Below are 54,559 nucleotides of genomic sequence, written 5' to 3' on the forward strand. Positions count from 1 at the left end.
CGCTACCATGCCCGGTAATCATGGCGGTCACCGCCTAAAGGGTAATTAGGGGTTTTTACCCCCCCCCCCCCCATATTTTTACATTTATTGTGTTGTACATATGATTTCCCTCCTTAGTAGATTTCTGCGTCAATATCAATCCATGGTGATGTGGAACCATCGTTTCTTTGAAGCATTCCTAGAACCGTTGCGCTTATATTCGGAATCGCCGTCGATATAGTAGCTATTGTTTTCATCACATCGTTAACGGCAATATCTGTCGGAGTTTCAGCGGATACAACGCTCCCATTCACTGGATTTCTAAATATGATCCGGTATTGATCCGCTGATGATAGTTTAACGGTTGGAATTACTCTTTTAGTGGAATAGTTAATAGTGAATACACCTTGCGCAGATCCTTCTTGAATATATTCATAGTCGGTTAATTGTGAGCTGTTCCAATTACCTAATCGCTCAAAATACCGTTTACACCTTGCTTCCTCCACCGCCATATCCGGCGGCGCGTCATACATCAGCGTGGAGATAGGGCCGGGTTCCAGTTTGGCGCGGTGGAGATGAGCAACGGTGTCTTCAGTCGAGCAGTTGCAGATAAAGCACCTGATATAATGCACCCCATATGTGCCCGTTGGCATGGTGAAAGATAGCGTGTTAAGACCCTGTTGCAAATCGTGCCCGATCGTGTTGTTGCCGCCTGCGCCAGTGCCATCGCTGCCCCGCACAGCCTGCGCATCGATATACCATCCGGGCGGCGGCGCTTCGGGGAAAATAGCGCTGAAAGTGAAAGTGTCCCCAGCGCGAAGAAACAGTGCATCGGTGATCTGCCACACGCCGGAATACGCGATTCCCAACGAATGCACCTTAATACCGTCGCTTACCACGTCGATCTGCGCGTCAAGGTTGGATTTCCATCGGTCTACGGTGTAGGTGTTATGCGGCACGCGGTAAGACGCTTGTGCCCTTTGGTTGACCCAAAACCCGCCGTTTACAAACATATCCGTCCCCGGCGCCCAAATCCCTGACCCAATCGTATTGACCATCAGCCATCCCCTCCAATCGTAACGCTAATCGGGATATCCACCGTATTCAGCGCTCCATAAGCCCGCAAAGTGATTTGTCCCGCCGCCTGCCCGCCATCTTGCAGCCCAAGTACTTGATACTGCTGTGCCGCCTGTACCGATGCATCCGACGCAAGCCGCACATCCACCGTGCATGTCGCCGTGACACCCGGAATGGATATCGTCTGCGAATATGGATAGCCGCCTGTCCATGTAGGCGTGATCGTGGCCGTGGCCGCCAGCGGCTTACCTACTGCGTTTGTCAGCTTCGCCCGGTCTGCATCGGACAGATGCTTTGCCGCATCCTCTATGTGCTCCGGCATAGCGGCGGCGGCTTGATCGTATTGCTGTTCGGTGCCGCTGTAACCGCCCTCGACGGCAGATTGATATTGACTTTTGCCGGTATCACCCTTCGGGCCTGTCGCGCCGGTATCGCCTTTTATGCCTTGTGGGCCTGCCGGACCGACAGGGCCCGTAGCCCCTTGAGGCCCAGTCGCACCCTTTGCGCCGGTCGCACCGTTATCTCCTTTGTCACCCTTCGGGCCCTGCGCGCCTTGGGGTCCGGTGTCACCCTTATCACCCTTTGGGCCTTGCACGCCCTGCTTACCTTGGGGACCTTGCGCACCTACCGGGCCGGTATCGCCTTGTGGCCCCTGCGGGCCGATCAACGGCCCACCGAGAGGGATATCTTCATATGTTACATCAGGCATTTACAATCTCCTTTCGCCAGTAAAGTATTCCGTCTTTTAAAACCAGCGGGGGCGGCGATGTACCAGTTGGCACACGAGCCATCAGCATACCATCCGCGCGCATCCACAGCGTAAAGAATCCATTAATCGGAGCTGTAACGCCACTGTCTCCGCGCTGTCCCGCGGTGCCTTTATCGCCCTTATCTCCTTTGGGGCCCTGAATGCCTTGCGCCCCCTGCGGGCCAACCGCGCCCTGTATTCCCTGCTCGCCTTTAGCACCTGCCGGGCCGATGGGGCCAGCAGGACCTTGCTCGCCCTGTATGCCGCGCTCGCCTTGGAGGCCCCTCTCGCCCGGCGGGCCGGTCGCGCCGGTTGGCCCCTGCCCGCCGGTTGCACCCTTTGGTCCGGTTTCGCCTTGCGGGCCGCGCGGGCCAGTTTGTCCGGTTTCACCGGTTTCGCCGCGCGCTCCTTTCGGGCCGACGTCACCTTTATCGCCCTTGTCTCCCTTTGCTACAATCCGCGTCCAAAAGCGACTATCCGGCGGAGCAATCCCAGTACAGGTGGAAGTGCATATATAACTCGACCCATCGCGGTATACCTTGTTGCCGACAACGTATTCTCCTGCTGGATCGTAGGTTTCCCACAGCATCATTGCGGCGTTATTGGCTTGCCGCTGCGATTCCTGCCGCTGCCGGATGGCTTCATCATTCTTGCGCTGAATTTCAGCCGCCTTTCGCTCATTCTCGGCGGGCTGCATGCTTGCCGCCGCCTGTTGGGCAGCTTGCGCGGCTTGCCGAGCGGTTTCCTCCGCTTGCCCTGCTTGCGTGGCCGCTTCTCGCGCTGCATCTCTGGCCGCTTGGGAGGCGTTTACAGCGCCTTGGATTTCAACTGAACCGGGCTGGCCGCCGATTGCTCCGCCGTTCAGGATATCAATAGCAGCGTCTATCTCCTCGCCGCCGTATCTGTGCATATAAGTCTTCGACATTAAACTATCAACCTCCTGCCGTATTTATCGAAGCATTCGCGTCCCTCGCGGTCGATTGCCGCGCCTGAACTGCGCGGATTGTACACGCGATAATACACGATCACGCAGCCGTCGCCACCAGCGCCGCCGCCTGAGCCGAGGCCACCAGTACCGCCACCGCCATTCCAAACGGCATTTGCGCGGCCTTTACCGCCGCCACCGCCGCCACCACCACCGTGGCCGCCGGTTCCACCGTTGCCGCGCGTCATTGGTTTGCTAGGCGTTGCAGTCGCATCCGCTCCTGCGCCACCGTTTCGGCCTGTCACCAAATATCCGGGGCCTGTACCCAGAACGTCGTCAACATACGAACATCTGCCGCTGCCGCCATCGGAACCGTTATTGCCCATGGCGGCGCCACCGCCAGCGCCGCCACCAGCAAATGCTACGATTTGACCATTCGAGCCGATTGCCCCCCGGTTATCGCCCCCCTTGCCGCCGAGAAATGACAAAACGCTTTGACCGTCGCCTCCGGTACCAGACGCTTCTTCTGTTTTCCCGTCGCCACCGTCTCCGCCAGCAGTTCCGGGGTCTCCTGCCCTTGCATAGACAGCTCCGCTAAAGATATCTACAAACCCGTTCGCGTAGGAGGAGCCATTATCAGAACTGTAGCTTCCAAACGTTGTTGCGCTTCCCGGCGCTCCTGCATTTGAGCCGTCCTCTGAGGCAAGTGCACCGCCGCCGCCCAAACCAATAGATATTGAGAATTTCGCGCCGGGAGTGACATCAAGTACCACCTGAAACACCTTTCCGCCCGCGCCTCCGTCGCCGCCGGAACCGCCTTTACCGCCCTTGTTACCTGCTCCGTCGTCCTGACCATTCTCGCCCTTATATCCGCTCATGCCGCCCTGCGCCCCGCCTATAATAACCACATGAACACTAAAGGTGTTTTCCGGTACAATAAATTCGCCGTTTTGAACGATCACCAACGCATTGTTATAGTATTCGTCCTCGCCTATGTCCGGCGGCGCATACCCCACCAAATACCGCGTAGCCGCCCGGAGGATACCGGACAAGGCAACGTCCGCACTTTCAATGCAAGCCTGCACCGTGCCGCCGTAGGGATGCGCTACCGTTACGACATCGCCGGGGCTTTCACCGTCCATCACGGTGTCCGCTTCGATCACTTCCCGCGCGGCATAGTACCGCGCAAGGCGTTCGGCCACGGCGTTTGCATTTGCCAGTGATACAAGGGTTGCATCCTCCACACGCTTCACGTTTTCGGTATCACCGGGGTTGACAGCCTTGCTCACCTCGCGGGTGTTATGTACGTAGGCGGTGCCGGACAGCGTGCCGTTGCCAGAAGATACCTTTGCGTAATTGACGCCGCTCTCCAGAATACGGAACCCGTTCGCCACCAGATCATGCATCGGCGCGTCGAACGTGATGATGTCGCTCTCCGATGTGGTGCCCTCGTACAGCGTTTTAGATTCCGCGCCCTTGATGTACTGGTGTTCCGTGACGATGACCCGCGTTACCGGCGTGTCTGATTCCACCGAACCGCCCTCGAATACGCGATCCTCTCCGATTGTGGCGCTCACACCGTCCCACAAGCCTTCGATTCGCAGATAGCCGTTCATATCCACCTTGACCGTCGCCCCGATCGCAAACAGCACCTGCGACAGGTTTTCCCGGCGTGTGGCGATAGGCAGATACCCGTAAAGCTTGATATCTTTCAGGTTGGTCTTGACGTAATGCGGCGTGCTGCCGCAGATATCCGCCACGACCTCGGCCACTGTCTGGCCGGTATAGATGCCGCCGTAGTGGTCCGTCTCATCCAGCAAGCCCATGGCTGACGTGCAGGTAAAGCTATACCGCGTCTTGGCTGTGCGCTTGATTTTCTGCACGAAGAAGATGCCTATCTGCTGGCCGTCGTTGTAGTACGTCAGCGGTGCGTTTCGCGTGAAGGTAAGCAGGCTGGTATCGTTACTCTCCACCTCAAAATCCAGCGTGTTCATCTCGAGGGAAGCGCTCATCAGATCGTTTGCGAGGTGACATTCGCCGGATTTGACATCATCTTGCGTGAATGTTCGATTTCCATATGTAATCTTCTGGCTCATATTATGGCCTCCTATTGGGCTCCATGGCAGTGAACTTGATCGTCAGTTCACCCCACAGATTTACCTTATCGGTCATGCGGCGCAGCACATCCGATGCATTGGACACATATGCCCGGAAGGTTTTCGTTTCCTGCCCATATGGCACCGTGATTGTGTGGTAGTCTACCGGCGCGGTCAGCGTTTCATACAGCGCGTCATAATCGGCCGGCGACATTATTGATGATCCAAATTTCAAGTTATAGTGATAGTAAGTGCCTATCAAATCGCGCACGTATCGGCCAGACAGCAAAGGGCCGGAGTTGCTTCCGTCTTTCAATTCGGCATTCCGCACTAACTCAACAACGCCAACTGAAAAACTTTTCCCGTCCAAAACAATAATACTCATTAGGTATCTCCTTTGATTAAAGTGATCCCACGCCTACGGCTATTTTCGTCGAGCTCTATTCCGAGTGATCTCACAAACCCTGTAGTTGGTCGCAGAACTAATTCTATTCTTTGCACACCGCTCCCGCCGCCGCTTTCCTCCCGGACAATTTGTCGAAGCATCCCTTCGGGGGCTTCAAAGTTACGTCCGCTTTTCTGGTCACCAAGCACGGCAAGAAACTCGTTATTGGGTGGGATCACGGCTCCGGTTGCAAATTTGGGGATCGATGCCGACCGCGAATAATATGGGGTGACGCCTTTCCCTAGATTGGGGCTACTGGAAGAAGCATTCATTTGCGCGTTTGATTTTGATTCTGCTGATTGTATCGCCACCGTCATTGCTGTGATTCCAGCAACAATGGCCAGCGCCGCAATGCCCATCGTAATTGCCGACTGGAACGCTCCGACTGCCAACGCTGCCGCGAATGCGACGGCAACAATTCCGCCAAGCGCTGCAGCTACCTTTTCCACTCCTGACATGCTGTCCCATGCTGCTCCAAGGCGCGTCAGCATTTGAACCAAAAGACCAAACACCAATACTAGCGCTGCGACTTTTCCGGCTGGTGTCGAAAGCACTTCGCCAAACTTTTGAAACGCTCCCCCTATCCCGCTTATCATTCCTATAATGTTTTTCGCTGTATAGTATGTGGCAATTCCTGCAAGAAGCGACAAAATGATATTTGCCATGGTCTCAACAGCCGCTGGGTTTGCAGCGGCCCAGTCGGAAAACTCTACAAGCTTTGCAACAATAGCAGAAATACCATCCAACACCGGTTGAAGTAGTGGAATTAACGCGGTACCGATATTTCCCATTAGAACATTAATTTGTTCCGACAAAACGCGCGTTTGGTTAGCCCAACTGTCAGATGTCTTTGCAAAGTCGCCCTGTGCAAGCGATAACTGTTCGGTGACATATTTATATCGCAGTTCAACCTGTTCAGCTTGCGTCATTTTGTCAATGTTTTTTTGGATGCCCTGCTGATAAGCAAATTGCTGTAAATTGGTTTGTGTCATGACTACGCCGAACTGCTTTAGCGTCTCGGTTTCGCCGGTCCACACAGATTTCAAAGCCGTACTGGCTACATCCTGCGAGACATTGTAAAATGAAGCCATATCCGCGCTAAGAGCGGTCATATTAAGAGACATGTCTGCCGCCGCTTGACCTGTTACTCCCATGCCGGTTGACATTGCCATATAAGTGGAAGCTGTTTGCTTCGCTGCAAGCTCCGACATGCCGAACTGCTCAATAGAAGTTTTTGCAAACTCCTCCACTCGTCCGGCCATACCTCCAAACGCCGTATCAACAACGTTTTGTACCTCTTGTAAATCGCTTGCAGCTTCCAGCGCTCGCCCGCCAAAATCTTTAATCGCGCTAACGGTAAACACAGCTCCAATGGTTTTGCCTAACTTGCCTAGTGCTCCATCAATATTTGTAACCTTCGCTTGAACATCATCAACACCTTTTGAAAAACCGTCAGTACTGATTTCTGTATCAATTTTTATACTGCCGTCATATCCTGCTGGCATCTAACTACCTCCTTTAGGCATAATAAAACCACCCTACTTTTGCAAGGTGGTTGTTTCGCATGTCGAATTATGGTAAACTATATTAAAATAATCGCTCTGAGAGTGCGGATTCATTAAAATGGGGGTTATCTTTATGGCGGCAGAATATATTGATAAATCGGGAGATAGCATTGATCTTACGGTCATTCTAGGGGTATATCGCACCCGTTCGGAGATTGTGCGTTTTTTTAAGCTTTGTACTAATTATAACGATGCAGAATGTCAGAACGCCGCCGACTACATATTAGAAAATATTACACCTGAACCATGCACAAAAATGGAATCAAAGAGAATACGAAAGCGCATCGAGGCGGAGTTTTGTAGTGAACCATGGCATGCTAGCAAAACAAAGCGTATGGTGGTGGCCGGTATTTGCGCTATACTTTTTTTCGGCATTCTTTTCTTTTCTCCACCCGCATTCATCACAAAGCTTATTACAGGAGCCGCTACTGTTGTTTCCGAAACACAGTTCAACAATGTGGATAATGGAATGACCTATGAAGAAGTAAAAAATTTATTCGGGGGCGATGGCTCACTTCTTTCGTCATATGGAAACGTCGAAATATATAAATGGCCCGGAAACGGTATGCTCGGTTCTAACTGTAATGTTTCATTTCAGGATAAGCGCGCATATAGTAAAGCTCAGTTTGGCTTGCGTTGACCTAGCTTCCGCATAAACTCGCTCTCGATTTCCTGCCATTCTGTATCCTTTTGCATAGGCAATTCTAAGATATCGTGTAATTGGCTGTAGGCTTGCCGTTCCTCGTTGCTCAGTTTTCCATCACGCTTTCGTCTGCGCAGATAGATCATCCGTTGAAAAAAGCTTTCTTCACTCAAATCCGTGAACATATAGCAGAATTTCCACCAGTGTAAATGATTGATCGATTCAAGGTCAACCCCGTATGATTGATAATAAGCAGACCAGATATAGTCCGCGTCATGCGCAAAGCTGTACAGTCGAGCGTGTGGTTCTGTATCTCTTTGACGGGTATCTCCACAATTTAAAAACAATACCGCCATTTCGCACGCTTCTGTGAGATTTGGCGGTATTGTTTTGTATAGGCGCGTCAGCATAACGGCTTGTTTTTCTTCATCCGTAAGTTCGTTGTCCTCAAACGCAAGGATGATTGTCAAACAGTCGCGGAAATCTGAATTTATTTCGTATTCCCTACCATCAATCTCTATTGCATCCGGGAAACGATCAGATAGTGCATTCACTTTCTTAGCACCTTAGTGACATTCGTGTACTTTGCAAGCTTTTTCTCCTGTTCGGCGGAAACGCATGTTTGAACCTCATATAAAAACTGGAATACCACATCAAGCGAAAAAGTATTACAGAATACCATTTCACTTGTTCCGTTTCCGAACAGATCATCAATGTCAGTGTAAATGTCCTTGCAAATTTTCTCTTCCAGATCGATGAATGCCGCCCCATCGCTTTGGGGGATTTTTTGCGCGTCTGCTATATATTTTTCCTGCCGCTGCTTAAATTTCCCTTGAAGCGCATAAAACGAACGCCTAAAATCAGTATTGCTAGGGTCAAACACCAGCTCTCCGACCGGTTTCCCGTTGCGCTCCACCGGAAGAATCAGATTTGTTTGAATATTCATGCACTTACGCCCCCTTCTTCAGTAAATGTCTTGGTTTCGGGGTTAAATGTGCCGTGCACAGGGTCGCCTCGAAGGTTTAGGCTAAAGTTTAATTTCGTCGATTCACCGCCCGCGCCGCCAAAATCGTCCACCTGCACGCCACACTTGTTGCGCTCTGCCGGGTATGCGCCCTCGGTCGCTTCCTTGTATAGATAGACGAACAGCACATCGGTTACGCAATCGTCCAGCACCTTTCGCTTAATGCGGATATCGTCCACAAACTCAAATACTGGATCGCCTTTGATTGCGGTCATAGGGTTGTTTACGGTCGGCTTGTAGTTCTCCACGTCCGTCACGCCGGTGTCCTGATTGATGTAGGTTTCGTCGCTGGTCTGTGGGTTGTACGAGATCGTCTGCTCGGTCACGCCGTCGCCGATCAGCGACCACACCGGCGTTTCCTCGGTGCCCGTATTCAAAAACGATGCAAGCAGCTTACGCTTGATTTTGGATTTCTTCACTACGGCCATTTTACTTCCTCCATTTCGTGATTCTTAATTGTATTTGCACTTGATAAATGCCGCTCCCGTCCGTGTTCACGTCGTACAGCAGCAAATTGGATACGTCGATTGCATCCACTGTATAGCCGCCGGGAATTTTGGGGAAATCGTCGTTGTCTGCACGGTTCTCAAGCCATTCGGTGAATCCCTCAAGAAAATCGTGGTTTTCAGCCCGATCAGCTTCATCCGTAACCGATTCGCAAGCATAAAACACATAGTTTTTTGTGTATTCCCGGTTCCCGGCAACATCGGTTTGCGTCTTGCCGTCCCCCGCCGGTGCCAGTGCATAGCTTGACGGCACATCCTTGGTCAGATCGGTCAGCACTTTGCTTAACGGTTGCAAACTCATGCCCGGATATTCGCCAAGCCAGTCTTGCATGACCTTAATGATACTCATTTGCCACCTCCCGCCAGTCGTCGTGCGCCCGCAAGGATATCTTGCTTGTGCGCAGATTTCATTCGCTCAAACCAAAAAGCTCCACGCATTGGCGCGCCGTGAAATTTAATTTCTTTGCCTGTTGGTTTCTTCGGGGCTGTAGGCGAGAAAAACCCGCCATCCGAGCGTGGGATATTCGGCCCATATACTTTGCCGTAGTACAGATACCGCGCATATGGCGCAATCCATTCAACCTCGCCACTTCCAATTATCGTGCCAAGAATGCCGGATTTCTTAAGCATGCCGGTTTGAAATGGAATAAGCGGATCGGATCGGCGCAAAACTTCGTTGTCGACAAACATCTGCGCACGATCATACCTGCCTTGCCAAGTATCCTGAAAACCCGGATTCCATACAAGTCTTGCTGTTTTCCCGTCTTTTGTATGAAATACCGTTCCTCGCGGCGTTTCAATTTTCACTTCCCCGTCACCTCCCAGTGCGGCAACCCGCCGAAACCCAGCCGGTCGGCCGCGGATACCATCACGGCACCCGCGGCCAGCAGCTCCTTCGCGCTCTTGGGCTGCAGCGGGACGTCGCCCTGCATCATGTAGTCCTGCGCGCAAACAGAGAAACCCTCTGGCGCGCTCTCCATGGGAATAATGACGAATATCCCATTGTCCGGCGAAACGCCCGTCTTGCGAAGCTGAACGCCCCGGTTGTCCTCCCAGTACGCGCCCTCGATCAGGACGCGGGTATAGGTTTCATCGTCCGAGCGGTTCCAAACTGTGATTGTTGGCTGAAACATCAATACACCCCTCCGTACAATAATCCGGTTGGCGCCAGTACAAATGCGGCCACTCGATACAGCCGCTGCTCAAAGCTTTGCCCACTTGACAGATAGGTTTTTGACCATTTCCCCACAGTCTCGCTCGCCACCTCGCCGCCGCTGTCCTGCCGCTGGTATTCCTCGGCCAGCGCGCAGCACGCGGTCTTGATCTGCTCCGCGTGCTCCGTATCCTTGGCCGCGTTACCAAACGTCAGGCTGTCAATGTATGCCGAAGCAAGGCAGGACAGCCGCGCAAAGGCGCTCTCAGCAATCATCGTGCCGCCGTAGGTGGTCTTGTAGTAGCTGTAATCTGCATAGGCCATTGCGCGGCCCTCCTTTCGTCAACCCTCGGGCTTTTCATCCTCGGGTTTCGTGCTTTCTGGTTTCTCACTCTCGGGCGGTTTATTGCCGCCCCGCTTCTTCTCTTTTTCGGGGAACGTCAAACCGATTACTTTACCCATGGCGTTCTCCTCCCTTACGCCTTGTGGTGCAGGTAGATGCCCGCGACCTTGTTCGCGTAGGTGTCCGCGATGCCGACGTTGCGGTAGCCGAACTTGTAAGCGTCGCTGTCCTGATTCACGTCGGGCGTGATGATCTTCGGCGCGATATGCTTGGGGAACTGAATCACAGCGGGCTTGTGCACGATCATGAAATTGATCTCGGCGCCGTCCGTGGCCTTGGCGTAGCCGCCCGCCTCCTCGCCAGCCTTGCCCGTCTTCTGCTCGATCGCCGTGTAAAAGCGGGTCTGCGGCACATCCTTGATCGCGGCGAAGCGCTGGAACACCTCGCGGCTCTTGGTCGTGTCCATGTCCTGCACAAGGCCGTGCAGCGTGGGCGTGATGTACAGATAGCGCTGGTCGATCGGCACCTCGGCTTCGTCCATGGCCGTGGTCGCCGCGCGCAGCGCCGCGATGACCGCCGCGCCGTCCGCCAGCGCGCCGCTTACCTTGGTGATGCCCGACTTGCCCGCGTAGCTTGCAAAGCGGAACGCGTCCAGCTCCGGCACCACCTTGGTGCGGATGAACTCGCCCGCCAGACGGCCAAAGGCAATGCCCGCCGTTTCCAGATCGTCCATCGAATCAACGGTGAACATGCGGCCGCGGTCAAAGTTGCACTTTACCGTTTCATTTTTCAGCGTCACATCGCCCTTGACATAGCCGTCGTTGCGCGAATAATCGCCAAGGCCCTGCATGTCCAGCATCGGGATGATTAACTCGTTCGCGTTCGCGCCCTGCGTCGCCAGCTCGGGCGCGCCGTCCAGCTCGGACGTAAGGGACGCCAGCTTGTAAACCTCGTCCAGCAGCGGCACATAGGCCTTTGCCAGTTCAATCGCGTTTGCCATAATTTATAACTCCTTTTCACTCGTGGGCAGCCCAAACGCCGCGCGCAGCACAGCGCCCGCGCCGCCCGTATTGCCGCCGCTTGTTTTACTGACAACGTGCGGGGCGGGTTCGCCGTCGTCCTCCGCGAATGCGTGCGGATCGCTTTCCTTGTAGGTCTTAACGAAATCCTCAAGGCCGAGCAGCTTGCCTTCCTGCACCGGCAGTTTCTTCGCCGTCAGATCGGCGACAAAGGCTTTCCGCGCGCTTTCGCTGGTGAATTTCAGGCCGGTTACAGCACCATTGACCGAGTATTCGTACTCCTTAGCTGCAAGCTGGTCTTTTAGCGCCTGCGTGTCGGTATTGTACTTGGTTTCCCATTCCGCCGCCTTGGTCTTGATGCCGTCGACATCGAGCTTTTCAAAGCCCTTGATCGCTTCGTTGGCTTCTCCGAGCTGGGTATTCAGCGTATCACGCTCCGTGGTCAGCGCCGTGATCTGGTTATCGAGCGCGGTCTTGGTCTTGCCGTGCTCAGCCATGATCGCTTCGATTGATTCCTTCGACAGCTTCGCACCGTCTCCAAGGTCAAGACCTTCTAAAAATTCGCGTTTCATACTTCTTCCTTTCTCCCGCTGCGCTGCTTTGGTTCGGGGTTGCGATCCCCGCGCGGGTGTGCCTCGTTGCGCCCGGCACGCGGCGAAAATAGTATAACAAAAGGACGATACGCTTCGTACCGTCCTGTGCTATTAAATTTGCGCATAAGAAAACCGCCTTGCTTTCGCTTGGCGGCTTCTACATGATGCTTTGAACGATCTCACGAAACGGCTTCCCGTCCACGATCCAATTGTCCAGCAGATCATTGATGTCCGTGAAGTCAAAGGTGTTTCCGTCTGAATCCCACGTTGCATAAAGATTATTCCTCGGACAGCAAACAGAATATTGCTTATCCCCAACTTCAAACGCAGGCTCGTTTATCATCAAAAACAAGGCGATATCGTCTTCATTCATCTGTTGCACCTCCTAAAATATCTGCATGTTGTATACGGTCTTGATCGCTTAATTCGTGTGGCTCTCTATCAATTGGTTTTCCATGCTCATCCCATTGATAATCGTGCGCATGCTCCCCGTGCACCCCAAACTGATGATGCTTCGGGCGATTATGCTGTCCGGAATGGATCTGCTTCACCATCGTACCGCGTTTATCATAAATCGTGCGGTCGATTTGTATCGTGCCGCTCCGGTATTCCGTTTGTGTTTCCACTACCGCGTGCGGCCGGTAAGACTTCGGGATCGTCGTTTTACCCTTGCGCTTCCAATCGTCCGTGACGACAATCGTCCCGTCTTTATTATACCGGTACCGTTCGTATTTCGCAAGCTCATGCCGCGCCGCACCTGCTTCTTTGCGACCATAATTTGCGATCTGCTCGCGGTCAGTTTGGCGCTTCAGGCCGGTCTGCCGCAGGAAATCGGCTTGCCTGTCCTGCCACTCCTTGACCTTTGCGGCGCTGTCATAAGCATCCTGCCCCGCGGCATTCATTGCCACGTTCTCTCGCTTCCAGCGCCTGATTTTCCGCTCGATATACCGCTGCTGCTGCGTCGCTTCATACTCGGTCATGGCGTGGCCGTCATACTCATATGACTTTTCATCAAACTTTTTGAGGTCATCTTCGCTATAAGCCCGCGGCGAACCCTCGAAGTATGGGAAAAAGCTGTGCCGGCAGTTCGCGCCGCCGAGACCGGTCACTGATCCGAACCCCGTAGCCTGCACGAAATCCGGGTATCCCTTAGTCTTTCCAGATCGGCTGAATACCTTGCCTTGCCAAACAACGTGTGTCGGGCGCGCGCCGCCGTGCGCCGTCGTCTCGACTAGATCGCACCCCATCTCATCGGCGAGCGTCCACTGTATTTGCAGCGCAGTTTGATTCACGCCCGTTACAACTGCGCGCCGCACCGCTACTTCGAGCGTATCCCTATGCCCTCCGGGGTAGCTGATTGCCGTCAAGCCCTGATTCGCAAGGTCTTTAATCGCTGATCGCACCGCGGCGCCGTAATCCATGCCGCCCGTTGTGATCTGCATGTAAGCCCGATCCAGAGCGGCCCCGAACTGCCCTGTTGCCCCCTTTGCCGTGGTCTTGGTTAAGTTGCGAAAGGTACCCGCGGTCTTTTTCAGGCCGGATTCCAATACCATTTGAAGCGGTTTCGATGTGTTCAGCGTCGGAGGTTTTAGTCCTTGTGCCTTATAGATCGTGCTGTCGGCGTCAAGCGCCTTGTGTCCTGCTTCTTTGAATAACTGCGCCAGCTCAGTATTGCTCTTGCCGGTCAGCTTGGACAATCGGCTCATGACATAATCATGCGTCGCGCCCATCTCAATCAGCTTTTGTCGCTGATATTCCGCGGCCGGTATCCAGTAATCATAGGTCGATATGCGGCGCGCCATGTCGGTCAAAATATCATCTACGGCCTGTGCGTACAGCTCGACAAGCTGCGCTGGCCGTCCCTCTAGGTAATCGGGCCGCAGCATCAGCCACCACCGCCGAACATGGATTCAATGCCCGTTTCACGCTCCGGCAGCATCTTCGCGGCCTCCTCCTCGCTGCAATTAAAGTACCACGCGAGCACGATCTCGGGCCGCAGCATGTCGGCCTGCGCGAGCTGCATCCGCTGCGCAAACTCCTTGTCCGTGTCGGTGATGATGCTGTCGTCCCACGTGTAGGCCGTTTCGTATTTGCCCGCGGGCGCGAGCTTCGCCACCGTCGCCCATACGTCCATGGCGTAGGTCAGATCGTCGAGCGCGGTCTCCAGCGCCCGCTGCATCGAGGACACGGTCGCGTAACTGCGCTGCTTGCCGCTCCTGATCTCCTCGGCGGTCTTTTCCACCGTCTGCGGGTCGCTTAACGTCCCATAGGCTAGGCAGCACTGGAACTCGATGCGCCGCAGGATATCCTGAAAGCCACGGTACAGCGGCTCTTCCCGGATCGCGGGCGAGAACACTTCGTACAAGGGCTTTTCCGTTTCGCCCAGATCATGCGCGCGAAACAGTCGTTTCCACGCCTGCGGGATCTCGGGCTTGCCTGTTTTCGGGTCGGCCCGGAACGCGCGCGCCGAGATATCGACCGCCAGCTCCGTGCCCTTGAACTCCCACATGAGCCGCGCCCATTGCTCGTCCGCCTGACGAAACAGCTCGACCGCCCGCGCGTACACCGACACGCCGAGCGGGCTGCCCCGGTCCACTGTATTCGCGAGCGGCACGCGGAAATAGCCAAACAGCGGGCGTTTGATATTCGCCAGCGTCACTTCCTCATCCAGCGCCGCCCAAGGCTGCACCGCCCCCAGCGCCACAGGCTGGCCCAGCGCGTCGGGGTTATCCGATCCATACGCCTGATTTCGTATCACGTATAACCCATCGTCGCCAAGGCTGTGCGTTTCCAGCCTTGTGTAATAGCGTTTGCCCTGTGTGAAGCGATCGACGAACACGCCGCCCATCACGCGCCCCGAGCCGTCAAAGCCGGTCGGGAAAAAGCGGTCCGCTGGGGTGCAGTCCACCGCAAGACCGCCAGCGGATGGATACGGCTTGAACGCCATCCCGCCCAGCGCTCCGCCCTGTTCTACCTTGGCCTGCAGCCCTGCCATAAACGGCGCACGCTGTACCGCGAGCCAATCCGCCCGCGCGCTGCCGGTGATCGTGGCGTCCATCTCCAGTGTGACCAGCCGCGCCAGCTCCCCGGCCACCGCCGCGGGCAGTCCGAGCGGGATCGTCGTTTCCGTCGCCCAAGGCGGCTTGTTGGCGTATAGCCGCTCCCATCGGTCGATCGCCTCGGCCATGTCGTGACTGACTGCCACATCAACCCCGGCCGCCTGCTTGATATCCTGCCTGCCGATCATTTTCGCTACCACCTGCCTTACCCAAGCTAAAAACTTCATCTCTACCACCTGTAAACGCCGCGCAAGATGGTCATGCAGAAGTACCGCATATCGTCCATTGCGTGATCGTTCTCCTTGATTACCTGATCCTGCCCGGCTTTATCGTCCCACGCATAGGCCCCAAACTCACGAATGCTGTCGGCGCAGCTCGCGGCCACCTGCACCCTGCCGGCCGCGAGCAGGCGCGCCGTGTGCCGTATGCCGTCCAGCACATGATTATTCGCCTTTTGCACCCGATACCGCCCGTGCCGTCTGATCGTTTCGATAAAGCTGGCCGCGGACGGGTCGACGACAATATCCTGTATCGCGCGATCACCCGCGAGCTTTTCCAGCGCGGCATAGTATTCCTCGTCGGTTTGCTGCCGTTTTTCCTTGCGGCCGTCGTAGTAATACTCGGCCACGCGCACGGCCCGCTCCGGCGTCACGCACCAAAGCCCCGCCGAAAACGGGTTCATGGTGCCGTAGTCACAGCTTATGTACCACAAGCCGTCAGTCGGCAACGTGCGCGCGATATGCTCGTCCGCGTTAAACGTCGGGTAAACCAGCCCCTCCGCGCGCACCCAGCGCCCCAAGACAAAGCGGTCATAGTAGACCGTGCCGCCGTAGTCGCGCCTAATCTCAGCCGCGACACGTGGGTCGAGGAAAGGATTGTCGTCCAGCGTGTAGCTCTGCCGGTAGATGTCACTGTCACCCTTTAGGAAATCCAGAAACCAGTGCGTGGGCGCGTCCGGGTTGCAGGTTCCATCAAAAGTGCTGTTTGGATACGACAGTCGAGATTTCAGCATCGAGAACACATCCTCGTGCCACGTCGTCACCTCGTCGCCATAGCAATATTCAATGCCCGCGCCCTGTATCTTGCTGACCTGATTGACCTTATCCGCGCCCAGCACATAGACCGTCTTTCCGAAAAGCTGCACAGTGTTGTCGCTGATCGTAGAGCCTACAAGCCGGTCTGTCCATATCTCGCGCATAGGGTCAAGCAGGTTGCGCCGCAGCGTGCCCTGCGTGTTGCCCAACATGACGATTAGTCCGCCGTTATGACAAGCCCGGATGCGCTTGGGAATCATGAAATAATCAAGATAAGTCTTGCCCGAGCGCGTCGCGCCCTCCTTGATGTTCCAGCGGTGCGTCGCGTGCGTCCAGTATTCCTTTTGTTTAAGACTGAGCCGCATCGTCGATCCCCTCCAATATCCTGTCGAGCTTTTCGAGAGCATCGGTATCCGCGCCCTTATCAAACAGCCCGACGTGCTTGCCGAGCAGTTCGAGGGCCTTTACCTTATCCGCGATCTTGACCTCACGTTCGACGCCGGTATCCATCTTTTTGACCTTGACTCCGGCCAGCGCCGCCCGGTCGTCCTCGCTTGCATCCGGCAACACCTTTCCGCTTTTGAAATCCACAAGCTGCGTCGGGTCGACGAAGGCCAGCCTCGCCAGCTCCCGCACGACACGGTCGGCATTGACGCCCGTCCGACGGCTTCGTTCAGCGATCGCTTTGTCTATACGCGCGCGAATATTCGGGTTCTTCAATAACGCGCACCCTTGCTGCCCCGCACCGTCTGTCGAATACCCCGCCCTGATAGCCGCCTGCGTCGCATTTAGGTCGATGAGGTATTCCTCAGTAAACCGTATTTGCTTCTTGGTGATAACACCTCACCGCCTTTCTTTCGGATATGAAAAAGCAGCCCCGTTTCCGAAGCTGCTCTTGGCCGGCTAAAATTTGTATTGGGATTGAAGAAGTTTTCAACTCCTTCGTTTTGATTTGCCGGCGATTGTGGGGAAGACGGGTCTCGAACCCATATGCGTCCCGGCTACTGCTGGCCAACTTCACCGGGTGAACCACGATCATCTTACGCTGCGCTGCCTTACCCATTAGGCTACTTCCCCATATGCCCCTTATCGGGGCATGCTCCGCTGTTAAACAGACAGAGATAATACTTGGCCGCCCGCGGGTCGTGCCCCGCTTCGCGGCGTGTCGCCGCCCCGAAGGGCGGCTATGAACAGGAGGCTCAACATGGATATTTTCACTGATCCACGGTACCAGTATAAACCCTTGATAGGGTCGCGTTAGGCAAACTTTATGGCAAGTCTAGAAATTTTTCAACACACCGGATAAATTCAGAGTTCCATGTATGGGCCGTCCTCTCACTCACCGGCACGCACAGCGCCGCCCCGTACAGCGTGTGCGACCGGTCCCAATACACCCGCCGTATCAGCTCCAACCGGTGCCGCCCCTGCCGCATCCGCCCGGTCTCCTCAATTGCCGCGGTCACTGCGTCATACCGCCGCTGCTCCTTGTCCGTCAGCCTATCTACCACGGCCCGCTCCACCGGTCGCCCGACACCGCTGCCGTGCCCGCCGGACGGCCCATAGGCCGCCGTGACGCTCTGCCCGCCGACACTCTCCGCCTTGCGCTTTAGCGCCGGATACGACCGTATGATGCGCTTTGTGTATTCCCACCAATCCTCGCGGGGTCTGCTCAAGATATCAACCTCCTTTCACATCACCGGGGCGGTTTTTATCGCAATGATCCGTGTCTGCCAAGGCGCAGTCCGCGCAACCCCTGTATAGCCAGCATTCCCGGCAAGTCCTGATCACCGGTATGCAGCACTCATCGTACTCGTCTTGCGCCATCGGACAAGTGCCGTCGACGCAGGCTACGCCGACATATCTATTGCATCTCTTATCCATTTTAATTCCTCCCCCGGCTCTGGCCGGACGTTAAAGTGTAGTTGTATCTTTGGCGGCGGAAGGTGCAGATTTACAGACTGATCTGCCCCTCCAGCGGCCCGTTGTCTTGCTCTGCTCCACCGCGGCTGATGGTCTCGACGAGCGGCCTGCGCTTGGGCTTGAGCTCCGCAAACGGCTGGTTGTAGAGCCCGCAGGCCAGATACTTGGCCCTCCAGTCGGAGGCCTCGCTGTGGGTCAGGCCGTAGGCGGCGCATTTGGAATAACAGCGGTCATGATACCGCCCGTGGACAAAATTGCAGCAGTCACCGCACCGTCCGCAGGTGGATAGGCCATACTCGCTGTGCATAGCATCAATCTTTCGCCGGGTCATTCCTGCCCCTCCTCACGCTGCGGCGACTTTCTGCGGCGCTTAAACTGTTTGCAAATCCCGTCCGGTAGAAACACCGCGAGGCCTTTGCCCATATTGGTGGAATAATTTTTGTCCCCACCCTTGAAGCAGTAGCCATAGATCACTGCACCGTCAGACCGCTCACGAGGATCCTTTAATGCTGAAAAGTGGTGGCAGACCGCGCACCCAGATTCTTTGGCCTCAGTGGGGAAAAGGCTGGTTTGTTCATTGCCCATTCCCGCCACCTCCAAGCGCCGTTTCCAGCTCATCCAGCGTCAGCGGCGGTTTTTCTTCGGTTTGGGCGCGTAGGGTTGCTATAGCCGCTTTCATAACTGTGCAACCGCGGATAGAACATTGATCCTCAAAACCGCAGCCCATACAGGCTTCCGGGCGACGTTCTACGGAAAGAACCTCAAGTTGTCTTATCATTGCATTTGTCATGTAGTTTGCACCTCCAGCAGTTTGGCCTCCGGCAGATTTAGAATGATACCCTGTGCCTGCGCCGAGGCGAGTAGCGCCTTGACCATATTGTCGTATTGACCTTGCAGTTGTGCCACCTTGCAACCGTACATAGCTTCTTGCTGATTATACAAATACTGGTTCGATTTCAATCCGAACATAAAATCGTCGTATGCCGTGCACAGCGCGCGGCTCTCCACAATTAGCTGACGCTCGTCTTCAAGGCGCATTCCTTTCAACTTTTTATACACCGCGCTGCATAAGTCCCCGTACGGGTTCACATAAACCGTGCATCTATTTTGCATAAGCGCATTTTTCAGCGCAGTCGAATTACTGTTAAAATCAAACCGGTTTAGTTCTTGCAGTTCCGCCTCGAAGGCTTTTGCCACCGCGTCATACAGCGATTTCATTCCGCCGCAAGCAGTGTCCACGAAAATCTTTTTGAAGCCGATTCGTTTCGCGAGTTCTTCGTTGCAAAGGGCTTCATATATCCATTCGTTTGCATCGTCGTCGGTCATTTGCCATGCTGCGACGTCCATCAGCCACATCTTATCACCATAGTCCGTGGCGTCGTTCCATCTCTCTTCCAGCTTCCCGCCGTTGTCCGTGTAATAGTAGTCCTGATTTTCCCACGATACATCACCAAACATTTCCGACAAAATTCCAATTTCCTCGCCTGACGCTACGGCCTGCAGCGCCTCATAAATATCCGCAGCGGTTTGATATTTCGGGATTCCGCTGTCGTACGGATCGTAATTATCCATATGTCATTCATCCTCCATTGCGGTGTCTACCTGCTCTATCGCCCATCATAGCAGCGGTGATTTTATCGTCCATCAGACACCCCCCTCAATCTCCATCTGTCCCGGCAAAACGCCGTCCGCCAGCCACCAGTGCATGATATCGCGTCCTGTGTGCCCGATACGCCATGTAGCATCCAACTTTCCCCTTTGCTGTCGTTCTGCCAGCATCGCGTCGAACGCCCTAATGTATGCCCGTTCATAGGTCGGGTATCGTGCAAATTCAAACTGCATCCCTTTGCGTCCTGCTATCGGACAACCAATACAGCCGACGCGCTTAAACCCGCACTTGTACAACGGATTCATTTGGATTTTCTCGGCATGGATATAATCCCAAACGTCCGCGTCCGCCCAATCCACAACGGGGTTACATACTCGCTTAGCTTGTAATTTGCAGTTTTCAAACAACTGCCGTGTATCGTCGTTATCATTATTTAAGATAATCTTTTTGTTGATATCACGTGGCATGGATTCGTATATCCCGCGTTTTTTCTTCCGTTTTACCGATTCCGCCCAGCGAACGCCGGTTGTTATCAACCGCCCCGCGCCGCCGCCCTCCTTTAGCACCTCACAGCAATACCGCGCCAACCTTGTCGGCGGAATCAGCTTTTGCGGGATCAGCGACCACATCGTAACCGGCTGTCCCTTGTATGCCGGCCAGTTGATCGTACACTTGATACCCTCGGCTTCCAGCCGCCGAAATTGTTCCCGCACATGTCGCACGGTTTCCGGCGCGTCCGCCGTCGTATGGTTGTGCTGCACCTCAAAGCGGATACCCGCCGCTCTGGCCAGTGCGATACACACGTCCGAATCCTTGCCGCCCGAGGTAGTGACGATCAACGGCGCGTTGTAGTATTCCTCAGACATTTGTGCCGCCAGTTGCAGCCGAGCGATGGACTTGTGCTCTAGGTCAGCCATCGCCCTTCACCAGCACCGACCTCTTCGCCGCCTCAATCTCCCGGCGGATCTTCTCGTCGGGCTTGCTTTCCGCCAGTTTCACGGCGCTGTTGATATTGTAGTCCTTGATCGCGCGAACCGTATCGCGGTGTTTTGTATTTTTAGTCATAGCCGTCTTCCTCCTGTTTCCTCGCCCTCACGACCTCCTCGCGCCGCCGGCGCTCCATGGCTTCCAACTCCGCGGCAGTTGGCCCACCCGGATACAGCGGCTTGTCGGGGCCGCGGGACATGACGTGCTCCGGCGCCGGTTTCTTTTGCGTTGCATTCAGATCGGCCACTGTCCAAACACCGTCGCGCTCGTAGCCTTGCAGTATCGTCCGCAGGTACGCCGCCGGGTTCTTTGGCCGGTTGTCCGCTGTGCGCTCTGCGGCATTATAAAACACCTCGTTCTGCATGCCGGCTTCCATCATCCGTGCAATGTCCAATCTAAAATTGCGGTCAATTTCTGTTTTGATAAGCTCTTCAAGGTCAGCAGTCAGCGCGTCCGCGCGTTCTCTGCTGTTCTCTGCTTTACTGTACTTTTCTGTACTTTTCTGTTCTCTGCTTTGTGTACCGCTCGGCTGATTTTCTCCGTTTTCCGTCCGATCTTCTGCATTTATCGGGCGAGAAATAAAAGACCCGAGAATAACAGACTTCGAGCTGAGCTTCTTCATGTCGGATTCAGACAAAAGCCAGATGTCAAAGTTGATATCGACGTACTTCCGATCGACCGTGGCCGTGTAGTACGCTTTCTGTGATCGCTTCGAGGTGATAATGTCCCGGCTGTACAGGTCGCCGCTGAATAGTTCACACGCCGCCAGCTCGTCTATCACCATCGAGATCGTTTCCATTGTGACCGCATAGCGGCCGTTAAGCATGTCGTTTACCTGCCAGATCACATCGTCCCGTTTTTCGCCGCCGTATGGGATGTAATACCCTTTGTCCCTGTACAGGATACAAAGCAGCGCTATGTAGATCATCTGCGCCAAATACCCATACTTCTGTCGCGGCCGCCGCAGCTTTGGGTCGCTGAGAAGTCCCACATCAAACGGAAAATAGTCTAACCCCTGTTTGGGTTGCCTGCCCACCGTATCACCTCCCGCCGGGCAACGGAGGGGCGGATTTTTCCGCCCCAGCGCCCACCGGATCAGGCAAGGATGATAACATCTTGCCGCTGTTCATCGGTCAGCTCCATCGTAAACCAGTCACGGATCCGCAGTATTGTTTCCCGCTTCCACCCGTCACCGTCCGCCGCGAACAGGGCCGCATAGATAGCGGTGCCCTCCTTTTTTACGCGGAACACAAACGGACTTGCCGGCTGCTCGATCTCCGGGAAAGTGCGGAACGGCGCGAGCATTACCGGGTTCGGCACATCGACCTTTTTGACCAACGAAATGCCTGTCCGCGCTGTGACCTTCTGTGTCACGCCGTCATCTGCAAGGGTTGTCCCGTCCTCTGCGGTAACTGTGCCCGCCAGCGCGACCAGCGCGTCGCAGTTTTCCGTCGGCACAAAATGCGTCTGCATATTGATGATGAACCGCTCCATATCCATCCAGTTTCCAAACGGGAACGTCGGCACCGCAATTTCCGCTTCCAGCAAGCACTCGCGCGCCTTGTCGCTGTTCAGTTCGCGGTATAAGTACACCCGGTCGAAGTCCGCCACATGCACCACAAACCGGCGCTGGATCGCCTCTTCGCTCTCTGCGGCCTCGTCCGCGCCCTCCGTAATGTAGTCCACAAGCGCGGACAACGTATGCACTTGCAGCGGCGCCGCGACCAGCTCCTTCTTAATGCGTTGCAGCGTGCGGTCTGCATATCGCTCGCCGTCGATCTCTGTGATTGTCGGGGCGGCCAAACTCAAAATGCGGTCGATTGCTTCCTTTAACATTGTTATATCCTCCTATTACGCGCGTTTCGCGCCCATTTTTACTACTTTCGCGTCTGCCTGTTCCCCGCCGCCCATGTTGAGCTGGCCGGGAATCGCCTTGGGCTGTTCTACGGCCACCAGCTCACCGTTCTGGCTGCCCAAAATCACCTTGGTCATGACATCCTTGATCGGGATGAGCTTGCAGTCCACCATCGTCTTGACCTGCACGTCCTCGCGCTGATCGTCCGCCGCAAAGGTAAATTTCACAGTCAACGTGCGAGCCTTGCATGGGTCAGTGTTCAGGTCGCGGATATTCTCAAGCACCTGTTTCAGCACCAGACCGGCCCGTTCCTTCACCGCACCGTCCATCAGATCAAACAGGGTGATTTCCTCCGCTTCACCGCTTGCGGGATTGATTTTTAACATGTTTGCTCCTCCTACTTTTCGCAAATTTCAAACCGTATCCCCGGAAACTCCGCGGAAAACCGCTCTAAAAACTCATTTTCATTGGAATGACTGTCCGATAAATGCAGCAGCCAAACCGTCAACACGCCGCTGAGATCCTGTTTGCGCAGCCACCGCATCACGCGTTCTATATCCATGTGCGTGTGCCGGATGCGCTCCCGCACCTTGGGGTTGATGCGCTGGGACAGCCCCAGCTTTTGATCGTCGTAGTTACATTCGACCGCTATGTAGGTCAGCCGCCCGGCCACAACGCAGTCAAGGTTCCGCGTGTCCGCCGCGAACAGCAGCCGCTCCCGCGTCCGCACATCCTCGATCAAATAACCAACCGGTTGCTTTGCGTCGTGCCAAACCCGGAACGCCATAACCCGCAAGCCGCCTACCGCCACCGGTACGCCCGGATCGATGATCTCGGCCTCTGGCAGCTCCAGCGCTCGCGCTGTCCCCTCGGACATATAAACCGGTATCCCCTGCTTGATCAGCAGCCCCGCTGCGTGCGCATGATCTTGATGCTCGTGCGTCACAAAACACGCACCCACCGCGGATAGCGTAAACCCGGTCAGCTTTTTAAGCCGAGGCAGCGTTAGCCCGCATTCCAAAAGCAGCGTGGTTTCCCCATCTGTCACCAGATACGCATTCCCCGCCGACGAGCTTGCAAGGCTCCGAAACGTCAAATCGGGCACCCCTCTTCGTTGCCGTCCGCCGTGCCTTCTTCCTCCGGCATGTCCAGTTTTTTGCTCGGCGGGTCTTGTTGGTATTGCTCGCTCTTTTCGATGATTTCTTGCACCCAATCGGGCAACGCAAAAAACGCTTCACTCTCAAATCCGTCCTCATCAATATCGAAGGTAAGAATCGGGCTGCTGTTCTTCGGTATCGATACGCCACGCTTTAATGGCTTAATGTTTTCAATTTTATTTTTTCCGTTATCGCCAATGCCAGTCATAATCCGCGCACCCATACCGGCAAAATCGAACAAGTCCAAATCGAGCATTTCCGATTTTGTCATGTTGCTTTTACCGAGCCATGAAGTCAATGCAGGTTTGAGTGCCCCTTTGTCGTCTACGGTATAGTTAAACCATCGTGGAATCGTCCTTGGCGCTTGTTTTCCGTCTCGTTCTACGATTTGAGACGGGATCTCAAACAAAAACAATACCCGATTTTCTATCTTTTGGTTAAAAGGGTTGACCTGTTGCCCCACATCCGCCACCATCACACAAACCGCATCGTAAATATCATCTTCCAGCGGCGGGTCGGAAGGCCGAATCTTATCTTTCAGTTTCATACCGCGATCCTCAACTCCTCATCTGATACGCACAGCCGGATCACCTGCGACGTGACCGACGGGAAATCGGTAACGCTCTCGGCCCCGTCCACGAACAGCGGCACCCGCACGCCGTAATAGTCGGACAGCGTCTGCATCACATCCAGCCCAATTTTAATCTTTTCCCCATCGGACAGGTCCGCATAGGGTATCCCGTCCCACATCACGTCGCAGCAGTCGCGCACGCCACCGTTGATCTGTGTGTCAAACAGTCGGAACCGCGCCATGTGGAACATCGCGTTCACCGCGTCCGTGATCGAATCCACCTTGCAGCGGCCAAACTCGTCGCACTGGTCGATCATCCGGTCGATCCGCTCGATCTCGGCCGCCAGCTCTCTCTGCTGCTCTTTCAATTCGTCTACGCGCGCCCGCAGCCCTTCGAGCCCAGCCTCCTTCGCCAGCCCCTCGCGGATGCTGTTCAGCACGCCGTTCAGCCGATCAACCTCGGCTTGCAGCGCCGCGCGACGGCTGTCCTTTGCCGTCACGATCTCGTTCAGGCGCGTCTTTCCTTCCGCGACCGCCGCGTCCAACTCCCCGACCCGTTCCGCATAGCCCGGCAGGTCGTCGATCACCGGCGGCTCCGGGGCGCGCATCGTCGCAAGCTGGTTTGTCAACTTGTCGGCCGCCGCTGAAAGTTTTTCTACTTCCGCGCGCTTTGCTGATTCTACTTTTCCCTGTTCGGCAATCGTCTTTTTCAGCAGCTCGCTGTCCACGAGCAGCGCGTCCTGTCGCGCCTTCTTGTCGCCTTCAAACTTTGTCTTTGCCGCGGCCACCTTGTCCGCAGGCATCGTCTGTCCGCAGGTCGGGCAAACGCCTGCCGCCGGTACCTTCTCCCGGTCGATTTCTCGCCAGCGCTTCCGGTAATCGTCCAGCCGCATACTGCCCATTTCGATCTGCGTGTGCGCGTCGCTCGCCGCGGCGGTGGCCTCCCGCAGCTTGGTCTTGATCTGTTCCAGTTCGGCCTGTACCGCCGCCCGCGGATCCTCTACCGGTACCTCCTGACTGCGCCGGTGCGCCTGATTCTCCTGTTCCAGCCGGTTTCGCTCGTTTTCCAGCGCGTCGAGCTGGTTTTTCGCTTCGGCCTGCGCCGTGTCGTTGTCCAGCTTGACAATATCGCCCGCCCGCGCTTCGCGCTCGGTCTGTATTTCGTCCAGTTGCAGCCGCAGCGCGTCAAAATCGATCGCGGACAACTCGCCCGCCGACCGCTCGCATTCGTCAATCCGCGCCGGCAGCTCGTCCAACGCGCCGTTTACCGTGCGCCGCTGCGCCGTCAGCGCCTTCTTGTAATCGTCTACCGTCAATTTGCCGATCGCCCCGGCCAGTTCCGCGCATTGCGGCAACGCCGCCAGCAATTCAGCGTCAGCGCTCGCGTGGCACATGTCAAACAGCATTTTGCGCCGATCCTGCCACTTGATGTCCCGGCAAAAACGGTACACGCTCGTCAGCAGCCGAAAAGCGTCCTCGCCCACCAGCCCGCCGACGATTTGCTTATATTCGGTCTCGGTGCGCGGCACGCCGTCCGTGAAAAAATCGGTCGTATGACCCGTCAAAACCGCATCTGTGCTGCCGCGCTTTTTCGTCCAAACCTCGCTGTATACGCGGCGCAGCGTTGTTTGCTCGCCGTCCACCGACAAGACCGCCACGACCTCCGGAGATACGCCGTGTTTCTCCTCCCCGTTTTCCAGCGGCATCAGGTCGAACGTCGCGCTCCCCTTGCTGTCCTTGCCGAACAGCAGCCAGCACAGCGCGTCATAGATCGTCGACTTGCCCGCGCCGTTGCGCCCGTAGATCGCGCCATCCCGGCCGCCAAATTCGATATCGGCAAACGCGCAGCCCTTAAAATTTTCAATCTCAAGCTGTAAAAGTTTGATTTCTTTCATTGACTTCCCGCCTCCCAGCGGCTATTATAAAGGTGTGATATTTGTACTTGCCGCCTTCGGAATTGCCGTTCCGGGGCGGCTTTCTTTTGTTTGAAACAGCTCATCCATATTGATTCCCGTGATATCCGACAACCGCCGCGCCGTCGCAAGCGGCATATCCGTCCGCCCGTGCAGCCAGTTGCGTACCGTCGTATGGCTTGCCGGTATCATAGCGGCCAGACGTTTTTCGTTCATCCGGTTGTCGACCATCCAGTGCTCCAACTTTGGGTAAATGATCGCCATCATGCGCCCCTCCTTCTCCGGGTCTGCTCCCGATGCCGCTTGTCCACCGTGCCCCGCTGGTACCCCAGCCACGCCCACAGCGCCAACACACCGCATACCATCAGCCCGACCGCCGTCTGCCATACCGGCGCTCCCGCATCCGACCGCGCGGCCAGCATCACCACCGCGATCCATGCGGCAAGACCGGCGACTTTGTAGCGCTTCATACCTCGCCCCAGCATCACATTAAGTACCTCGACAAATCCGTTTTCAGCACCTGCTGCATTCTGCGCAGCTCGCTGATCTCGAAAGTCCCCGGCGCTTTTATCCTTCGGTGCAGCGTCCTTAAGTTCATGCAGCTTCTTTTCGCCAGCTCGGCCAGCGTCTGCACGTCGGCCAAGACCATGGCTTTTCTGAACTCCGCGCGAAACATCAGGTCGTTATCCGCATATTGCGATTTTGCTTTTGCCGCCATTTTGATTCTCCTTTCTCTCGTCTCTCTTGCTTGTCCTCCTGTCTGCTCAGTGGTATACTGGAAGTCTAAGGAGGGAAACTTAAATGCAAAATTTTCTTGCTTACGTCATTCCAATATTGTCTGTTTTCCTTTCATACCTTTGCGGGCGTTTGCAGTCGTCTGCATCTCAAAAGAAGGATGCGATTAGAAAACGATACGAAAGCTTTTATGTCCCCTTTATTTCTCTGCTCTATCGCGGCCGTGCAGACTTGATCCCATACAGTCAACATGGGATGGAGGGACGCGGTCAATTTATGGATCTGATTTTTGAGAACATACAATACATTGATGAACAAACTCAGTCAATTCTGCTCGACTTCTATACCGCGAATCTGGATTTTTTAGAGTATGACGATGGAACGCCAGGGTATGAGGATGCTCCCGTTCGCGCCGACCGTCTCTTTGAACAAATCACAGAACATGTATTGCTTGAATCAGCAAAATTGAGCAAAGAGCTACACCTACCACAAATAGGAGCAGCGTTTTGCAGCGTACGTCGAACGACAAAATAAAAACCATGAGTAGTGCAAGCAAAGCGTTGATTTCTGCTCCGTATTCAATAATCACGCTGATAAATGTTTCCCCTCTTTTCCTCGTCTCTTGCCTTTTGTCGCATAATTGCGACTACTCAGACAAAAAAATTTCCCTCGCGTCTTCGTTCGTTAGGGTAAGAATTTCACACATTTTGTGCATTTCTTCGACAGAAAAATCTAATGCGTTGCTTCTCATTTTACGAGAAAACGTGCTTCTGTCCATCCCTATTAGATTAGCTACATTCTCTTGCGTAAAGCCGTGTTCCACAATCTTACCGCGAAGCATATCTGTATTAACCCGCATTGCATCACCTCCTTATCGCATTTTTGCGACTTTTATGTGCTTATAATACCACTGCGGGCATAGCATGTCAATATAAATTTTCGCGTTTTTGCGATTTATTTTTTCTTCTTCACATTTTTATGTTGCATTTTTGCAACATATATGATATAGTGTCTATGTTGACAGGGGGTGAAACACTTGACTACTGGAGATAGAATGAAATGCCGGCGCAAGGAACTTGATTTAAGCGCAGATGATGTTGCTGCCGCATTAAATGTATCGCGGGCCACTATATTCAGATACGAAAAGGGAGATATCGAAAAATTACCCGGATATGCACTTGAGCCTTTAGCAAAGGTATTGCGCACATCTGTATCCTACCTCATGGGCTGGGAAGACGAATTCGACAGCACCATCGACTTCCCCACCATCCGCTATATCGGTCCTGTCGCCGCGCACTTCAACGCGACGCCGTCCGAAGAATACGAATACCGGCCCATTCCGCCCGAGTGGCTGGGGCGCCGCAAGCCGGAGGATTTCTTCATCGCCACAGTTGACGGCGACAGCATGTACCCGCACTATCAGCACGGCGACGAGCTGCTCTGCCTGCACTGTGAAGATATGGGGCTGTCCGGCCGCGTCGGCATTATGCTGCTGGGAGACGGAGAAGCCACGTTGAAAACGATCAAATATAAGTCCGGCGAGGATTGGATTGACCTCGTGCCCGCAAACCCGGAATATAAAACCCGCCGCATCGAAGGTGCCGACCTTGAAAAATGCCGTGTCATCGGACGTGTCCTGCGTGTGATCCGCACGGTGGATGAAATATAAAAATCCCGCCCACTGGCTGCAACCGGCGAACGTGTAAAAATGAGGAGAGGTTTTATGGATAAAAAACTAATTTCCAAATACAAACAAACATTTGATTCTATTATGCACATCGAAGACGGAGTAGAATTTTGGTTTGCCCGAGAATTGCAGGAGGTTCTTGGCTATAAAACATGGGAAGGTTTTGCTGACACAATCACACGCGCTCAAAATGCCTGCTCAAATTCTGGAGTTAAGACAGATGACCATTTTCGAGACGTCTCGAAAATGGTTGCTATCGGCTCCAAGGCGCAGCGAGACATTGGGGATATTATGCTCACTCGCTATGCCTGTTACTTAATCGCACAAAACGGTGATCCCCGCAAAACGGAAATTGCATTCGCGCAAACGTATTTTGCTTTACAGACCCGCAAGCAGGAGCTGATCGAGCAGCGACTTGACGCCATGAATCGGCTTCAGCTGCGCGAACAGCTAAAAACTGCTGAAAAACGTCTTTCACAAAACATTTATGAGCGCGGTGTAGATGATCGCGGTTTTGGACGAATCCGTTCCAAAGGTGATGCCGCCCTGTTTGGCGGACATACCACCGACGAAATGAAGTACCGATATCACGTAAAGGACGGAAGACCCCTTGCTGATTTTCTCCCTCCTGTTACGATTGCCGCCAAAAGCCTTGCCACAGAAATGACCAATTTAAACATCGATGAAAAGGATTTGCGCGGAGAAGACCACATTACGCACGAACACGTTCAAAACAACCGAAGCGTCCGACAGATGTTGGGAACCCGTGGCATTCGCCCTGAATCCTTGCCGCCTGCCGAAGATATAAAAAAACTGGAACGACGTGTAAAATCGGAAGAAAAGAAACTGGCAAAATCCGAAACGCTTCCAGACTTGGACAAATAAAAATCCCGCCCCGGTGTTGGCGCACCGAAGCGGGACGAGGTACAGATTAAACTTGGTCGGTCAAATCTGTACCTCTATTTTACCATACCTATTTCAGTATGTAAACGGAGGTTTTTTATTATGGCAAAAGCAAAAAAGCTACCGTCCGGCAGCTACCGCGTGCTGATCTACGACGGCAAGGATGAATACGGCAAGCGCCAGTACAAATCCTTCACTGCACCGGACAAAGCACAAGCCGAATTTCTCGCATCCGAATACCGCGTGAAAGGTAAAAAAGCAAAGTCTAATGCTAATGATATGACGCTTGCTCAAGCGCTTGAGAAATATATCGATGCAAAGGAAAATGTTCTTTCTCCATCCACGATCCAAGCCTATCGTTCGATCTCAAGGCATCGTCTTCATGCCTTGCAAAAGCTTAAACTGATCGAGTTGAACAGCGCAATCGTTCAAAGCGCAATAAACCGTGAAGCTATCAGCCTGTCCCCCAAAACCGTGGCAAATGTGTACGGACTGATTTCTGCTACCTGCTCTATGTTTATGCCAGACTTACGGCTTCATGTTACATTGCCTGCCAAAAGACGGCAAATGCGCCAGCTCCCAACGCCGGATGCGGTAGTTGCTGCTGTGCATGGCAGTGCCGTAGAACTGCCCGTCATGCTTTCGCTTTGGCTTTCTCTTCGCCTTAGCGAAGTCCGTGGCCTGCAATACGGAGACATTGACGGCGACATTCTTACAGTGCGACGTGTCTTGCTGATTATATCCGGGAGCGATGTTATTCGAGAGCAAACCAAGACCTACAACAGCACACGGCAACTTCGTATTCCAGATCGGTTAAAAAATATGATCGGTACCGGAGAGCCTGACGAGCCGATTGTAAAGGATAGTGCCGCCGTGATCTATAACCATTTTACTAAGTGCATTAAGACCGCCGGCCTGCCGCACATGCGTTTTCACGACCTGCGCCACCTGAACGCATCCGTCATGCTTCAGCTCGGCGTTCCGGACAAATACGCCATGGAACGCGGCGGTTGGTCAACCAACGCGGTTTTGCAATCTGTATACCAGCACACATTTTCCGATAAGCGGAAGGATGTGGACGCGAAAATCGATAAATATTTCAACGCCCTGTGCGAGTAAACCATGTTGCATTTTCGTGTTGCATTTTGTCTGTTTCCTACGTCTGAACTACGTCTTTGATAGAATCATAGGTGACAGCGTAGGCGCTCCGAACCCACACCATATCTGGGTAAAAAGAAAAGCACCGCATTACGCGGTGCTTTTTCTATGGAGCGGATGATGGGAGTCGAACCCACCTATGCAGCTTGGGAAGCTGCCGTTCTACCGATGAACTACACCCGCGATTTGCTTTCTTATTGTACCGTTTTTCCTGCCGTTTGTCAAGCAGGGGAAATAAGCGAAAATTGTTATTGACATATGTTCATAACCTTGTTATCATCGTCTTATAGAAAGAAGGTGACGCGTATGGCAAGGCCGCAAAAATGCCGGTGCATTTGCTCCAAGCCGCAGACCACCCGTTTTGTTCCTGAAAATGGCGGGGCGGGCCCGGCGGTGACCCTCGGCTACGACGAATACGAGGTGATCCGCCTGCTCGATCATGTCCGGCTCACACAGGAGCAGTGCGCCCTGAAAATGCGCGTTTCCCGCACCACCGTGACGCGCATGTACGACGCGGCGCGCCGCAAGATCGCCGAAGCGCTTGTATGCGGCAAGGGTATTGACATCGCCGGTGGCGACGTCATCGTCTGCGCCGGGCCCAAGCCCCAATGTTCGCAAGAACCGCATTGCTGCCACCGCAGCAGCGGAAACAAGGAGGAAACTGCATGAAAATTCTGATCATCGGCGGCGTTGCCGCCGGCACAAAGACCGCCGCGAAGCTCAAACGCCTCGACCGCGGCGCCGAAGTAACGCTCATTACCAAAAGCCGCGATATTTCCTACGCCGGCTGCGGCCTGCCCTACTATGTGGGCGGCATGATCGAAACGCGCGACGAGCTGATTGTCAACACCCCTGAAAAATACGCCGCGCTGACCGGCGTGACCGTGCGCACCGGGCGCGAGGCCGTCAAACTCGACGCGGAAGCGAAGACCGTGACCGCGAGCAACCTCGATTCCGGCGAACAGGAGGTTTATGAATATGACCGGCTGGTCATCGCGGTAGGCGCTTCTCCCTCCGTTCCGCCGGTTGAGGGACTGCACCTCGGCGGCGTGTTCACCATGCGCACCCCGGACGACGCCGAAACCATGCGCACGTACATCGAAAAGCAAAATGTCAAGAAGGCTGTCGTGGTGGGCGGCGGTTTCATCGGCCTTGAGGTCGCGGAAAACCTGCACGCGCGCGGCGTTTCGGTCACTGTAATCGACTTTGCCTCCCAGATCATGCCGAACGTACTCGACCCCGAGCTGGCCGACTGGGCCAAAAAGAAGCTGGCTGCCGCGGGCGTGCGCGTCATCACCTCCACCGCCGCGCAGGCGATCGAAGGCGAGGAGCGCGTTTCCGCCATCCGCACCAGCGCGGGCACGCTGGCCTGCGATTTGGTCGTGCTTTCCGCCGGTATCCGTCCGAACACCGGCTTCCTCGCCGATACCGGCCTTGCCATGGTCAAGGGCACCATCGTGGTAGATGAGCAGATGCGCACCAACCTGCCCGACGTTTACGCCGCGGGCGATTGCGCCATGGTGAAAAACCGCCTGACCGGCGCGCCCCAGTGGTCGCCGATGGGCTCCACCGCCAACCTTTCCGGCCGTACGCTGGCCGAGGGGCTGATGGGCGCGGATAAGCGCTACCCCGGCGTGCTCGGCACGGGCGTTGCCAAGCTGCCCGGCCTGAGCTGCGGCCGCACCGGCCTGACCGAACGGCAGGCAAAGGACGCGGGCTTTGACCCGGTCTGCGCCGTGGCCGTGACGGATGATAAGGCGCACTACTATCCCGGCGCCGCCTACTTTGTCACCAAGGTTGTGGCGGACCGCGCGACGCGACGCTTGCTGGGCGTGCAGGTGCTCGGCCCCGGCGCGGTCGACAAAATGGTCGATATCGCGGCAATGGGCCTGAATATGGGCGCAACGCTGGAAGACTTTGAAAACGCAGACTTCGCCTACGCGCCCCCCTTTTCCACCGCCATCCATCCGCTCGTGCAGGCGGTATACGTGCTGCTCAATAAGCTCGACGGCGCGCTTACCAGCATTACGCCGGCGGAATACCTTGCAGGCGCGGCGGAAGGCCGCCGCGTGCTCGACGTGGGCCTCGCCCCGTCCATCCGCGGCGCGCAGTACATCGACCTGCCTAAGGTCAACGGCCCGATCGAGGGCATTGCGCAGGATGAAAAGCTGCTGCTCGTCTGCACCAAGGGCAAGCGCGCGTACTTCCTGCAAAACCGCCTCCGGCACTTTGGCTATACCGATACGCTGGTGCTGGAAGGCGGCGTGTTTGTGAGCGATGTCAAGCTCAAGAACGTCGCGGCCGCCGTCACCCCGGCGGAGGAAAAAGCGGTAAAGGCGCTCGGCTTCCTGCGGGATAAGACCACGCCGGACTGCTTCAACGGCCGTGTGATCACCCGCAACGGCAAGATCACGGCCGAGGAAAGCCGCGTGATCGCGGAAGCCGCCGAAAAGTTCGGCAGCGGCGAAGTGACCATGACCTCGCGCCTGACGCTTGAAATCCAAGGCGTGCCGTTTGACCATATCGAGCCCATGCGCGCCTTTTTGGCCGAACGTGGGCTGGAGACCGGCGGCACGGGCTCCAAGGTGCGCCCGGTCGTTTCCTGCAAGGGCACGACCTGCCAGTACGGCCTGATCGATACCTTTGCCCTATCCGAGGAGATCCACGAACGATTCTTCCACGGCTACAGCGATGTCAAGCTGCCGCATAAGTTCAAGATCGCGGTGGGCGGCTGCCCGAACAACTGCGTCAAGCCCGATCTGAACGATCTGGGCGTGATTGGCCAGCGTGTGCCCGCGGTCGATTATGAGAAGTGCCGCGGCTGTAAGCTGTGTCAAGTAGAGAACGGCTGCCCGATCAAGGTGACCCGAATGCAGGACGACAAGCTCGTGATTGATGAAGCCGCGTGCAACCATTGCGGCCGCTGCATCGCCATGTGTCCGTTCGGCGCGCTGGACGCGCAGATGGAGGGCTACCGCATCTATATCGGCGGACGCTGGGGCAAGAAGGTCGCGCAGGGCCGCCCGCTCGATAAGGTATTCACCGACAAGGAAGAAGTCATGAGCGTGATTGAAAAGTCCATTCTGCTGTTCCGCGAGCAGGGCGTCACCGGCGAACGCTTTGCCGATACCGTTTCCCGCCTTGGCTTTGAAAATGTACAGGAGCAGCTGCTTTCCAATGAGCTGCTGGCCCACAAGCAAGAAAACCTTTCCGCGCAAAAGCACTTGCAGGGCGGCGCGACCTGCTAATCCAAATCAATACGGCCCGCTGTTTCCGATGGGGAACAGCAGGCCGTTTTTTATTCTTTCATTTGCATTTCACGGCGGGCTGTGCTAATATTTAGTTAGATTAATTAAATTTGAGGTGGTGGACCCGCATGGCTGGCTCGGAGCAGATCAATTCCTTTCTGGTGGACGTATTCGGACGCGTCAATAAAATAGAAGAACGCGCAATGGCAGAGGGCTTTGGCAGCTCCATCTCCGTGACCGAGATCCATATCATTGAGAAAATTGGCGACCTTGAGCCTGCCCGTATGAGCGACGTGGCAAAGTCGATCGGCGTGACCCTTGCCACCCTTACCGTCGCCTGCGACAAGCTTTCCGCCAAAGATCTGGTGCAGCGCACGCGCGACAAGACCGACCGCCGCGTTGTCAACGTCACGCTGACCGCCAAGGGCCGCGCCGCGTACGAATACCATAAGGATTTTCACGCCCGTATGATCGACGCCGTCATGGAAACGCTGACGCCGGGCGAGGCTGCCGTACTCGGCCAGAGCCTTGAAAAGCTGATGGAATTTTTCCTTACGGAGGAACAAAGCCATGGCTGATCTGCTGTTTTGCCTGAACGCGACTGTGCCGATCTTCGCTATCATCCTGCTCGGCCGCCTGCTGCGCGGCCGACATTTTTTTACGCCCATAACGCTTGGCGAGCTAGACCGGCTGGTATTCAAGGTGCTGCTGCCGATCCTGCTATTCCGCGATATTGCGACCGGCCGCATCACGGAGCAGTTCGACGCAAGATTCTTCTTTTTCTGCGCCGGTACCACCACGCTTTATTTTTTCGCCATATGGCTGATCGCCGCGAAGGGCCTGCGGGATAAAAGCATGGTCGGCGCGTTCACGCAGGGCGCGTTTCGCGGATCACAGGCGGTGCTTGGCGTTGCCTTTGTGCAAAACCTGTACGGGGACGCGGGGCTGGTGCCGCTGATGATCGTTGCGACCGTGCCGCTTTATAATATCTATTCCGTCACGGTGCTCACCGTCACCGCGCCGCGCGGCGAACAGCACCACGGCGTTGTCGCCCGCACGCTCGGCGGCATCGTGACCAACCCAATCATTCTGGGCATTCTGGCCGGCCTGCCCTTTTCTCTATTGCAGGTGGACTTTCCGCCCATGCTGTCCAAACCGCTCGACATGCTGGCGGGCTGCGCGACGCCGCTGGCCTTGCTCAGCATCGGCGCGGGCTTCGAGGGCGCTAAGGCGCTGAAAAAGCTGGGCCCCACCTGTGCCGCCGTGTTCATCAAGCTGATCGCGCTGCCCATCCTGTTTCTGCCCGTCGCGGCGTATATGGGCTTTCGCGAGCAGGCCATGGTCGCGCTCGTCATTCTGTACGGCGCGCCGAGCACGGTCACCGGCTATGTCATGGCCAAAAATATGGGCGGCGATCATGTGCTGTCCTCGTCCATCATCGTGCTGTCCACCGCGCTTTCCGCCGTTACGCTGACCGCTACACTGTTCATCCTGCGCACGCTGGGCTATATTTAGCAGCCGTACGGGCGGCCCCGCGGCGCGTTTTATTTCAAAAGGGGGCTTTCCCATGCTCACCTATCATCTCGATCCCAAAAGCCAAACGCCGCTTTATGAGCAGCTTTACCGCGCGGTGCGCGGGGATATCATGTCCGGCACGCTCGCCGCCGGGGACAAGCTGCCCTCCAAGCGGCAATTCGCCGCGCACCTGCGCGTCAGCCAGATCACGGTGGAGACCGCCTACGGCCAGCTTTTGGCCGAGGGCTACCTTGTTTCCGAGCCAAGGCGCGGCTATTTTGTGCAAAAGCTGGCCGCGCTGCCGGTGCGCGAACCGACGCGCGCCGCGCCGCAGGCCGCGCCCGTAACCGCGCCTATGGACGCGGTAAAATTTGATTTCCGCACCAATATCGTCGATACCGGCTGTTTTCCGTTCAGCATCTGGGCCAGACTGAGCCGCAGCGTGCTGAGCGAGTACTCGGAACGCCTTTTGCGCGCGGCGGCCCCCGGCGGCGCACGCGAGCTGCGCGAGCAGATCAGCCGGTATTTGCACGATTTTCGCGGGCTGGACGTTTCGGCCGACCGTATTTTGGTCGGCGCGGGCTCGGAATACCTGATCCATCTGATGATCGAACTGCTGGGACGCGACCGTGTATACGCGCTTGAAAACCCCGGCTACCGCAAGCTGTACCAGATTTTCGCGGTAAACGGCGCGGCGGTGCGCCCGCTCCCGCTCGACGAGAGCGGCCTGCGCGTGGACGCGCTGCGGCAAAGCGACGCCTCCGCCGTTTATCTCACGCCCTCGCACCACTTTCCTCTTGGGCTGGTCATGCCCGCCGGACGGCGCACCGAGCTGCTGCACTGGGCCGCCGCCGCGCCCGACCGCTATTTGATCGAGGACGATTACGACAGCGAATTCCGCTATTCCTCCCGTCCGATCCCCGCGCTTGGCGAGCTGGACCACGCGGGGCGCGTGATCTATGTCAACACCTTTGCCAAAAGCCTCGCGCCCTCGCTGCGCATCGGCTATCTGGTGCTGCCGGAAGCGCTGATGGCGCGCTACCGCGAAACCTTTTCGCTCTATTCCTCCACCGTGCCCAGCTTCGAGCAGCACACGCTGGCCGAATTCATGCGTTCCGGTGGGTTCGAGCGGCACATCAGCCGCAGCCGAAAGGTGTACCAGTCCCGCCGCGACGCGCTGCTCGCGGCGCTGACGCGCGAGCTTTCGCCCATTCCCTTCGAGGTATCGGGCGCGGAAGCCGGGCTGCATATTCTGCTGCAAGTGAAAAACGGCATGGATGAGCAAACGCTCATCGCCCGCGCGCTTCAAACCGGGGTTCGCGTATACGGCCTGTCCGGCTATTATACGCCGCCCGTCCGTCCGCCGCGCGCCACGCTCGTCCTCGGCTACGCCGGCCTGACCGAAACCGAGATCGCCGCCGCCGTCAAGCTGCTGGCCAAAGCTTGGCGGTAGCTGCCGTGCCCCCGGCCGCGTGAGGTCACGCGGCCCTACGGCTGCCTGTGTTGTGGAGCGGCGTGACTGTATAGCCCACATGCTATACAGAGGGCGTCACGCCCTACAGCATCGGTGAGTGGTTTTCCCGCTTACGGCGGCGGCAGCCGCTTTATTGTAGGGCGCGACGCCCTCGGCGCGCCGGGAGCGAAGCACCGGTATATGTGGGCGCGCCTATCACGCCGGTCCGGCGGAGCGAAGGCACCCGTCCACTGAATCCCTAGGCACCCGGAACGGCACCACGACACATTTTTGTAAAACAAAAAGTCGGCAAGCAACTCCCCTGGACAGAGCGAGGGAAAGGAATGGAGATCAAAGGGGAAGGGAAAACCGCCAAGGTTTTCCCTTCCCCTTTGCCCCCGCGCCGGGCGGCGCATCGTCTCTTCTCGCCGGGCGCCGTATCCCGTCTACTTTTTCTTCTTCACCGCGGAGCCGTACTGCACGGCGTCCGTGCCGAATTTCTCGCGCAGAGCGTCCATGGCGCGGTCTAAGCTGCGCTGTTTGTCCACGTTCTTCAGTCCGTCCGCGCCGTCAAACAGCGATAGCTGCTCGCCAGCCGCCTCGGCGGGCAGCAGATTCATCGCAGTCACGGCAAGCAGGCGCACCGGCTTTTCCGGCTTCCAGCGGGCGCGCCAGATCGACATGGCGGTGTCAATCAGCATGCGGGTGGAATCCGTTGGCCGGTCGAGCGTCACCTGCCGCGAGATGTTGCGGAAATCCGGGTCGCGGATGATGAGCTGCACGGTCTGGCACCGCAGGCCGCGCCTGCGCAGGCGGCGGCCCACGGTGTCGCACAGCGCGGTGATGCCGAAATGGCACTCGGTCTCACCCAGCAGGTTGTGCGAAAACGTCATGCTGTTGCCGACGGACTTAACCTCGCGTTCCTCATAAAACGAACGCACGGGCTCATCGTCCTCGCCCCGCGCATAACGCCACAGCGTATCGCCCATTTTGCCGAACACGCTGTGGGCCAGCGCCCGGTCGCACGCGGCCAGATCGCCGATGGTATGCACGCCCAGCGCGCTTAAGCGATCCGCCGCGCGCTTGCCGACATACAGCAGCGTATTTACCGGCAGGCTCCAAACCAGTTTCTGATAGTTTTCGCGGGAAAACACCGTGGTCGCGTCCGGCTTTTTGTAATCGCTGCCCAGCTTGGCATAGGCCCGGTTCCACGATACGCCGACCGAGATCGTCAGCCCGATCTCTTCCCGCATACGCCGCCGCAGCTCGTTTGCGATCTGCTCGCCTGTGCCGAACAGATGCAAGGAGCCGGTGACGTCCAGAAACGATTCGTCAATGCCGAACGGATCGACCAGATCGGTATAGCCCAGATACAGCTCGTTGCACTGGCGCGAAATGCGCACGTATTCGTCCCGGTGCGGCGGGATCAGCCTCAGCTCCGGGCACTTTCGCCGGGCCTGCCAGATGGTTTCCGCCGTTGTCACGCCAAAGCGCTTGGCTTTTTCATTCTTGGCAAGGATGATGCCGTGACGGCTTTCCGGATCGCCGCATACCGCCATGGGGCCCGCGTCCAGCGAAGGATCGAGCAACGTTTCGACTGAGGCGTAAAACGCGTTGCAATCGCAATGCAAGATGGTCCGGTCCATGCACCCTCCTCCTTTCAGCGAACATTTGTTTCTATTATTATACTGGATTTTTCTTTTCTTGACAAGCCGCACGCATGGCGTTATACTGAAACTTGCAAGCAGGGGTGCCGTGATGAGCGGCTGAGAGGGCGAGAGCCTAACCCTTTGAACCTGTTGGTTAGAACCATCGTAGGGAAGCTGCCGCATCGAGAAATACTTAGGGATATCGAATGCCCCGGTTTTACCGCATGGTAAAACCGGGGCATTTTTTCTTGCGAAAAGAGGCGTGACCAATGAAAGTAAACGGAAAAACCATACCGCTGGATGCGGAAATGACCGTGCATTCGCTCCTGATGCAGCTGGGACTGAACCCCAAGCGCGTCGCGGTGGAGCGCAACGGCCAGATCGTGCCCCGCGCGCGCTTTGCCGACCAAGCGCTCGGCGAGGACGACGTTTTAGAGCTCGTTGAGTTCGTGGGAGGCGGCTGATGGTCACACGTGAAGAACTGCACGCCGCGCTCGTCCAGCGGCACGGCGAAGTTGTTCAGCAAAGGCTGGATCGGGCCTGCGTCGGCATTGCGGGGCTGGGCGGGCTGGGCTCCCATATCGCGGCGCACATGGCGCGGTTGGGCGTTGGGCGGCTCACGCTGGTCGATTACGACGTGGTCGATATCACCAACCTGAACCGCCAGTACTACACGGTGAAGGATATCGGCATCCCCAAGACCTTGGCTTTACAGGAACAACTAGAAGCAATCAATCCATATTTATATTACGATACGTATACCGAGCGCATCGTGCCCGCCAACGCCGCGCGGTTATTCACCGGCTGCGACGTGGTGTGCGAAGCCTTTGATCGGGCCGACCAAAAGGCCATGCTGATCGAAACCCTGCTCTCCGCCCTGCCGGATACGCCGGTAGTATCGGCCAGCGGTATGGCGGGCTACGGCTCGCCGAACGCCATCCGCACCGAACGCCGCTTCGGTCATTTATATGTGTGCGGCGACGGAACCAGCGATATCGCGGACGGCCTTGGCCTGATGGCCCCGCGCGTGGCGCTGTGCGCCGCCCATCAGGCGACGACGGCGCTTCGCCTGCTGCTGGGCGAGACCGAGCCGTAAAAAAGAAGACGCTGCGAAATGCAGCGCCTTCTATACGAGTTCTTATTCGCTCTCTACCGGCAATTCGGACGCGCAGTGCGCGCATTTGGTCGCGCCGAGTGGGATTTCACTCAGGCAAAACGGACAGATCTTGGTGGTCGGCGCGGCGGGCGCTTCCTCTTTATGGCCCAAGTGGGTCAACTTGTTCACCGCCTTCAGAATACAGAAAAGGATGAACGCCATGATCAGAAAGTTAACTACCGTACCGAGGAAGTTGCTGACAAAACCCGTCACCTGCTCCATGCTGTAACGCGTTCCGCCAATCAGACTGATGATCGGCGTGATGAAATTATCGGTCAGCGAAGTAACGATACCGGAAAACGCGCCGCCGATGATAACGCCTACCGCCATATCCATGACATTGCCGCGCAGCGCAAAGGCTTTAAATTCCTCTATGAACTTTTTCAAAACAATTCCTCCCCATTTCATTTATTACCTATTATTTTACGCCCCACGCCGGGGTTGTCAATGCAATAATCGACAAAAGGAGTGTTTTTTACGTGAAAGATGAGCTTATTCTGCGCGGACACGCGTTCCGCTCCCGTTTTATCCTTGGCTCAGGCAAGTATTCGCTGGAGCTGATCCGCGCTGCGGTCGAATCGGGCGGCGCGGAAATGATCACGCTGGCCCTGCGCCGGGTGAACGAGGGCGGCGCGGCCAATATCCTCGACCATATCCCGGAGGGGGTGACCCTGCTGCCCAATACCTCGGGCGCGCGCAACGCGGACGAGGCCGTGCGCATCGCCCGGTTGGCGCGCGAATGCGGGTGCGGCGACTTTGTCAAGATCGAAATCATGCGCGACAGCAAATATCTGCTGCCCGATAACCAAGAAACCGTTCGGGCAACCGATATTTTGGCGGGCGAGGGCTTCATCGTCATGCCGTATATGTACCCCGATCTGAACGTGGCGCGCGATCTGGTGAACGCGGGCGCGGCGTCCATCATGCCGCTGGCCGCGCCGATCGGCACCAACAAGGGACTGGCAACGCGCGAGTTTATCAAAATCTTGATCGACGAGATCGATCTGCCCATCATCGTGGACGCGGGCATCGGCCGCCCGTCGCAGGCGTGCGAGGCCATGGAACTGGGCGCGGCCGCCGTCATGGCGAACACCGCCATCGCGACCGCGGGCGACGTGCCCGCGATGGCGGGCGCGTTCCGTCAGGCAATTGAAGCCGGGCGCGCCGCGTACCTTGCCGGGCTGGGCCGCGTGCGGGATACCGCCGCCGCTTCCTCTCCGCTGACCGGCTTTCTGCGCGACGAGGGGGAGGACTGATCCATGTTAGACCCAGTAACGAACGCCCAATACATCACCGCCGAGACCGACCACATGCAATACCAGCCGGGCATGGACGACATCGGCAGTGAAACGCAGGATGAAGTGATCGCCCGCATGCAGGCCATGGAGTTCGACCGTTTCACCGCGCGGGATGTGACCCGCGCCCTTGCAAAGGACGTGCTCGCGCCGGACGATTTCGCGGCCCTGCTCTCCCCCGCCGCCGCGCCGTTTTTGGAGCAGCTCGCGCGCCGCGCGCAGCAGGAAACGCGAAAGCACTTCGGTACCTCGGTGCAGATGTTCACCCCGCTCTATATCGCCAATTACTGTGAAAACTACTGCATTTACTGTGGCTTCAACTGCCACAATAAGATCCGCCGCGCGAGGCTGGATACGGATGAGATCGAACGCGAATTGCAGGCGATCGCCCAAACCGGCTTGCAGGAAATCCTGCTGCTCACCGGCGAAAGCCGCTCCATGTCGCCGGTCGATTACATCGGAGAGGCCTGCCGTCTGGCGCGCAAATACTTCCGCGTGGTCGGCGTTGAGATATACCCGCTCAATGTGGAGGAGTACGCGCATTTACACGCGTGCGGCGTGGACTATGTCACCGTTTTTCAGGAGACCTACGACGCGGACAAGTATTCCACGCTCCATCTGGGCGGACACAAGCGCATTTTCCCCTACCGGCTGAACGCGCAGGAACGCGCGCTCATGGGCGGCATGCGCGGCGTGGGGTTCGCGGCGCTTTTGGGCCTATCGGATTTCCGAAAGGACGCCTTTGCCACCGGCCTGCACGCCTATTTGCTGCAACGCAAGTATCCGCACGCCGAGATCGCCTTTTCCTGCCCGCGCCTGCGGCCCATCATCAACAACGATAAAGTGGGTCCCAAGGATGTGCATGAGCCGCAGCTTTTGCAGGTCATCTGCGCCTACCGCGTCTTCATGCCCTTTGCCTCCATCACGATCTCCACGCGCGAACGCGCCGGGTTCCGCGATCATATCATCGGCATTGCGGCGACCAAGATATCCGCCGGCGTTTCGACCGGCATCGGCGAGCACAGCGAGGACAACGCGGACAAGGGCGACGCGCAGTTTGAGATATCGGACAACCGCACGGTCGACGAGGTTTACGCCGCGATTGAGCGCCACGGCCTGCAGCCCGTCATGGCCGATTACATTTATGTATAAGTAAAACGAGTAAGGAGAAGCGCAAATGAGAAATTACGCCACCCAAATGGACGCCGCCAAGCGCGGCATCGTCACGCCGGAGATGGAAACGGTAGCAAAAAAGGAAAACCGCACGGCAGAGTACATCCGCGCGCGCGTCGCTAAGGGCACGATCGCCATCCCGGCAAACGTGAACCACAAGAGCCTGTCCGCCGAGGCGGTGGGCGACGGCACGCGCGTCAAAATCAACGTAAACCTTGGCATTTCGGGCGACGCAAAGGATTATGAGCTGGAAATGCGCAAGGTAAAGCTTGCGATTGACATGGGCGCGGAATCCATTATGGATCTTTCCAACTACGGCAAGACAAATACATTCCGTAATAAATTGATCGATTATTCCCCCGCGATGATCGGCACCGTACCGATGTATGACGCGATCGGCTATCTGGAAAAGGACTTGCTCGAGATCACCGCGCAAGATTTTCTAAAGGTCGTCGAGGCGCACGCCAAGGAAGGCGTGGATTTCATGACCATCCACGCCGGGATCAACCGCCGCGCGGTGGAAACCTTTATGCGCGAGGGGCGCGAAATGAATATCGTTTCGCGCGGCGGCTCGCTGCTGTTCGCTTGGATGCAGATGACCGGCAACGAAAACCCGTTTTTTGAGTATTACGACGAGGTGCTGGACATTCTGCGCGCCTATGATGTGACCATTTCGCTGGGCGACGCGCTGCGCCCCGGCTGCCTGAAGGATGCGTCCGACCACGGCCAGATCGCCGAGCTGATCGAGCTGGGCCACCTGACCGAGCGCGCGTGGGCGCGCGACGTGCAGGTCATGGTGGAGGGGCCGGGCCATATGGCCATGAACGAAATCGCCGCCAATATGGTGATGGAAAAGCGCCTTTGCCACGGCGCGCCGTTCTACGTGCTCGGCCCGCTCGTGACCGATATCGCACCGGGATACGATCACATCACCTCGGCCATCGGCGGGGCGATCGCGGCGAGCAGCGGCGCCAACTTCCTGTGCTACGTCACCCCGGCCGAGCACCTGCGCCTGCCCGATTTAGACGATGTGCGCGAGGGTATCGCGGCTTCCAAGATCGCGGCGCACGCGGCCGATATCGCGCTGGGCCTGCCGGGCGCGCGCGACCGCGACGACGCGATGGCGGCGGCCCGCCATAAGCTGGACTGGGACGAGCAGTTCTCCCTTGCGCTCGACCCTGAAAAAGCGGAACGCTTCTATCATCAGGTGCCGCCGACCGAGCGCCACACCTGCTCAATGTGCGGCAAAATGTGCGCTGTGCGCACGACCAATTTGATCCTTGAGGGCAAGAAGGTAGAGTTTTGCTCCGAGCAAGGCGCGTGCTCCTAAGAAGCACGCCGCAACGCAGCAAGCGTAAAATTTTCCGTTTCCTCTTTTCCGATTCCTCATTCTTTTCCGCGCCGATCTATGGTATAATAGCCGCAAAGCGGCTATTATACTTTGATTAAATTAATTATACCATCAGCGGCTCTTAGGTGTGTTTTGACTCTTCGGAATTGCTTGCCGCTGTGGTATAATAGCCGCAAAGCGCCTATTATACACGGATTAAATCATTATACCACCAGCGGCGCACAAGCGTTTTTTAACACTTTGAAAATGCTTGCCGCTGTGGTATACTGGGTGCAATACATATCAAGGGGGATTTGATAAAATGATGAAACGGATATGCTCCGTCCTGCTCGCGGCGGCGCTCGCGCTGTCGCTTACCGCGTGTGGCGGAACCAAGCGGGAATCCGCACAGGCGGTTGTGGAAAGTGCGATCGGCGCTGTGCAAAACGTGGACTTTGCCGCCATGAAGACCTATTGGGGCGAGGATACGCTGGGCAAAGTGGAATCCGCCGCCCAGCCGGAGGCGGACGATGAGGACGCGCAGGTTATGAAAGCCGTAACCAAGCACCTTTCCTACACCGTTAAGGAAAGTAAGGAAGACGAAAAAGCCGGCACGGCCACCGTTACGGTGGAGTTCACCAACGCCGACATGACGGCCATTATGTCCGAATTTATTCAGCAGGCGTTTTCGGACGCGCTCAATTACGCCTTCCTGCCCGAGGACCAGCAGCCCTCCGAAGAAGAAATGGACCAGAAGTACTTAGGCATTCTGACCGGACTGTTGGCGCGCGAGGATAACAAGATGGTCACCAACACCGTCGATATCAGCCTAAAGCTGACAGACGACCAGTGGACGATCGAGTCCGACGACAAGGTGTTGGACGCCATGCTTGGCGGCATGCTGTCCTCTGCGGACTCCATATCCGATTCGCTCGGCGGCGATTCGTAAATACCGAACAGATACAAGGCCCCGATGTTCCAAAAGGAACATCGGGGCCTTCGTAGTGCTTACCTTTATAAACTGCACAGCGCCGCGCACAGAACGCGGAGCAGCGCGCTGGCCGCGGCAAGGGCAAGGCAGATCATGTAGGGTATGCGGCAGTCGGACAGCAGCGCGGTGCTGCGCCCTGCCGCGCGCTGCTCGGAGGCACACCATACCATGGCCGCCGCCGCGAGCAGCGCGGGCGCGGAAAGCACCGCGGGCAGCCCGGTGGTCAGCACCGAAAGAAAAATACCGTTCTTTTGCGCCACGCCTACCGCGACCGTCAGCGCCAGCACGAAGCCGCGCGCCGCGCAAAGCCCCGCGAGGAACAGCGCCGCCGGGCGCAGCATTGCGCACAGTAGAGGCAGGATGACCCATAGGAGCGCGCACAACACGCTTTTCAGCGCCTGCGCGGGCAGGGCCGAGATCAGGCCCGCGAGCTGCACAGCGCCGTCCTCCTCGCCCGCGATCAGGCCGGTCAGGCCGCCCGCCACCGCGCCGCATAAAAACATCGCGCTTAGGAATAAAAACGCCGGTGTGCGTACAATTTCATCAAAAAAGCCGAGAACATGCCGTTTTCTCATACGTCTCCCCCTTGCGGAAGGTTGATAATACAGCATATTCCCGGCTATTCGGTTTTAGAACCCGCCTTAGTCGATCAGCGCGTTGACCAGATCGCGGCACGGCTGGTGCAGGAAGATACGCGCGGAACGCGACGCATCGAACTGAACGGACAGCTTGCCGTTTTCATCCCTCGACAGGGTCGCGGAAACGACCTCGGTGCCGAACTGTACGCGCTCCAAGATAAAATCGGCGTTCACGCGAGGATCCTCGCAGACAGGCACGACCGTGCGCGTGCGCGTGCACTGCGAGACCGGCGCCAGAACCGTGCCCATTTCGCGTTTGGAGGCGGGCACCAGCACGATCTCGCTCTTGACCACCGCCGCGGCTTCGTCTTCGCAAAGCACCACGTCGTACCCGGCGGCCGCTTCCTTGGCCGTCTGGTTTTTGGCGGATATAAACATATTATTGGCGGGTATAACCTGTTTTTCCAGTATCGCACGGATCAGGCGCGTCAGGTTCTCCCCTTCTCCAATCACTGCTACACGAATCTTGTGTGGCATTTGAATCAACTCCTTCAGGGACGCTCATAATATTTCAGCATTATTATACGGCAAAAAACGTGCAACTTGCAATGCCTTTTACATTATTTTTAAATGTTTTGGTGTATTGACTAATCTGCACAAATTTTCTCCGCCGCTTTCAGATAGATTGCACACTCCAACCGCTTGCGCTCCATCTCACAGCCGAGATCGTACGAATCATTCATATCGCCGTTCATGTTGTAATTTGCCGCCGAGCAGCCGCCCGAGCAGTAGAATTTAGCCCAGCACTTCTGGCACTTGGGCCGGGAATAAATGTTCATGCCCGCGAATTTTTGCGCGATATCCATGTCAAACGAGCCGTCCAGCACGCTGCCCTGCCGAAATTCTTCCTTGCCGACGAACTGGTGGCAGGGGTAAATATCGCCGTCCGGCGTGACGGCGACGTACTCATAGCCCGCGCCGCAGCCGCGCAGCCGCTTGACCACGCACGGCCCCTGATCCAGATCGACCATGAAGTGGAAGAAGGAAAACGGTTTGCCCGCTTTCCGCCGCTCCAGCATGATCTCGGTCAGACGGTCGTACTCCGCTTCAATTCTCGGCAGGTCGTCCTCGGTCAAGTCGTAGCCGCAGCCGGGGTCGGCTGTGACCGGTTCGACCGAAAGGCGGTCAAAGCCCGCGTCCGCGATGTGCGTCACATCCTCGGCAAAGTCAAGGTTGTGCGAGGTAAAGGTGCCGCGCGCGTAATAATCCTTTTCCGGGTCGCGCTCGTCTACCAGCGCCTTAAATTTAGGCACGATCACATCGTAGCTGCCCGCGCCCGACACGGTCTTGCGGAACTCGTCGTTGACGGCCGGACGGCCGTCGAGCGACAGGACGACATTGTCCATATTCTCGTTGATGTAGCGGCGTTTGTCCTCATCGAGCAGCACGCCGTTGGTCGTGATGGTGAAGCGGAACTTTTTATTGTGCTTTTGCTCGATTGACCGCGCGTAATCGACCGCGCGCACCACCGTGTCCCACGCCATCAGCGGTTCGCCGCCGAAGAAGTCGATCTCGATATTGTGCCGCGCGCCCGAACGGCTTACGACAAAGTCGATCGCGCGCTCGGCCACCTCGGGCGGCATGATCTTGCGGCCCTGACCGAAGTCGCCGGTCGAAGCAAAGCAGTATTTGCATCGCAGGTTGCAGTCATGCGCGACATGCAGGCACAGCGCCTTGACCGGCGCGCCGACCGGCACATAGCGGGAAACGTCGATATAATCGTCGTCCGCGAAAAGCTGGCCGTTCTTTTTCAGCGCGTACAGTTCGCCCCAAGCTTCCCGCACCGCGTCCGCTTCAAACTGGCCGAGCGCGTCCACCACCTGCTGCGGGCAGGTTTCCCCCATGGTTTCATCGGCAAGGCCGGAAACGGCGTAGCTTACGTCATCCAGCACATGCACCGCGCCGGAATTAACGTCCAGCACAAAATTGAGTCCGTTTTTCTGATAGCGATGGATCATTTCTATTTGTTCCTCCGATGTAAGTAAAAAACAAGGCGCGCCGCATCGGCACGCCTTGCGATTGGACTTCAGTAGGAGCTAACTGCTCACTTAGAGTGCTCGCACTTCTGGTTGGCCACCGTGCAAGAAGTCTTGCAGGCGGACTGGCAGGAAGTCTGGCACTCGCCGCAGCCGCCCTTAGCGGCGGTCTGCTTCAGGGTCGCCGAAGTCAGAGTCGTAACATGCTTCATGGTGTTTCCCTCCTATTTTTTCAGGTGCTTATGGCGTTTTTTTCTGCGCATGCTCGCACCGGCAAAACCGCCGAGCGCTGCGCCGACAACCATCGAGGCAAAACTGATGACCGTGCGCGGAATATGTACCGGCTGCCGCAGGACAAGAGCGCCCACGGCAAGCAGGACTAGAAAAATCAGCGCGCCGGCGCCGACCGCCCAAAGGAATTTGCCGCCCGGCGCGCGCTTTGCCGATAGAAAGGCCGCCGCCGCACTGCCGACCGCTAAAAAAGCGAGCGCCAGAGGAGCGATCGCGCCTTCGCCGACCGTGCCGCGCTGCACCAGCAGCGCGCCGGCCAGCATCAGCAATAAAGTAAGCCCCAGGCCCAGTAGCGCCGACGGCAACAAAATGCCGATAGGCGACAGGTCATCATTCGTTTTTTTCATCTGCGCTTTCCTCCCGCCGAAAGTTTGGCGCGTCCGGGTGAAGGACGAACCTTTGCGCTATCTTATTCGGCAAGGCGCCGGGATATTACTTCGCGTCCTTGGGCGCTTCTACCGACTCGGTCGGCTCCGCTTCCTTGCCGCGGATAGCCCAGCGGTAGATCTTCAGCTTGGTGCGGTCGTTCGAGGTCTCGATGATCAGCACATCGTCCTTGATGTTGACCACACGGCCGATAAAACCGCCGATGGTGGAAATCTCATCGCCGATATCGATCGAGTTACGCATTTCCTTCTCCGCCTTGTCGCGCTTACGCTGCGGGCGGATCAGCATGAAGTAGAACAGCACAATCAGCAGCACGAGCGGCGCAAACTGCATAATCGCCTGCAAGTATTGTTGTCCACTTGGCATTTTTAACACCTCCTCGTGCAATTTGCCGTTAATACTGTTATTATACTAAACCGTACCGCAAATTACAAGCTTTTCTTTATCAAACGGCGCGTTTTTCGCGCATGAAAAAGAGAAGCGCAATGCTTGCCCTTCTCTTTTTTCGGTCCGCTTTTTAATAAACCGGCTGTACCGGCTTGCCGGAATGGAAGGAATTTGTGATCGCGTAGGTGACGATCGTGGCCTTGGTCCCGTCGTACACGGTGATCTCCGGCTTGCGCCCCTGCTGAATGCAGTCGATAAAATCCACCATTTCGAGCAGGTACGCCTCGGCAAAGCGCTGCGGGAAGTTTTCAATGATGGGCTGTACCGCGCCGTTTTCGTCAAAGATCATGGCGCGGTTTTTCCACGGCACGCCCGCTACGCGAATGTGCGCGTCCGTGCCGACGATCTCGGTCTCGGTATGGTAGCCGTGCGGCGCCGTTCGCCCGACGTGCAGGAAGGCCACGGTGCCGTTGTCCAGCTTGAGCATGGCCATGCCGGTCTCGGTGTCGCCGCCCTGCGCAAATTCGGGATGCTTAAAGGTCGTGCCGGCAGCGTAAACTTCGGTGATCTCGCCGCCCAAAAACCAGCGCATCAGGTCGATATCGTGGCTCGCGGCGTCAATGAAAATACCGCCCGAGGTCTTGCAGAACTTGATGCAGCTTTCGACGCACGCCTCGGGATCGAGCCCCGTGGCCTTAACCAGATAGGGCTTGCCGATCCGGCCCGCGTCGATCTGGGCCTTGGCGTCCGCGTAGGACGGATCGTACCGGCGCATGAAGCCTAGGAAAAACAGCTTGTCCGGATGGCGCTCAACGGCCGCCTCGGCGCGCTTGCACTCCTCCAGCGAGCAGCCCAGCGGCTTGTCGGTAAACACATGCTTGTCCGCGTCGAGCGCGTATTCGATCATCCAGCAGTGCTCGGGCGAAGACGATACGATCACCACCGCCTCGATATCGGCCTGATCGACCATTTCCTTATAATCAAGATAGGTCTGCGGCACGTTCAGTTCGTCCCTCGCGCGGTCGAGCTCGCTCTGCTCCAATGAGCACGCGGCGGTCAGGCGGCAGCCCGGTATTTTAAAGGCCAGATTTTGTGCATGAACCCAGCCCAGACGGCCCAGACCGACAATGCCAACTTTGATTTGCTTCATTTGGGTTTCCCTCTCTTCTTTCTCTTGGGTGTTTCTTCTCTCGCGCCTCCCATTTTATAGAAGGCCTGCCGCGAAAGCAATACGCGCCGGTAAAATACGCGCATTTGCACAGAACCCACCGTTTCCGCTGCGGCGGTTTGCATAAAAAAACCGGCCCAATAGGCCGGTCTTGCATGTGCGCTGTGCGGGGAACGTGCTTACAGCAGCTCCTGTGAAATGATGAAGCTGTCCGTATAAAGCTTGTCCTTTTTCGGCGGCATACCGCGGCGCAGCAGGTTATATAGCGTGATCACGGCTTTGTACGCCTTTTGGGTAAAGGTTTGCCCGATGATAAAGTCGATCTGCCCGTTTTGCAGATATTTTTTCGCCGCCGGCGTCAAATCGTTGCAAATGATGCGCACCGGATGCCCGGCCTGCGCCTTACGCACCCCATCGACACAGCCGGAAACGCTTTCATTCGCCATATAAATGTACTTCAGGCGCGGCCTTTCCTTTAGTGCGCTGCATACGGTGGCGCTGGTCGCGTCAAACCGCTCGTAGCATTCCGCGATGGTGTAGCAATCGGGCGAAAAGCCCTGCGATTGCAGGTAACGCACAAAGCCGTCGACGCGGGCCTTGCCCGTTTCAAAGTCCATGCGCCCCGTAACGATGAGCACCTCGTCGTTCGGCCGCATAAAGCGCGCCATCAGCCCGGCCGCGATCGCGCCCGACCGGTACAGGTCCTGCCCGATATAGCACACGCGCTTGGAATTGGGCACATCCGAATCATAGGTGACGACCGCGATGCCGCGGGCCGCGAGCTCGTCTATTTTCATCTCGATCACCGAGGATTGCGCCGCGCTCAGCACAATGCCGTTCACGCCCTGCCCGGCCAGCCGGTCCAGCAGCGCGATATACTCATCCGGCGAGCGCGAGGTCATCTCGTACGTCAGTACGCGCAGCGCGCTGTCGTTGATGGCGTGCTCGGCGTCGTTGATGCCCGCGTAGGTCTGCCGCGCAAAGTAGCTGTCATGCCACTTGGGCAGCAATACCGCGATCGTCACGATTGAGGACGAAACGGGCTCCCTTCCGGTTCCGCCGACCGAATAGCCGCTTTCCCGCAATACCGACTCTACCTTTGCCCGGGTCTCGGGCAGCACATGCGGCCTGCCGTGTAAAACACGGTCCACCGTGCCGCGGGAAACGCCGCACGTCCGCGCAATATCGCTGATTGTCCGCTTCACAGCTGTTCACCCGTGCGCTGCAGCATTTGCTGCGTGTAGATCGCCAGTCCGGTGTAGCACCGCTGCGATCGCGGCTCGATGCCAAGGCACAGCATTTGGTACATGCTTTCGACGGCCTGCGCCGCCGTCCGCGCCACGCTCTGCCCGATCACGAAGTCCACATCGCCCGACGCGAGGAACCGGCGCGCGGCAGCCGTCGTATCGTTGCAAATCACGGTGATCTTATAGGGAAGCTGCGCGCGGCGAATGCCCTCTATGCAGCCGGACACGCTTTGCGTGGCCATATAAATGTAGCGGATATGCTCATCCATGCGCAGTTGATGGTGCACGGTGCGCGCCGTTTCCTGAAATATCTCGTTGCAAAATACGATGGTAACGATACCTCTCCCTTCATGAACCGCCTGAGAAGGCGGAATAAGCTCGCCCAGCCGCTCTTCAAAGCTTTCCACGCGCTTGCGGTGCGAATAAAACTGCATATCGCCCGATACGGCCAGCACGCGCTCGCCCGGGCGCAGGTACTTTGCCATCAGGCCCCCCGCCACACGGCCGGCGCGCGCGACGTCCTGCCCGACATAAAAAGCCGCCGGACACTGCGGCAGCTCGTCCATGCAGGTCACGATGCGCACGCCCTTGTCCGCCGCGCGGTTCAGGCGGGAGGTGATCTCGTTTTCCATGGGCGCGTTGAGGATGACGCCCTCCACCCCTTGCGCGAGCAGCCGGTCGATCGCTTCCGCGTGCTCGCCTACCGAACGCCCCGCAAGCTGCTCAATGATGAGGGAAAACTCCCTTTTATCGGTCTTGGCCAGCGCCGTGCGGATGCCCCGCTGCGAATGACGGAAAAAATAGCGGTCCGGCCAGCCGGGAAGAATCACTCCCGCCGTATGGCGAACCGTGCATTTTTCAATCTGTGAAGGGGAGCGATAGCCTGTACGCGCCAGCGCGGACAGCACATTCCGCCTGATTTGCGGATGCACATAAGGCCGGTTATGCAAAACACGGTCCACGGTGCCGCGCGATACGTTGCACATTTTCGCGATTTGCTCGATCGTTACCTTCATTCCATACAGTCTCCTTGGTCTCGCTTATGTCCGGGCGTGTTTTTGAATCATTATACACTGAGCCTATGGGCATTTCAAAAAACGCACAGTGCACACAATCAAACCAAGGAAAAACACTCTTATTGATGCACAATATATGCAAAAGTACAGGAGCTATCATAGTGAAAACGACGATATAAAATATGCACATTGACTTATTATGGTGAACTATCTAGAATTTTATTGTACGCATCGCACAAATGCTGTGCAGTGTGTGCATCTTATAAACCGGTTAGAGGACCGGCTTATCGGAAGACGCACAGAAAATGAGAAGAGAAAGAAGAGGTACAAACTATGAAAAAGAGACTATTTGCCATGTTGCTCGCTAGCGCGATGTTGACCGGCATGCTGTCCGGCTGCGGCGACAAGCCCGCCGAGCCCACGGCAGACGGCGATTCCGCCGGTACGTCCGACGCGTCCACGCCTGCCGGCGACGGCAACTACTCGATCGACGTGATCCTTAAGACCACGGCTTCCGAGTACTGGCAGTACGTACAGGCCGGCGCGCTGGCCTACGCCAAGGAGAACCCGAACGTAAAGGTAGAAGTCAAGGGCGCGCCGAGCGAGACCTCCTATGACGAGCAGCTGAACATGATCCAGACCGACCTTTCGAGCGATTACGACGGCTACGTCATCGCGCCGCTGCAGGCCGACATGGTCGCCAATCTGGTCAAGGGCCAGACCAAGCCGATCGTCGCGGTTGATACCAAGATCGAAGCACCCGAAGTACTTAGCTTCATCGGCACCGGCAACGAGTCCGCCGGCAAGCTGGGCGGCGAAGCCGCTGCCAAGCTCGCGAAGGAGCGCGGCTGGGAAGAGATCAAGTGCATCGAAATCGCCGGCGTACAGGGCGACACCACCAACACCGACCGTATGAACGGCTATAAGGCTGGCGTTGAAGCTGCCGGCGGCGAGTTCCTCGACAGCGAAGTACAGTACGCGGACGCCGTGCCGGACAAGGCCGTTGCCGCGATGGAAGGCATCATCTCCAAGTTCCCGGAAGGCGTTGCGATCATCTGCGCCAACAACGACGACATGGCGATGGCAGCCGCTAAGGTAGCCGCGGATAACGAAAACTACAAGAACACCGTGTTCCTTGGCTTTGACGGCATCCAGTCCGCCTGCACCGCCATCCTCGAAGGCCGCCTGACGATGTCTGTCGCGCAGCAGGGCTACGAGATGGGCTACAAGTCTGTTGAAGCAGTCGTCAACAAGCTCAATGGTCAGGAGATCGAAGCCTTCATCGACTCCGGCGCCGACATCGTAAACGCGGACAACGCACAGGAGCGCAAGGATACGCTGCAGGGCTATCTGGATTCGGTAAAATAACGATCACACAGGTTTGAGTGCAATCATAAACCAATAATTGACGCCTCTGTCAACAGTTTTGCTGAAAAACGAAAACAGAGGCGTCTCTCTTTCCGCAGGGTCAAAACAAAGCCCCCTCTGCGGTAGCCGGTATTAGCCAACAAGCGGCGGCCGTGACGAACACGGCCTCCGCTTTGGTTTGCCGGGCACGTACGCATCTCGGAGAAAAGGGTGATCTAATATTTATGAGTGAATACGTAGTAGAACTAAAAAACGCTACCAAACGATTTCCGGGCGTGGTGGCGCTGAAAAACATGAGTCTCGCGGTCAAGCCCGGAGAAATACTGGGGCTGATCGGAGAAAACGGCGCGGGCAAGTCGACGCTGATCAAGGTACTGACCGGCGTGCATCAGGCGGATGAAGGGCATATCTATGTCAACGGACAGGAAATGCACTTTAAGGATCCGAACGATTCTGCGGCTGCAGGCATCGCGTGTGTATATCAGGAACTGAATATTGAGCCGCTTTTGAGCATCACGGATAATATTTTTATCAACAAGTGGCTGAAAAAGGGCGGTCTGCTCGACTATTCCGCCATGCATAAAAAGGCCAAGGAGGTCATGGAATCCCTTGGTCAGGATGTCGACCCGACCAAGGCCGCGGGTACGTTCGGCATGGGCGTGCAGCAGATGATTGAGATCGCCAAGGCCGTGCTGATCGACGCGAAAATGATCATCATGGACGAGCCGACCTCTTCCCTTGGCGAAAAAGAAGTAGACCAGCTGATGAAAACGTGCCGCGAGCTCCGCGAGCGCGGAATCGGCATCGTATTTGTTTCGCACAAACTCGAAGAGCTGTTCGAGCTGTGCGACCGCGTAACGGTCATGCGCGACGGCGAGCATATCTGGACCAAAAAAGTGACCGATACCGACAACGACGACCTGATCACCGGCATGGTGGGCCGCAGTCTGGAGAACCAGTTCCCGAAGGAATTCGGGGAAAAGGGCGATTGCGCGCTCAAGGTAGAGGGCCTGCAGGAAGGCGGCGTGCTGTACGACGTCGGCTTTGAGGCTTACAGCGGCCAGATCTTGGGCTTTGCGGGTCTGGTAGGCGCCGGACGCACGGAGACGATGCGCGCGATTTTCGGCGCGGACCCGATCGACGGCGGCAAGGTATATATCCATGGCAAGGAAACGCGCATTGGCTCTCCGCGCGACGCGATTCGCAACAAGATCGCCTTCCTGACCGAGGACCGCAAGGGACAGGGCCTGGTGCTGGCGCAGACCATTCGCACCAACCTGATCATGGCAAATATGAAGGGCTTTTGTAATGGGCCGTTCTTGGATGAAAAGCGGATAGAAGATTCCGGCGAGCAGCACATCAGCTCGCTGCGCATCAAGACGCCGTCGATCGACGAGATCGTCGGCCAGCTGTCGGGCGGCAACCAGCAAAAGGTGGTCATCGGCAAGTGGGTCAACACGGACGCGGACATTTTCATTTTCGACGAGCCGACGCGCGGCATCGACGTCGGCGCAAAGGTCGAGGTCTACAACGTCATGAACAGCCTTGTCATGGCGGGTAAATGCGT

Annotated in this window: 65 protein-coding genes, 2 tRNA genes, 1 pseudogene and 1 riboswitch (1 of these 69 cut by a window edge); of the genes and pseudogenes, 19 read left to right on the forward strand and 49 right to left on the reverse strand. The window is 56.6% G+C overall.

Features of this window, described 5'->3' with window-relative positions; genetic code table 11:
* Window positions 1–113 precede the first annotated feature (113 nt).
* The 6 genes from NE562_RS11505 to NE562_RS11530 all read right to left on the reverse strand — a co-directional run bounded on the left by NE562_RS11505 (window position 114) and on the right by NE562_RS11530 (window position 6,775).
* Window positions 114–1,037: a hypothetical protein gene (locus NE562_RS11505; RefSeq protein WP_280962568.1), complete on the reverse strand. Its 924-nt coding sequence runs from the start codon at window positions 1,035–1,037 to the stop codon at window positions 114–116.
* A complete protein-coding gene (locus tag NE562_RS17685) occupies window positions 1,037–1,765 on the reverse strand; it encodes a hypothetical protein (RefSeq protein WP_305147460.1) in 729 nt (242 codons plus the stop codon). Before NE562_RS17685 ends, NE562_RS11505 begins: the two co-directional genes overlap by 1 nt.
* Window positions 1,758–2,729 carry a collagen-like protein gene (locus NE562_RS11515; RefSeq protein WP_280962569.1) on the reverse strand — a complete coding sequence of 324 codons (972 nt, stop codon included), beginning with the start codon at window positions 2,727–2,729 and terminating at the stop codon, window positions 1,758–1,760. The genes NE562_RS17685 and NE562_RS11515 overlap by 8 nt, the downstream gene beginning before the upstream one ends.
* Entirely contained in the window at window positions 2,729–4,741 is a 2,013-nt protein-coding gene (locus tag NE562_RS11520) for a hypothetical protein (RefSeq protein ID WP_280962570.1), read from the reverse strand. Before NE562_RS11520 ends, NE562_RS11515 begins: the two co-directional genes overlap by 1 nt.
* A gap of 85 nt (window positions 4,742–4,826) precedes the next feature.
* A complete protein-coding gene (locus tag NE562_RS11525) occupies window positions 4,827–5,210 on the reverse strand; it encodes a hypothetical protein (protein ID WP_280962571.1) in 384 nt (127 codons plus the stop codon).
* Window positions 5,210–6,775: a hypothetical protein gene (locus NE562_RS11530; protein WP_280962572.1), complete on the reverse strand. Its 1,566-nt coding sequence runs from the start codon at window positions 6,773–6,775 to the stop codon at window positions 5,210–5,212. Before NE562_RS11530 ends, NE562_RS11525 begins: the two co-directional genes overlap by 1 nt.
* A 133-nt stretch (window positions 6,776–6,908) precedes the next feature.
* On the opposite strand from NE562_RS11530, the gene NE562_RS11535 reads away from it, so the two are divergent.
* Window positions 6,909–7,475, forward strand: coding sequence for a hypothetical protein (locus NE562_RS11535; protein WP_280962573.1), 567 nt, complete (start codon window positions 6,909–6,911; stop codon window positions 7,473–7,475).
* Here the strand turns inward: NE562_RS11535 and NE562_RS11540 are convergent.
* From NE562_RS11540 to NE562_RS11690, 31 genes are all read right to left on the reverse strand, one after another.
* On the reverse strand, window positions 7,457–8,032 hold the full coding sequence (locus NE562_RS11540) for a bacteriophage Gp15 family protein (RefSeq protein WP_280962574.1): 576 nt from the start codon (window positions 8,030–8,032) through the stop codon (window positions 7,457–7,459). The genes NE562_RS11535 and NE562_RS11540 overlap by 19 nt on opposite strands.
* Window positions 8,029–8,424: a DUF6673 family protein gene (locus NE562_RS11545; protein ID WP_280962575.1), complete on the reverse strand. Its 396-nt coding sequence runs from the start codon at window positions 8,422–8,424 to the stop codon at window positions 8,029–8,031. The genes NE562_RS11540 and NE562_RS11545 overlap by 4 nt, the downstream gene beginning before the upstream one ends.
* A complete protein-coding gene (locus tag NE562_RS11550; RefSeq protein WP_280962576.1) occupies window positions 8,421–8,930 on the reverse strand; it encodes a phage tail tube protein in 510 nt (169 codons plus the stop codon). Before NE562_RS11550 ends, NE562_RS11545 begins: the two co-directional genes overlap by 4 nt.
* Window position 8,931: 1 nt before the next feature.
* Window positions 8,932–9,357, reverse strand: coding sequence for a hypothetical protein (locus tag NE562_RS11555; RefSeq protein ID WP_280962577.1), 426 nt, complete (start codon window positions 9,355–9,357; stop codon window positions 8,932–8,934).
* The gene (locus NE562_RS11560) at window positions 9,354–9,815 is read right to left on the reverse strand and encodes a minor capsid protein (protein ID WP_280962578.1); all 462 of its coding nucleotides are present in this window, start codon (window positions 9,813–9,815) and stop codon (window positions 9,354–9,356) included. The genes NE562_RS11555 and NE562_RS11560 overlap by 4 nt, the downstream gene beginning before the upstream one ends.
* On the reverse strand, window positions 9,812–10,141 hold the full coding sequence (locus NE562_RS11565) for a DUF6751 family protein (RefSeq protein WP_280962579.1): 330 nt from the start codon (window positions 10,139–10,141) through the stop codon (window positions 9,812–9,814). The genes NE562_RS11560 and NE562_RS11565 overlap by 4 nt, the downstream gene beginning before the upstream one ends.
* Complete coding sequence (locus NE562_RS11570; RefSeq protein WP_280962580.1) at window positions 10,141–10,485, reverse strand: hypothetical protein; 345 nt, start codon at window positions 10,483–10,485, stop codon at window positions 10,141–10,143. Before NE562_RS11570 ends, NE562_RS11565 begins: the two co-directional genes overlap by 1 nt.
* A gap of 152 nt (window positions 10,486–10,637) precedes the next feature.
* Window positions 10,638–11,504: a hypothetical protein gene (locus NE562_RS11575; protein WP_280962581.1), complete on the reverse strand. Its 867-nt coding sequence runs from the start codon at window positions 11,502–11,504 to the stop codon at window positions 10,638–10,640.
* Window positions 11,505–11,507: 3 nt separating this feature from the next.
* Window positions 11,508–12,095, reverse strand: a complete 588-nt coding sequence (locus tag NE562_RS11580) for a phage scaffolding protein (protein WP_280962582.1) — start codon at window positions 12,093–12,095, stop codon at window positions 11,508–11,510.
* 178 nt (window positions 12,096–12,273) lie between these two features.
* A complete protein-coding gene (locus NE562_RS11585) occupies window positions 12,274–12,489 on the reverse strand; it encodes a hypothetical protein (RefSeq protein ID WP_280962583.1) in 216 nt (71 codons plus the stop codon).
* Entirely contained in the window at window positions 12,482–14,002 is a 1,521-nt protein-coding gene (locus NE562_RS11590; RefSeq protein ID WP_280962584.1) for a phage minor capsid protein, read from the reverse strand. The genes NE562_RS11585 and NE562_RS11590 overlap by 8 nt, the downstream gene beginning before the upstream one ends.
* Window positions 14,002–15,402, reverse strand: a complete 1,401-nt coding sequence (locus NE562_RS11595) for a phage portal protein (protein WP_280962585.1) — start codon at window positions 15,400–15,402, stop codon at window positions 14,002–14,004. The genes NE562_RS11590 and NE562_RS11595 overlap by 1 nt, the downstream gene beginning before the upstream one ends.
* 2 nt (window positions 15,403–15,404) lie before the next feature.
* A complete protein-coding gene (locus tag NE562_RS11600) occupies window positions 15,405–16,574 on the reverse strand; it encodes a PBSX family phage terminase large subunit (RefSeq protein ID WP_280962586.1) in 1,170 nt (389 codons plus the stop codon).
* Entirely contained in the window at window positions 16,558–17,046 is a 489-nt protein-coding gene (locus NE562_RS11605; RefSeq protein WP_330645922.1) for a terminase small subunit, read from the reverse strand. The genes NE562_RS11600 and NE562_RS11605 overlap by 17 nt, the downstream gene beginning before the upstream one ends.
* A gap of 128 nt (window positions 17,047–17,174) precedes the next feature.
* Window positions 17,175–17,286: transfer RNA gene (locus NE562_RS11610), tRNA-OTHER, on the reverse strand.
* Between the two features lie 191 nt (window positions 17,287–17,477).
* Window positions 17,478–17,882, reverse strand: coding sequence for a hypothetical protein (locus tag NE562_RS11615; RefSeq protein WP_280962587.1), 405 nt, complete (start codon window positions 17,880–17,882; stop codon window positions 17,478–17,480).
* 278 nt (window positions 17,883–18,160) lie between these two features.
* A complete protein-coding gene (locus NE562_RS11620; protein ID WP_280962588.1) occupies window positions 18,161–18,460 on the reverse strand; it encodes a hypothetical protein in 300 nt (99 codons plus the stop codon).
* Entirely contained in the window at window positions 18,457–18,714 is a 258-nt protein-coding gene (locus tag NE562_RS11625; protein ID WP_280962589.1) for a hypothetical protein, read from the reverse strand. The genes NE562_RS11620 and NE562_RS11625 overlap by 4 nt, the downstream gene beginning before the upstream one ends.
* Window positions 18,704–18,919, reverse strand: coding sequence for a hypothetical protein (locus tag NE562_RS11630; protein ID WP_280962590.1), 216 nt, complete (start codon window positions 18,917–18,919; stop codon window positions 18,704–18,706). Before NE562_RS11630 ends, NE562_RS11625 begins: the two co-directional genes overlap by 11 nt.
* Window positions 18,916–19,701: a hypothetical protein gene (locus NE562_RS11635; protein WP_280962591.1), complete on the reverse strand. Its 786-nt coding sequence runs from the start codon at window positions 19,699–19,701 to the stop codon at window positions 18,916–18,918. Before NE562_RS11635 ends, NE562_RS11630 begins: the two co-directional genes overlap by 4 nt.
* Window positions 19,702–19,773: 72 nt before the next feature.
* On the reverse strand, window positions 19,774–20,655 hold the full coding sequence (locus tag NE562_RS11640) for a phosphoadenosine phosphosulfate reductase family protein (protein ID WP_280962592.1): 882 nt from the start codon (window positions 20,653–20,655) through the stop codon (window positions 19,774–19,776).
* Window positions 20,648–20,803, reverse strand: a complete 156-nt coding sequence (locus tag NE562_RS11645; RefSeq protein ID WP_280962593.1) for a hypothetical protein — start codon at window positions 20,801–20,803, stop codon at window positions 20,648–20,650. The genes NE562_RS11640 and NE562_RS11645 overlap by 8 nt, the downstream gene beginning before the upstream one ends.
* Window positions 20,796–21,761, reverse strand: a complete 966-nt coding sequence (locus NE562_RS11650; protein ID WP_280962594.1) for a DUF4373 domain-containing protein — start codon at window positions 21,759–21,761, stop codon at window positions 20,796–20,798. Before NE562_RS11650 ends, NE562_RS11645 begins: the two co-directional genes overlap by 8 nt.
* A 59-nt stretch (window positions 21,762–21,820) precedes the next feature.
* Window positions 21,821–22,561: a hypothetical protein gene (locus NE562_RS11655; RefSeq protein ID WP_280962595.1), complete on the reverse strand. Its 741-nt coding sequence runs from the start codon at window positions 22,559–22,561 to the stop codon at window positions 21,821–21,823.
* A gap of 15 nt (window positions 22,562–22,576) precedes the next feature.
* Window positions 22,577–22,966 carry a hypothetical protein gene (locus tag NE562_RS11660; protein WP_280962596.1) on the reverse strand — a complete coding sequence of 130 codons (390 nt, stop codon included), beginning with the start codon at window positions 22,964–22,966 and terminating at the stop codon, window positions 22,577–22,579.
* Between the two features lie 11 nt (window positions 22,967–22,977).
* Window positions 22,978–23,676 (reverse strand): MBL fold metallo-hydrolase, encoded by a 699-nt coding sequence (locus NE562_RS11665; protein WP_280962597.1) that lies wholly within the window; start codon window positions 23,674–23,676, stop codon window positions 22,978–22,980.
* Window positions 23,673–24,284, reverse strand: a complete 612-nt coding sequence (locus NE562_RS11670) for a phage replication initiation protein, NGO0469 family (protein ID WP_280962598.1) — start codon at window positions 24,282–24,284, stop codon at window positions 23,673–23,675. The genes NE562_RS11665 and NE562_RS11670 overlap by 4 nt, the downstream gene beginning before the upstream one ends.
* Window positions 24,281–26,203, reverse strand: coding sequence for an AAA family ATPase (locus NE562_RS11675; protein ID WP_280962599.1), 1,923 nt, complete (start codon window positions 26,201–26,203; stop codon window positions 24,281–24,283). The genes NE562_RS11670 and NE562_RS11675 overlap by 4 nt, the downstream gene beginning before the upstream one ends.
* 24 nt (window positions 26,204–26,227) lie before the next feature.
* Window positions 26,228–26,488 (reverse strand): helix-turn-helix domain-containing protein, encoded by a 261-nt coding sequence (locus NE562_RS11680; protein WP_280962600.1) that lies wholly within the window; start codon window positions 26,486–26,488, stop codon window positions 26,228–26,230.
* Window positions 26,485–26,691 carry a hypothetical protein gene (locus tag NE562_RS11685; RefSeq protein WP_280962601.1) on the reverse strand — a complete coding sequence of 69 codons (207 nt, stop codon included), beginning with the start codon at window positions 26,689–26,691 and terminating at the stop codon, window positions 26,485–26,487. Before NE562_RS11685 ends, NE562_RS11680 begins: the two co-directional genes overlap by 4 nt.
* A 14-nt stretch (window positions 26,692–26,705) precedes the next feature.
* Window positions 26,706–26,939, reverse strand: a complete 234-nt coding sequence (locus tag NE562_RS11690; RefSeq protein ID WP_280962602.1) for a hypothetical protein — start codon at window positions 26,937–26,939, stop codon at window positions 26,706–26,708.
* Window positions 26,940–27,022: 83 nt separating this feature from the next.
* Here NE562_RS11690 and NE562_RS11695 point away from each other — a divergent pair, with 83 nt between their 5' ends.
* The 5 genes and pseudogenes from NE562_RS11695 (at window position 27,023) to NE562_RS11710 (ending at window position 30,665) form a co-directional block, all read left to right on the forward strand.
* A complete protein-coding gene (locus tag NE562_RS11695; RefSeq protein WP_280962603.1) occupies window positions 27,023–27,490 on the forward strand; it encodes a hypothetical protein in 468 nt (155 codons plus the stop codon).
* A 520-nt stretch (window positions 27,491–28,010) separates the two neighbouring features.
* Window positions 28,011–28,166, forward strand: a pseudogene (locus NE562_RS17905) (helix-turn-helix domain-containing protein); the annotation flags it as partial.
* Between the two features lie 12 nt (window positions 28,167–28,178).
* Window positions 28,179–28,625 (forward strand): LexA family protein, encoded by a 447-nt coding sequence (locus tag NE562_RS11700; protein WP_280962604.1) that lies wholly within the window; start codon window positions 28,179–28,181, stop codon window positions 28,623–28,625.
* Window positions 28,626–28,679: 54 nt separating this feature from the next.
* A complete protein-coding gene (dinD, locus tag NE562_RS11705) occupies window positions 28,680–29,528 on the forward strand; it encodes a DNA damage-inducible protein D (RefSeq protein ID WP_280962605.1) in 849 nt (282 codons plus the stop codon).
* 120 nt (window positions 29,529–29,648) lie between these two features.
* Entirely contained in the window at window positions 29,649–30,665 is a 1,017-nt protein-coding gene (locus NE562_RS11710) for a tyrosine-type recombinase/integrase (RefSeq protein WP_280962606.1), read from the forward strand.
* A 148-nt stretch (window positions 30,666–30,813) separates the two neighbouring features.
* Here the strand turns inward: NE562_RS11710 and NE562_RS11715 are convergent.
* Window positions 30,814–30,887: transfer RNA gene (locus NE562_RS11715), tRNA-Gly, on the reverse strand.
* Window positions 30,888–31,010: 123 nt separating this feature from the next.
* Here NE562_RS11715 and NE562_RS11720 point away from each other — a divergent pair.
* The 5 genes from NE562_RS11720 (at window position 31,011) to NE562_RS11740 (ending at window position 36,920) form a co-directional block, all read left to right on the forward strand.
* On the forward strand, window positions 31,011–31,373 hold the full coding sequence (locus NE562_RS11720) for a DUF134 domain-containing protein (protein ID WP_280962607.1): 363 nt from the start codon (window positions 31,011–31,013) through the stop codon (window positions 31,371–31,373).
* On the forward strand, window positions 31,370–33,952 hold the full coding sequence (locus tag NE562_RS11725; protein WP_280962608.1) for an FAD-dependent oxidoreductase: 2,583 nt from the start codon (window positions 31,370–31,372) through the stop codon (window positions 33,950–33,952). The genes NE562_RS11720 and NE562_RS11725 overlap by 4 nt, the downstream gene beginning before the upstream one ends.
* 128 nt (window positions 33,953–34,080) lie before the next feature.
* Window positions 34,081–34,530 (forward strand): MarR family winged helix-turn-helix transcriptional regulator, encoded by a 450-nt coding sequence (locus NE562_RS11730; protein WP_280962609.1) that lies wholly within the window; start codon window positions 34,081–34,083, stop codon window positions 34,528–34,530.
* A complete protein-coding gene (locus tag NE562_RS11735) occupies window positions 34,523–35,467 on the forward strand; it encodes an AEC family transporter (RefSeq protein WP_280962610.1) in 945 nt (314 codons plus the stop codon). The genes NE562_RS11730 and NE562_RS11735 overlap by 8 nt, the downstream gene beginning before the upstream one ends.
* Before the next feature lie 52 nt (window positions 35,468–35,519).
* Window positions 35,520–36,920, forward strand: a complete 1,401-nt coding sequence (locus NE562_RS11740) for a PLP-dependent aminotransferase family protein (RefSeq protein ID WP_280962611.1) — start codon at window positions 35,520–35,522, stop codon at window positions 36,918–36,920.
* 446 nt (window positions 36,921–37,366) lie between these two features.
* On the opposite strand, the gene dinB is transcribed toward NE562_RS11740, so the two are convergent.
* On the reverse strand, window positions 37,367–38,566 hold the full coding sequence (gene dinB / locus NE562_RS11745) for a DNA polymerase IV (protein ID WP_280962612.1): 1,200 nt from the start codon (window positions 38,564–38,566) through the stop codon (window positions 37,367–37,369).
* Window positions 38,567–38,656: 90 nt separating this feature from the next.
* Window positions 38,657–38,759: riboswitch (TPP riboswitch) on the forward strand.
* 79 nt (window positions 38,760–38,838) lie between these two features.
* On the opposite strand from dinB, the gene thiS reads away from it, so the two are divergent.
* Together thiS and thiF are read left to right on the forward strand one after the other, a co-directional pair.
* Window positions 38,839–39,033, forward strand: a complete 195-nt coding sequence (gene thiS, locus NE562_RS11750; protein ID WP_280962613.1) for a sulfur carrier protein ThiS — start codon at window positions 38,839–38,841, stop codon at window positions 39,031–39,033.
* A complete protein-coding gene (thiF, locus tag NE562_RS11755) occupies window positions 39,033–39,665 on the forward strand; it encodes a sulfur carrier protein ThiS adenylyltransferase ThiF (protein ID WP_280962614.1) in 633 nt (210 codons plus the stop codon). Before thiS ends, thiF begins: the two co-directional genes overlap by 1 nt.
* Window positions 39,666–39,707: 42 nt before the next feature.
* On the opposite strand, the gene mscL is transcribed toward thiF, so the two are convergent.
* Window positions 39,708–40,112, reverse strand: a complete 405-nt coding sequence (mscL, locus tag NE562_RS11760; RefSeq protein WP_280962615.1) for a large conductance mechanosensitive channel protein MscL — start codon at window positions 40,110–40,112, stop codon at window positions 39,708–39,710.
* A gap of 92 nt (window positions 40,113–40,204) precedes the next feature.
* Between mscL and NE562_RS11765 the strand changes: the two genes are divergently transcribed.
* The 4 genes from NE562_RS11765 to NE562_RS11780 all read left to right on the forward strand — a co-directional run bounded on the left by NE562_RS11765 (window position 40,205) and on the right by NE562_RS11780 (window position 44,472).
* Window positions 40,205–40,981, forward strand: coding sequence for a thiazole synthase (locus NE562_RS11765; RefSeq protein WP_280962616.1), 777 nt, complete (start codon window positions 40,205–40,207; stop codon window positions 40,979–40,981).
* Window positions 40,982–40,984: 3 nt separating this feature from the next.
* Complete coding sequence (gene thiH / locus NE562_RS11770; RefSeq protein WP_280962617.1) at window positions 40,985–42,172, forward strand: 2-iminoacetate synthase ThiH; 1,188 nt, start codon at window positions 40,985–40,987, stop codon at window positions 42,170–42,172.
* Window positions 42,173–42,197: 25 nt separating this feature from the next.
* Window positions 42,198–43,523, forward strand: coding sequence for a phosphomethylpyrimidine synthase ThiC (gene thiC / locus NE562_RS11775; protein ID WP_280962618.1), 1,326 nt, complete (start codon window positions 42,198–42,200; stop codon window positions 43,521–43,523).
* Window positions 43,524–43,845: 322 nt separating this feature from the next.
* Window positions 43,846–44,472, forward strand: coding sequence for a hypothetical protein (locus tag NE562_RS11780; protein ID WP_280962619.1), 627 nt, complete (start codon window positions 43,846–43,848; stop codon window positions 44,470–44,472).
* A 65-nt stretch (window positions 44,473–44,537) separates the two neighbouring features.
* Here NE562_RS11780 and NE562_RS11785 read toward each other — a convergent pair whose 3' ends face one another.
* The 9 genes from NE562_RS11785 to NE562_RS11825 all read right to left on the reverse strand — a co-directional run bounded on the left by NE562_RS11785 (window position 44,538) and on the right by NE562_RS11825 (window position 51,624).
* Window positions 44,538–45,089 (reverse strand): hypothetical protein, encoded by a 552-nt coding sequence (locus NE562_RS11785; RefSeq protein ID WP_280962620.1) that lies wholly within the window; start codon window positions 45,087–45,089, stop codon window positions 44,538–44,540.
* Between the two features lie 66 nt (window positions 45,090–45,155).
* Window positions 45,156–45,629 carry a hypothetical protein gene (locus NE562_RS11790; RefSeq protein ID WP_280962621.1) on the reverse strand — a complete coding sequence of 158 codons (474 nt, stop codon included), beginning with the start codon at window positions 45,627–45,629 and terminating at the stop codon, window positions 45,156–45,158.
* 110 nt (window positions 45,630–45,739) lie between these two features.
* On the reverse strand, window positions 45,740–47,110 hold the full coding sequence (gene scfB / locus NE562_RS11795; protein WP_280962622.1) for a thioether cross-link-forming SCIFF peptide maturase: 1,371 nt from the start codon (window positions 47,108–47,110) through the stop codon (window positions 45,740–45,742).
* A gap of 86 nt (window positions 47,111–47,196) precedes the next feature.
* Window positions 47,197–47,340 (reverse strand): six-cysteine ranthipeptide SCIFF, encoded by a 144-nt coding sequence (scfA, locus tag NE562_RS11800; protein WP_280962623.1) that lies wholly within the window; start codon window positions 47,338–47,340, stop codon window positions 47,197–47,199.
* A 12-nt stretch (window positions 47,341–47,352) separates the two neighbouring features.
* Window positions 47,353–47,766 carry a TIGR04086 family membrane protein gene (locus tag NE562_RS11805; protein ID WP_280962624.1) on the reverse strand — a complete coding sequence of 138 codons (414 nt, stop codon included), beginning with the start codon at window positions 47,764–47,766 and terminating at the stop codon, window positions 47,353–47,355.
* Window positions 47,767–47,851: 85 nt separating this feature from the next.
* A complete protein-coding gene (gene yajC, locus NE562_RS11810) occupies window positions 47,852–48,172 on the reverse strand; it encodes a preprotein translocase subunit YajC (protein ID WP_280962625.1) in 321 nt (106 codons plus the stop codon).
* Window positions 48,173–48,323: 151 nt separating this feature from the next.
* Window positions 48,324–49,343: a Gfo/Idh/MocA family protein gene (locus NE562_RS11815; protein WP_280962626.1), complete on the reverse strand. Its 1,020-nt coding sequence runs from the start codon at window positions 49,341–49,343 to the stop codon at window positions 48,324–48,326.
* 197 nt (window positions 49,344–49,540) lie between these two features.
* A complete protein-coding gene (locus NE562_RS11820; RefSeq protein WP_280962627.1) occupies window positions 49,541–50,566 on the reverse strand; it encodes a LacI family DNA-binding transcriptional regulator in 1,026 nt (341 codons plus the stop codon).
* Entirely contained in the window at window positions 50,563–51,624 is a 1,062-nt protein-coding gene (locus NE562_RS11825; protein ID WP_280962628.1) for a LacI family DNA-binding transcriptional regulator, read from the reverse strand. Before NE562_RS11825 ends, NE562_RS11820 begins: the two co-directional genes overlap by 4 nt.
* Before the next feature lie 333 nt (window positions 51,625–51,957).
* Between NE562_RS11825 and NE562_RS11830 the strand changes: the two genes are divergently transcribed.
* Together NE562_RS11830 and NE562_RS11835 are read left to right on the forward strand one after the other, a co-directional pair.
* Entirely contained in the window at window positions 51,958–52,992 is a 1,035-nt protein-coding gene (locus NE562_RS11830) for a sugar ABC transporter substrate-binding protein (RefSeq protein ID WP_280962629.1), read from the forward strand.
* Between the two features lie 224 nt (window positions 52,993–53,216).
* Window positions 53,217–54,559: the 5' portion of a sugar ABC transporter ATP-binding protein gene (locus tag NE562_RS11835; protein ID WP_280962630.1), read on the forward strand. Its footprint extends 160 nt past the window's final position; the window shows 1,343 of its 1,503 coding nt (coding positions 1–1,343); its start codon is at window positions 53,217–53,219; the stop codon falls past the right edge of the window.

This window comes from Butyricicoccus faecihominis (assembly GCF_024462775.1).
Classification (GTDB): domain Bacteria; phylum Bacillota; class Clostridia; order Oscillospirales; family Butyricicoccaceae; genus Agathobaculum; species Agathobaculum faecihominis_A.

Bases quoted from the DNA above. Each gene is read 5' to 3' on its own strand.
- NE562_RS11505 (WP_280962568.1), bottom strand. From the start codon at position 1,037: ATGGTCAATACGATTGGGTCAGGGATTTGGGCGCCGGGGACGGATATG.
- NE562_RS17685 (WP_305147460.1), bottom strand. From the start codon at position 1,765: ATGCCTGATGTAACATATGAAGATATCCCTCTCGGTGGGCCGTTGATC.
- NE562_RS11515 (WP_280962569.1), bottom strand. From the start codon at position 2,729: ATGTCGAAGACTTATATGCACAGATACGGCGGCGAGGAGATAGACGCT.
- NE562_RS11520 (WP_280962570.1), bottom strand. From the start codon at position 4,741: ATGAGCGCTTCCCTCGAGATGAACACGCTGGATTTTGAGGTGGAGAGT.
- NE562_RS11525 (WP_280962571.1), bottom strand. From the start codon at position 5,210: ATGAGTATTATTGTTTTGGACGGGAAAAGTTTTTCAGTTGGCGTTGTT.
- NE562_RS11530 (WP_280962572.1), bottom strand. From the start codon at position 6,775: ATGCCAGCAGGATATGACGGCAGTATAAAAATTGATACAGAAATCAGT.
- NE562_RS11535 (WP_280962573.1), top strand. From the start codon at position 6,909: ATGGCGGCAGAATATATTGATAAATCGGGAGATAGCATTGATCTTACG.
- NE562_RS11545 (WP_280962575.1), bottom strand. From the start codon at position 8,424: ATGAATATTCAAACAAATCTGATTCTTCCGGTGGAGCGCAACGGGAAA.
- NE562_RS11550 (WP_280962576.1), bottom strand. From the start codon at position 8,930: ATGGCCGTAGTGAAGAAATCCAAAATCAAGCGTAAGCTGCTTGCATCG.
- NE562_RS11555 (WP_280962577.1), bottom strand. From the start codon at position 9,357: ATGAGTATCATTAAGGTCATGCAAGACTGGCTTGGCGAATATCCGGGC.
- NE562_RS11565 (WP_280962579.1), bottom strand. From the start codon at position 10,141: ATGTTTCAGCCAACAATCACAGTTTGGAACCGCTCGGACGATGAAACC.
- NE562_RS11570 (WP_280962580.1), bottom strand. From the start codon at position 10,485: ATGGCCTATGCAGATTACAGCTACTACAAGACCACCTACGGCGGCACG.
- NE562_RS11575 (WP_280962581.1), bottom strand. From the start codon at position 11,504: ATGGCAAACGCGATTGAACTGGCAAAGGCCTATGTGCCGCTGCTGGAC.
- NE562_RS11580 (WP_280962582.1), bottom strand. From the start codon at position 12,095: ATGAAACGCGAATTTTTAGAAGGTCTTGACCTTGGAGACGGTGCGAAG.
- NE562_RS11585 (WP_280962583.1), bottom strand. From the start codon at position 12,489: ATGAATGAAGACGATATCGCCTTGTTTTTGATGATAAACGAGCCTGCG.
- NE562_RS11590 (WP_280962584.1), bottom strand. From the start codon at position 14,002: ATGCTGCGGCCCGATTACCTAGAGGGACGGCCAGCGCAGCTTGTCGAG.
- NE562_RS11595 (WP_280962585.1), bottom strand. From the start codon at position 15,402: ATGAAGTTTTTAGCTTGGGTAAGGCAGGTGGTAGCGAAAATGATCGGC.
- NE562_RS11600 (WP_280962586.1), bottom strand. From the start codon at position 16,574: ATGCGGCTCAGTCTTAAACAAAAGGAATACTGGACGCACGCGACGCAC.
- NE562_RS11620 (WP_280962588.1), bottom strand. From the start codon at position 18,460: ATGACCCGGCGAAAGATTGATGCTATGCACAGCGAGTATGGCCTATCC.
- NE562_RS11625 (WP_280962589.1), bottom strand. From the start codon at position 18,714: ATGGGCAATGAACAAACCAGCCTTTTCCCCACTGAGGCCAAAGAATCT.
- NE562_RS11630 (WP_280962590.1), bottom strand. From the start codon at position 18,919: ATGACAAATGCAATGATAAGACAACTTGAGGTTCTTTCCGTAGAACGT.
- NE562_RS11635 (WP_280962591.1), bottom strand. From the start codon at position 19,701: ATGGATAATTACGATCCGTACGACAGCGGAATCCCGAAATATCAAACC.
- NE562_RS11640 (WP_280962592.1), bottom strand. From the start codon at position 20,655: ATGGCTGACCTAGAGCACAAGTCCATCGCTCGGCTGCAACTGGCGGCA.
- NE562_RS11645 (WP_280962593.1), bottom strand. From the start codon at position 20,803: ATGACTAAAAATACAAAACACCGCGATACGGTTCGCGCGATCAAGGAC.
- NE562_RS11655 (WP_280962595.1), bottom strand. From the start codon at position 22,561: ATGTTAAAGGAAGCAATCGACCGCATTTTGAGTTTGGCCGCCCCGACA.
- NE562_RS11660 (WP_280962596.1), bottom strand. From the start codon at position 22,966: ATGTTAAAAATCAATCCCGCAAGCGGTGAAGCGGAGGAAATCACCCTG.
- NE562_RS11670 (WP_280962598.1), bottom strand. From the start codon at position 24,284: ATGAAACTGAAAGATAAGATTCGGCCTTCCGACCCGCCGCTGGAAGAT.
- NE562_RS11675 (WP_280962599.1), bottom strand. From the start codon at position 26,203: ATGAAAGAAATCAAACTTTTACAGCTTGAGATTGAAAATTTTAAGGGC.
- NE562_RS11680 (WP_280962600.1), bottom strand. From the start codon at position 26,488: ATGATGGCGATCATTTACCCAAAGTTGGAGCACTGGATGGTCGACAAC.
- NE562_RS11685 (WP_280962601.1), bottom strand. From the start codon at position 26,691: ATGAAGCGCTACAAAGTCGCCGGTCTTGCCGCATGGATCGCGGTGGTG.
- NE562_RS11690 (WP_280962602.1), bottom strand. From the start codon at position 26,939: ATGGCGGCAAAAGCAAAATCGCAATATGCGGATAACGACCTGATGTTT.
- NE562_RS11695 (WP_280962603.1), top strand. From the start codon at position 27,023: ATGCAAAATTTTCTTGCTTACGTCATTCCAATATTGTCTGTTTTCCTT.
- NE562_RS11700 (WP_280962604.1), top strand. From the start codon at position 28,179: ATGGGCTGGGAAGACGAATTCGACAGCACCATCGACTTCCCCACCATC.
- dinD (WP_280962605.1), top strand. From the start codon at position 28,680: ATGGATAAAAAACTAATTTCCAAATACAAACAAACATTTGATTCTATT.
- NE562_RS11710 (WP_280962606.1), top strand. From the start codon at position 29,649: ATGGCAAAAGCAAAAAAGCTACCGTCCGGCAGCTACCGCGTGCTGATC.
- NE562_RS11720 (WP_280962607.1), top strand. From the start codon at position 31,011: ATGGCAAGGCCGCAAAAATGCCGGTGCATTTGCTCCAAGCCGCAGACC.
- NE562_RS11725 (WP_280962608.1), top strand. From the start codon at position 31,370: ATGAAAATTCTGATCATCGGCGGCGTTGCCGCCGGCACAAAGACCGCC.
- NE562_RS11730 (WP_280962609.1), top strand. From the start codon at position 34,081: ATGGCTGGCTCGGAGCAGATCAATTCCTTTCTGGTGGACGTATTCGGA.
- NE562_RS11735 (WP_280962610.1), top strand. From the start codon at position 34,523: ATGGCTGATCTGCTGTTTTGCCTGAACGCGACTGTGCCGATCTTCGCT.
- NE562_RS11740 (WP_280962611.1), top strand. From the start codon at position 35,520: ATGCTCACCTATCATCTCGATCCCAAAAGCCAAACGCCGCTTTATGAG.
- dinB (WP_280962612.1), bottom strand. From the start codon at position 38,566: ATGGACCGGACCATCTTGCATTGCGATTGCAACGCGTTTTACGCCTCA.
- thiS (WP_280962613.1), top strand. From the start codon at position 38,839: ATGAAAGTAAACGGAAAAACCATACCGCTGGATGCGGAAATGACCGTG.
- thiF (WP_280962614.1), top strand. From the start codon at position 39,033: ATGGTCACACGTGAAGAACTGCACGCCGCGCTCGTCCAGCGGCACGGC.
- thiH (WP_280962617.1), top strand. From the start codon at position 40,985: ATGTTAGACCCAGTAACGAACGCCCAATACATCACCGCCGAGACCGAC.
- thiC (WP_280962618.1), top strand. From the start codon at position 42,198: ATGAGAAATTACGCCACCCAAATGGACGCCGCCAAGCGCGGCATCGTC.
- NE562_RS11780 (WP_280962619.1), top strand. From the start codon at position 43,846: ATGATGAAACGGATATGCTCCGTCCTGCTCGCGGCGGCGCTCGCGCTG.
- NE562_RS11785 (WP_280962620.1), bottom strand. From the start codon at position 45,089: ATGAGAAAACGGCATGTTCTCGGCTTTTTTGATGAAATTGTACGCACA.
- NE562_RS11790 (WP_280962621.1), bottom strand. From the start codon at position 45,629: ATGCCACACAAGATTCGTGTAGCAGTGATTGGAGAAGGGGAGAACCTG.
- scfB (WP_280962622.1), bottom strand. From the start codon at position 47,110: ATGATCCATCGCTATCAGAAAAACGGACTCAATTTTGTGCTGGACGTT.
- scfA (WP_280962623.1), bottom strand. From the start codon at position 47,340: ATGAAGCATGTTACGACTCTGACTTCGGCGACCCTGAAGCAGACCGCC.
- NE562_RS11805 (WP_280962624.1), bottom strand. From the start codon at position 47,766: ATGAAAAAAACGAATGATGACCTGTCGCCTATCGGCATTTTGTTGCCG.
- yajC (WP_280962625.1), bottom strand. From the start codon at position 48,172: ATGCCAAGTGGACAACAATACTTGCAGGCGATTATGCAGTTTGCGCCG.
- NE562_RS11815 (WP_280962626.1), bottom strand. From the start codon at position 49,343: ATGAAGCAAATCAAAGTTGGCATTGTCGGTCTGGGCCGTCTGGGCTGG.
- NE562_RS11825 (WP_280962628.1), bottom strand. From the start codon at position 51,624: ATGAAGGTAACGATCGAGCAAATCGCGAAAATGTGCAACGTATCGCGC.
- NE562_RS11830 (WP_280962629.1), top strand. From the start codon at position 51,958: ATGAAAAAGAGACTATTTGCCATGTTGCTCGCTAGCGCGATGTTGACC.